The sequence below is a fragment of the Pseudomonas sp. NPDC077408 genome (genome assembly GCF_050269105.1).
In the GTDB taxonomy this organism is placed as follows: domain Bacteria; phylum Pseudomonadota; class Gammaproteobacteria; order Pseudomonadales; family Pseudomonadaceae; genus Stutzerimonas.
In genome coordinates this window covers 566,001-622,321 of sequence record NZ_JBNNHS010000002.1, presented here as the reverse complement: position 1 = coordinate 622,321, position 56,321 = coordinate 566,001, and the positions used below count along the sequence as shown (strand labels likewise).

At 60.9% G+C, this 56,321-nt stretch carries 51 protein-coding genes and 1 pseudogene (2 of these 52 cut by a window edge); 29 read left to right on the top strand and 23 right to left on the bottom strand.

What is annotated here, in order from left to right:
• From ACQKEK_RS07860 to ACQKEK_RS07850, 3 genes are all read right to left on the bottom strand, one after another.
• A protein-coding gene (locus tag ACQKEK_RS07860) for an ArsR/SmtB family transcription factor (protein ID WP_499141904.1) crosses the window boundary here: on the bottom strand, window positions 1-747 show its 5' portion. Its footprint begins 255 nt before the window's first position; the window shows 747 of its 1,002 coding nt (coding positions 1-747); it begins with the start codon at window positions 745-747; its stop codon lies beyond the left edge, outside the window.
• 78 nt (window positions 748-825) lie between these two features.
• On the bottom strand, window positions 826-1,431 hold the full coding sequence (locus ACQKEK_RS07855) for a LysE family translocator (protein WP_499135645.1): 606 nt from the start codon (window positions 1,429-1,431) through the stop codon (window positions 826-828).
• Window positions 1,428-2,324: a TauD/TfdA family dioxygenase gene (locus ACQKEK_RS07850; RefSeq protein WP_499141903.1), complete on the bottom strand. Its 897-nt coding sequence runs from the start codon at window positions 2,322-2,324 to the stop codon at window positions 1,428-1,430. Before ACQKEK_RS07850 ends, ACQKEK_RS07855 begins: the two co-directional genes overlap by 4 nt.
• 162 nt (window positions 2,325-2,486) lie before the next feature.
• On the opposite strand from ACQKEK_RS07850, the gene ACQKEK_RS07845 reads away from it, so the two are divergent.
• From ACQKEK_RS07845 to fba, 7 genes are all read left to right on the top strand, one after another.
• Entirely contained in the window at window positions 2,487-3,407 is a 921-nt protein-coding gene (locus ACQKEK_RS07845) for a LysR substrate-binding domain-containing protein (protein ID WP_127840735.1), read from the top strand.
• A gap of 123 nt (window positions 3,408-3,530) precedes the next feature.
• Window positions 3,531-5,528: a transketolase gene (gene tkt, locus ACQKEK_RS07840; RefSeq protein WP_499141902.1), complete on the top strand. Its 1,998-nt coding sequence runs from the start codon at window positions 3,531-3,533 to the stop codon at window positions 5,526-5,528.
• A 159-nt stretch (window positions 5,529-5,687) separates the two neighbouring features.
• Window positions 5,688-6,734: an erythrose-4-phosphate dehydrogenase gene (gene epd / locus ACQKEK_RS07835; RefSeq protein ID WP_128120361.1), complete on the top strand. Its 1,047-nt coding sequence runs from the start codon at window positions 5,688-5,690 to the stop codon at window positions 6,732-6,734.
• A 77-nt stretch (window positions 6,735-6,811) separates the two neighbouring features.
• Window positions 6,812-7,972: a phosphoglycerate kinase gene (locus ACQKEK_RS07830; RefSeq protein ID WP_499141901.1), complete on the top strand. Its 1,161-nt coding sequence runs from the start codon at window positions 6,812-6,814 to the stop codon at window positions 7,970-7,972.
• A 101-nt stretch (window positions 7,973-8,073) separates the two neighbouring features.
• On the top strand, window positions 8,074-8,268 hold the full coding sequence (locus ACQKEK_RS07825) for a hypothetical protein (RefSeq protein WP_045431533.1): 195 nt from the start codon (window positions 8,074-8,076) through the stop codon (window positions 8,266-8,268).
• A 17-nt stretch (window positions 8,269-8,285) separates the two neighbouring features.
• The gene (locus ACQKEK_RS07820) at window positions 8,286-8,618 is read left to right on the top strand and encodes an MliC family protein (protein WP_128120359.1); all 333 of its coding nucleotides are present in this window, start codon (window positions 8,286-8,288) and stop codon (window positions 8,616-8,618) included.
• 168 nt (window positions 8,619-8,786) lie between these two features.
• Window positions 8,787-9,851, top strand: a complete 1,065-nt coding sequence (gene fba / locus ACQKEK_RS07815) for a class II fructose-bisphosphate aldolase (RefSeq protein WP_045423785.1) — start codon at window positions 8,787-8,789, stop codon at window positions 9,849-9,851.
• 60 nt (window positions 9,852-9,911) lie between these two features.
• Here fba and ACQKEK_RS07810 read toward each other — a convergent pair whose 3' ends face one another.
• Window positions 9,912-10,304: a response regulator gene (locus tag ACQKEK_RS07810; protein WP_499141900.1), complete on the bottom strand. Its 393-nt coding sequence runs from the start codon at window positions 10,302-10,304 to the stop codon at window positions 9,912-9,914.
• A 214-nt stretch (window positions 10,305-10,518) separates the two neighbouring features.
• Here ACQKEK_RS07810 and ACQKEK_RS07805 point away from each other — a divergent pair, with 214 nt between their 5' ends.
• The 6 genes from ACQKEK_RS07805 to ACQKEK_RS07780 all read left to right on the top strand — a co-directional run bounded on the left by ACQKEK_RS07805 (window position 10,519) and on the right by ACQKEK_RS07780 (window position 15,345).
• Window positions 10,519-11,139 (top strand): class I SAM-dependent methyltransferase, encoded by a 621-nt coding sequence (locus ACQKEK_RS07805; RefSeq protein WP_499141899.1) that lies wholly within the window; start codon window positions 10,519-10,521, stop codon window positions 11,137-11,139.
• Between the two features lie 201 nt (window positions 11,140-11,340).
• Window positions 11,341-11,619 carry a DUF3509 domain-containing protein gene (locus ACQKEK_RS07800; protein ID WP_045423791.1) on the top strand — a complete coding sequence of 93 codons (279 nt, stop codon included), beginning with the start codon at window positions 11,341-11,343 and terminating at the stop codon, window positions 11,617-11,619.
• 113 nt (window positions 11,620-11,732) lie between these two features.
• Window positions 11,733-12,206, top strand: a complete 474-nt coding sequence (locus ACQKEK_RS07795; RefSeq protein ID WP_128120356.1) for a PA2171 family ribosome-binding persister protein — start codon at window positions 11,733-11,735, stop codon at window positions 12,204-12,206.
• Window positions 12,207-12,413: 207 nt separating this feature from the next.
• Window positions 12,414-14,624 (top strand): putative bifunctional diguanylate cyclase/phosphodiesterase, encoded by a 2,211-nt coding sequence (locus ACQKEK_RS07790; protein WP_499141897.1) that lies wholly within the window; start codon window positions 12,414-12,416, stop codon window positions 14,622-14,624.
• A 155-nt stretch (window positions 14,625-14,779) separates the two neighbouring features.
• On the top strand, window positions 14,780-15,085 hold the full coding sequence (locus ACQKEK_RS07785) for a hypothetical protein (RefSeq protein ID WP_128120354.1): 306 nt from the start codon (window positions 14,780-14,782) through the stop codon (window positions 15,083-15,085).
• A 71-nt stretch (window positions 15,086-15,156) separates the two neighbouring features.
• Window positions 15,157-15,345 (top strand): hypothetical protein, encoded by a 189-nt coding sequence (locus tag ACQKEK_RS07780; protein ID WP_128120353.1) that lies wholly within the window; start codon window positions 15,157-15,159, stop codon window positions 15,343-15,345.
• Here the strand turns inward: ACQKEK_RS07780 and ACQKEK_RS07775 are convergent, their stop codons facing one another.
• Window positions 15,346-16,527, bottom strand: coding sequence for a BaiN/RdsA family NAD(P)/FAD-dependent oxidoreductase (locus tag ACQKEK_RS07775; RefSeq protein ID WP_499141896.1), 1,182 nt, complete (start codon window positions 16,525-16,527; stop codon window positions 15,346-15,348).
• A 116-nt stretch (window positions 16,528-16,643) separates the two neighbouring features.
• On the opposite strand from ACQKEK_RS07775, the gene ACQKEK_RS07770 reads away from it, so the two are divergent.
• Window positions 16,644-17,444, top strand: coding sequence for a substrate-binding periplasmic protein (locus ACQKEK_RS07770; protein WP_499167573.1), 801 nt, complete (start codon window positions 16,644-16,646; stop codon window positions 17,442-17,444).
• On the opposite strand, the gene yccS is transcribed toward ACQKEK_RS07770, so the two are convergent.
• Window positions 17,435-19,618, bottom strand: coding sequence for a YccS family putative transporter (gene yccS / locus ACQKEK_RS07765; protein WP_499141893.1), 2,184 nt, complete (start codon window positions 19,616-19,618; stop codon window positions 17,435-17,437). The two genes, ACQKEK_RS07770 and yccS, sit on opposite strands and share 10 nt — an antisense overlap.
• A 192-nt stretch (window positions 19,619-19,810) precedes the next feature.
• On the opposite strand from yccS, the gene ACQKEK_RS07760 reads away from it, so the two are divergent.
• Window positions 19,811-21,292, top strand: coding sequence for a PhoX family protein (locus ACQKEK_RS07760; RefSeq protein ID WP_499141891.1), 1,482 nt, complete (start codon window positions 19,811-19,813; stop codon window positions 21,290-21,292).
• 132 nt (window positions 21,293-21,424) lie between these two features.
• Here ACQKEK_RS07760 and dbpA read toward each other — a convergent pair whose 3' ends face one another.
• Window positions 21,425-22,804, bottom strand: coding sequence for an ATP-dependent RNA helicase DbpA (dbpA, locus tag ACQKEK_RS07755; protein ID WP_499141890.1), 1,380 nt, complete (start codon window positions 22,802-22,804; stop codon window positions 21,425-21,427).
• Window positions 22,805-22,948: 144 nt separating this feature from the next.
• On the opposite strand from dbpA, the gene rloA2 reads away from it, so the two are divergent.
• The 4 genes from rloA2 (at window position 22,949) to ACQKEK_RS07735 (ending at window position 26,781) form a co-directional block, all read left to right on the top strand.
• Window positions 22,949-23,470 carry a retropepsin-like aspartic peptidase RloA2 gene (gene rloA2 / locus ACQKEK_RS07750; protein WP_045423808.1) on the top strand — a complete coding sequence of 174 codons (522 nt, stop codon included), beginning with the start codon at window positions 22,949-22,951 and terminating at the stop codon, window positions 23,468-23,470.
• A 649-nt stretch (window positions 23,471-24,119) separates the two neighbouring features.
• A complete protein-coding gene (locus ACQKEK_RS07745) occupies window positions 24,120-24,386 on the top strand; it encodes a DUF4212 domain-containing protein (RefSeq protein WP_045423810.1) in 267 nt (88 codons plus the stop codon).
• 5 nt (window positions 24,387-24,391) lie between these two features.
• Complete coding sequence (locus tag ACQKEK_RS07740; protein ID WP_499141888.1) at window positions 24,392-26,161, top strand: sodium:solute symporter family protein; 1,770 nt, start codon at window positions 24,392-24,394, stop codon at window positions 26,159-26,161.
• Window positions 26,162-26,259: 98 nt separating this feature from the next.
• Window positions 26,260-26,781: a hypothetical protein gene (locus ACQKEK_RS07735; protein WP_499141887.1), complete on the top strand. Its 522-nt coding sequence runs from the start codon at window positions 26,260-26,262 to the stop codon at window positions 26,779-26,781.
• 122 nt (window positions 26,782-26,903) lie between these two features.
• Here the strand turns inward: ACQKEK_RS07735 and ACQKEK_RS07730 are convergent, their stop codons facing one another.
• From ACQKEK_RS07730 to ACQKEK_RS07680, 11 genes and pseudogenes are all read right to left on the bottom strand, one after another.
• Complete coding sequence (locus tag ACQKEK_RS07730) at window positions 26,904-27,089, bottom strand: hypothetical protein (protein WP_499142234.1); 186 nt, start codon at window positions 27,087-27,089, stop codon at window positions 26,904-26,906.
• A gap of 20 nt (window positions 27,090-27,109) precedes the next feature.
• Complete coding sequence (locus ACQKEK_RS07725) at window positions 27,110-28,234, bottom strand: PepSY-associated TM helix domain-containing protein (RefSeq protein WP_499141886.1); 1,125 nt, start codon at window positions 28,232-28,234, stop codon at window positions 27,110-27,112.
• On the bottom strand, window positions 28,234-30,660 hold the full coding sequence (locus ACQKEK_RS07720; protein WP_499141884.1) for a TonB-dependent siderophore receptor: 2,427 nt from the start codon (window positions 30,658-30,660) through the stop codon (window positions 28,234-28,236). Before ACQKEK_RS07720 ends, ACQKEK_RS07725 begins: the two co-directional genes overlap by 1 nt.
• 126 nt (window positions 30,661-30,786) lie before the next feature.
• On the bottom strand, window positions 30,787-31,764 hold the full coding sequence (locus tag ACQKEK_RS07715) for a FecR domain-containing protein (protein ID WP_499142232.1): 978 nt from the start codon (window positions 31,762-31,764) through the stop codon (window positions 30,787-30,789).
• 2 nt (window positions 31,765-31,766) lie between these two features.
• Window positions 31,767-32,282: an RNA polymerase sigma factor gene (locus ACQKEK_RS07710; protein ID WP_499141883.1), complete on the bottom strand. Its 516-nt coding sequence runs from the start codon at window positions 32,280-32,282 to the stop codon at window positions 31,767-31,769.
• A 121-nt stretch (window positions 32,283-32,403) separates the two neighbouring features.
• Window positions 32,404-33,108, bottom strand: a complete 705-nt coding sequence (locus ACQKEK_RS07705) for a 3'-5' exonuclease (RefSeq protein ID WP_499141881.1) — start codon at window positions 33,106-33,108, stop codon at window positions 32,404-32,406.
• Entirely contained in the window at window positions 33,105-35,039 is a 1,935-nt protein-coding gene (locus ACQKEK_RS07700; RefSeq protein WP_499141880.1) for a putative nucleotidyltransferase substrate binding domain-containing protein, read from the bottom strand. Before ACQKEK_RS07700 ends, ACQKEK_RS07705 begins: the two co-directional genes overlap by 4 nt.
• A gap of 184 nt (window positions 35,040-35,223) precedes the next feature.
• Window positions 35,224-35,628, bottom strand: coding sequence for a type 2 periplasmic-binding domain-containing protein (locus tag ACQKEK_RS07695; protein ID WP_499141879.1), 405 nt, complete (start codon window positions 35,626-35,628; stop codon window positions 35,224-35,226).
• 11 nt (window positions 35,629-35,639) lie between these two features.
• Entirely contained in the window at window positions 35,640-36,788 is a 1,149-nt protein-coding gene (locus tag ACQKEK_RS07690) for a hypothetical protein (RefSeq protein ID WP_499141878.1), read from the bottom strand.
• Between the two features lie 21 nt (window positions 36,789-36,809).
• Window positions 36,810-38,078 (bottom strand): annotated as a pseudogene (locus ACQKEK_RS07685) (methyl-accepting chemotaxis protein); the annotation flags it as partial.
• 554 nt (window positions 38,079-38,632) lie between these two features.
• Window positions 38,633-40,813 carry a malate synthase G gene (locus tag ACQKEK_RS07680; protein ID WP_499141875.1) on the bottom strand — a complete coding sequence of 727 codons (2,181 nt, stop codon included), beginning with the start codon at window positions 40,811-40,813 and terminating at the stop codon, window positions 38,633-38,635.
• Between the two features lie 294 nt (window positions 40,814-41,107).
• Here ACQKEK_RS07680 and ACQKEK_RS07675 point away from each other — a divergent pair, with 294 nt between their 5' ends.
• Window positions 41,108-41,626, top strand: a complete 519-nt coding sequence (locus ACQKEK_RS07675) for a glycine cleavage system transcriptional repressor (protein ID WP_127840299.1) — start codon at window positions 41,108-41,110, stop codon at window positions 41,624-41,626.
• A 7-nt stretch (window positions 41,627-41,633) separates the two neighbouring features.
• Here the strand turns inward: ACQKEK_RS07675 and rarD are convergent, their stop codons facing one another.
• Window positions 41,634-42,527, bottom strand: coding sequence for an EamA family transporter RarD (gene rarD / locus ACQKEK_RS07670; protein ID WP_045423842.1), 894 nt, complete (start codon window positions 42,525-42,527; stop codon window positions 41,634-41,636).
• 198 nt (window positions 42,528-42,725) lie between these two features.
• Between rarD and ACQKEK_RS07665 the strand changes: the two genes are divergently transcribed.
• Together ACQKEK_RS07665 and treF are read left to right on the top strand one after the other, a co-directional pair.
• Window positions 42,726-43,493, top strand: coding sequence for an SDR family NAD(P)-dependent oxidoreductase (locus ACQKEK_RS07665; RefSeq protein ID WP_128121623.1), 768 nt, complete (start codon window positions 42,726-42,728; stop codon window positions 43,491-43,493).
• The gene (treF, locus tag ACQKEK_RS07660; RefSeq protein WP_128121664.1) at window positions 43,490-45,088 is read left to right on the top strand and encodes an alpha,alpha-trehalase TreF; all 1,599 of its coding nucleotides are present in this window, start codon (window positions 43,490-43,492) and stop codon (window positions 45,086-45,088) included. The genes ACQKEK_RS07665 and treF overlap by 4 nt, the downstream gene beginning before the upstream one ends.
• Before the next feature lie 186 nt (window positions 45,089-45,274).
• On the opposite strand, the gene ACQKEK_RS07655 is transcribed toward treF, so the two are convergent.
• From ACQKEK_RS07655 to ACQKEK_RS07645, 3 genes are read right to left on the bottom strand one after another with little or no spacing between them, the layout of a single operon-like run.
• Entirely contained in the window at window positions 45,275-45,775 is a 501-nt protein-coding gene (locus tag ACQKEK_RS07655; RefSeq protein ID WP_499141874.1) for an LEA/WHy family protein, read from the bottom strand.
• A gap of 9 nt (window positions 45,776-45,784) precedes the next feature.
• Window positions 45,785-46,546 (bottom strand): slipin family protein, encoded by a 762-nt coding sequence (locus ACQKEK_RS07650; protein ID WP_128121625.1) that lies wholly within the window; start codon window positions 46,544-46,546, stop codon window positions 45,785-45,787.
• Between the two features lie 3 nt (window positions 46,547-46,549).
• On the bottom strand, window positions 46,550-47,914 hold the full coding sequence (locus tag ACQKEK_RS07645; protein ID WP_499141873.1) for an NfeD family protein: 1,365 nt from the start codon (window positions 47,912-47,914) through the stop codon (window positions 46,550-46,552).
• Between the two features lie 240 nt (window positions 47,915-48,154).
• Between ACQKEK_RS07645 and ACQKEK_RS07640 the strand changes: the two genes are divergently transcribed.
• From ACQKEK_RS07640 to ACQKEK_RS07610, 7 genes are all read left to right on the top strand, one after another.
• A complete protein-coding gene (locus ACQKEK_RS07640) occupies window positions 48,155-48,988 on the top strand; it encodes an MBL fold metallo-hydrolase (protein WP_499141872.1) in 834 nt (277 codons plus the stop codon).
• A complete protein-coding gene (locus ACQKEK_RS07635; RefSeq protein ID WP_045423854.1) occupies window positions 48,988-49,203 on the top strand; it encodes a hypothetical protein in 216 nt (71 codons plus the stop codon). Before ACQKEK_RS07640 ends, ACQKEK_RS07635 begins: the two co-directional genes overlap by 1 nt.
• A gap of 389 nt (window positions 49,204-49,592) precedes the next feature.
• Complete coding sequence (locus tag ACQKEK_RS07630; RefSeq protein WP_045423855.1) at window positions 49,593-49,751, top strand: YqaE/Pmp3 family membrane protein; 159 nt, start codon at window positions 49,593-49,595, stop codon at window positions 49,749-49,751.
• Window positions 49,752-49,967: 216 nt separating this feature from the next.
• Window positions 49,968-53,471 carry a response regulator gene (locus tag ACQKEK_RS07625; protein WP_499141870.1) on the top strand — a complete coding sequence of 1,168 codons (3,504 nt, stop codon included), beginning with the start codon at window positions 49,968-49,970 and terminating at the stop codon, window positions 53,469-53,471.
• Window position 53,472: 1 nt separating this feature from the next.
• Complete coding sequence (locus ACQKEK_RS07620) at window positions 53,473-54,291, top strand: CheR family methyltransferase (RefSeq protein WP_064480765.1); 819 nt, start codon at window positions 53,473-53,475, stop codon at window positions 54,289-54,291.
• Window positions 54,288-54,890 (top strand): chemotaxis protein CheB, encoded by a 603-nt coding sequence (locus tag ACQKEK_RS07615; protein WP_499141869.1) that lies wholly within the window; start codon window positions 54,288-54,290, stop codon window positions 54,888-54,890. Before ACQKEK_RS07620 ends, ACQKEK_RS07615 begins: the two co-directional genes overlap by 4 nt.
• Window positions 54,891-54,893: 3 nt before the next feature.
• Window positions 54,894-56,090 carry a hybrid sensor histidine kinase/response regulator gene (locus tag ACQKEK_RS07610; RefSeq protein ID WP_499141868.1) on the top strand — a complete coding sequence of 399 codons (1,197 nt, stop codon included), beginning with the start codon at window positions 54,894-54,896 and terminating at the stop codon, window positions 56,088-56,090.
• Window positions 56,091-56,108: 18 nt separating this feature from the next.
• Here the strand turns inward: ACQKEK_RS07610 and ACQKEK_RS07605 are convergent, their stop codons facing one another.
• Window positions 56,109-56,321: the end of an HAD family hydrolase gene (locus tag ACQKEK_RS07605; protein ID WP_463285424.1), read on the bottom strand. It continues 441 nt past the right edge of the window; the window shows 213 of its 654 coding nt (coding positions 442-654); its start codon lies beyond the right edge, outside the window; it ends in the stop codon at window positions 56,109-56,111.

Here is a 56,321-nt window from a genome sequence, read left to right as displayed (position 1 = left end):
GAGTGCTTCACCCGGCGCCGCCAGATGATGCAAAACCATGTTCAGCACGACGCAATCTGCCGATGGGCATTCGTCCTGCAAGGCGTCGGCAAGTTTCAATTCGACGTTTTCCAGCGCATCCCGCTCGCAACGTGAGCGAGCCAGCTCGAGCATCGCCGCACTGTTGTCCACCGCGATCACTCGAGCGAACCGATGTGCCAGTTCGGGCAGAAAGCTACCGTCGCCGGGGCCTACTTCAAGCGCTGTTGCCTGGGCTGGAAGATTCAGCGCATCGAGCAGCGCGACCACGCTGTCGCGGTACTGCGGGAAGCCGGCAATCATGTCCTGCCGCGCCTGAAAGCTACCGGCCATCCTTGCGAAGAAGTCTTCGCTGGCGGCACTGCGCTGAGCATGCACTGCGGCAATGCGCGCCTGCACATCGAGCGGCAGGCTCAGCTGATCCACCTCGTCGAGCAGGGCTGCATGCAGCCTGCCGCCAAGGTTGTCGTTCTGGGGCAGGGCGCGGCGATAGAAGATCGCATTGCCTTCTCGGCGCGTCGCCAGCAGGCCAGCCTGGGTCAGTACCTTGAGGTGATGGCTGATGCCGGATTGTCCGGTGGCAAAAATCTGCGCCAGCTCGAGCACGCCGAACGAGTCGCTGGCCAGCGCGCGCAGTACGTTCAGCCGCAGCGAATCGCCGCCGGCCTTGCACAGGGCGGCGAGTTGGTCGCTGTCGGCGAAAGACATCTGGGAAATGCGCAGGCTCATAGGCGACGCAGTCTAGTCGGTCGATTTTCGTCCAGCAATGCCAATATCAAAAAGTTTTGATATTGGGCAAGCGACGCCTTAGCTGATCAGGCTGTTGACGCCCATGCCGCAGGACACCAGACCCAGCGCCAATAGAAAGAAATTGGGCAGCAGATCGAGTAGCCCCTGCAGGCGGTCATTGCTCGACAACTGGCGTGACACCAGGCTGTAGGTGATCAAAATCGAAACATCGACTAGTGCCCAGATGGCGATCAGCGCCAGCGCCTGCGGCGCGAAGGGTTGCGCCGGCAGAATGAAGCCTGGCAGAAAGGCGAGAAAGAACAGGATGTCCTTGGGGTTGGACAGTCCGACCGCCATGGCCCGCCAGAAGTAATGCGATTGCGGGCGCGGCAGCTCCTTAGCTTCTCCGCCACCGCCCCCGCAGAGGCCGTCGGCACCGAGCCAGATCAGGTAGAGCCCGCCGAGCACCTGGCCCCATTCGAGAATTACCGGTTTCAGGTCCAGGGCCAGGTAGATCACCATCAGCGCAGCGATCAACAGCATTTGCGCCGAAAGCACACCGCCGAGAATGGTCCAGGCCGGCCAGCTGCGTCGGGCGTCGGCGACAACCAGCGCGACGACCGGGCCAGGGGAGGCGATCAGCAAAGCGACCGCGGCGGCAAAGGCGAGATAGGTGGCGTTCATAGCTCGGTTACCAGTTCGAAGATGCGCGATTGCTTGCCCAGCTTTTCGGTATAGAAGCGCAGGTTGCAGCTGGCGAAGGTGCGCTGCATCCAGCGATCGCTGCCATCGAAACGGGCGGTGAAGGGGCTGCGTGCGTGTGCCGTGCGGCGGTTGTCGATGACCAGCAAATCGCCGCGCGTGAGGCGCACCGGCTCGACCACTTCCCAGGCAACGGCGCGAAGTCGGTCCAGCGCGCGCTGAGCCCGATCGCTGTAGGCGACCATGAATTGCGGATCGAAGCGCAGAAAGGGGGCGTCAGGGTCGCCGTACAGCACGGTCTGATGCTTGTTGATATCGATGCGCTGGTTCTTTTCGCTGTGGCCGTAGTCGGACAGAAAGTTGTAGGGCTCGTTGAGAAAGAACACCTGGTCTTCGTAGGAAAGTCGCTCAAGGATGCGCTCGGCCGACGCGATGTAGGTGACGGCCTCGGCGGCCGGATCCTGACGCAGGCAGAGCAGCAGCAGGTAGTCCGGCTGGATGGCGTGGAAGGCGTTTTCGGTGTGCAGGTCGAGTTCAGTGTCGAAGCTGTCCGAGGTCGCGGCACGTGACTGCGTCTGCTGCGGGAAGAAATTGTTGACGATGCAACCGCCCGATTCCTGCACGTAGCCGATCGGCTCGCCCAGCAGCGCGGTGGCTTGCAAGAGCAGGCGCTCGCTGCGGTCGTCGACCTTGTTCAGGTTGGTGCGTGAGGCGGGCGTCGGCGGTATCTCACCGATTTCCGTGTCTTCCAACAGGACAAAACCCTTGGCATTGCCGAACAGCTTGAAATCAAGGATGTCCGCTATCTGCGCCTGACTGAGCCCCCCGTGACGAATACTGGCAGACAAAAGTTGATCGAACTCGCGAGTGGGCATGTCATCCTTCCCTAGCGTTATACAAGGCAGAGGCCTCTTATTGGGTCGGTGCCAACGCATGGCTGGCCCGATTGCCGGCGAGTATTGGTGGGCCCTGGAGGGTTGCAAAATGGAAAAAACGGCCATCTCCGATGAGTTTTACTCATGCCGGAGGCTGGGGGTATGACGTTGCGCATGCCGCCGCTTTACGCGCTGCGTGCCTTTGAGGTCGCGGCGCGCTTCGGGTCATTTACACAGGCCGCTGAAAGCCTGTGCATCACCCAGAGTGCTGTCAGTCGACACGTGAAGACGCTGGAGGAAAGCCTCGGCTGCTCGCTTTTCGAGCGGCGCGGTTCGAGGTTGGCGCTGACCGACACCGGACGGCTGCTGGCGCAGGAACTCAAGGTCGGCTTCCGTACCATCGAAAACGCCTGCATCGCCATTAACCGGCAGCAGGACGCGCTCCGGCTGAAAGCGCCCTCGACCCTGACCATGCGCTGGCTGCTCGGTGCGCTGGAGAATTTCCAGCTCACCCATCCGCAGGATCGCGTGCAACTGACCAGTGCCTGGATGGACCTCGATTCGGTGGACTTCCACAACGAGCCCTTCGATTGCGCCATCCTGCTGGGGCATGGCGGGTTTCCGGCAGACTGGAACCGGATCAAGTTGTTCGATGAATGGCTGGTGCCGGTGTGTTCACCGGACTATCAGGGGGGATCACCCTGGACGGCTGCACGCCTCGCTGATGCAGAGCTGATTCACCCGTCGCGCGACTGCCGAGACTGGCGCCGCTGGCTGCAACGGGTCGGTTGGGTCGAGGCTGTCGCCTGGCAGCAGGGCAAGCTGTTCGACACGCTGGAGCTGGGGATTTCCGCAGCAGCACAGGGGCATGGCATCTCGATTGGCGATCTAGCCCTGGTTGACGCCGAGTTGCGCAAAGGCTCGCTGATGCTGCCGTTCGACCAGGCGGTGCGCTCCGGCGACAGCTATTACCTGGTCTGGCCGGCGGCGGGAGAGCCGCCCCTGACGCTGACGCGCATGAAGGACTATTTGCTGCAACATCTGCCGGACATCGGCAGTTGTGGCGTCAGGCTGCTCGACTAATTAGGGGGCATTGGCGGCCCCGCGGCGCTTATTCAGTCATTGCCCCGCCACCCGCGGTAGGGGAAAATGGCCGCCTTTTTCCGCCCCCTTCGTTTCAGAAGCTACCCCGCAGGAGATTCAGCGATGCCCAGCCGTCGTGAGCGAGCCAATGCCATCCGCGCCCTCAGCATGGATGCCGTGCAGAAAGCCAACAGCGGCCACCCGGGTGCCCCCATGGGCATGGCGGACATCGCTGAGGTCCTCTGGCGAGACCATTTGAAGCACAGCCCGACCAACCCGCAGTGGGCCGACCGCGACCGCTTCGTGCTGTCCAACGGCCACGGCTCGATGCTGATCTATTCCTTGTTGCACCTGACCGGTTACGACCTGTCCATCGACGACCTGAAGAACTTCCGGCAATTGCACAGCAAAACCCCGGGCCATCCCGAGTTCGGCTACACCGCAGGTGTCGAGACCACCACCGGCCCGCTGGGCCAGGGTCTGGCCAATGCCGTCGGTTTCGCCTTGGCGGAAAAGGTCATGGCCGCGCAGTTCAACCGCGACGGGCACAAGATCGTCGATCACCACACCTATGTATTCATGGGCGACGGCTGCTTGATGGAAGGGATTTCCCATGAAGTCTGCTCACTGGCAGGCACGCTGGGCCTGAACAAGCTCATCGGCTTCTATGACGACAACGGCATTTCCATCGATGGCGAAGTGCATGGCTGGTTTACCGACGATACCCCGCGACGCTTCGAAGCCTACGGCTGGCAGGTCATTCGCAACGTTGACGGCCATGACGCCGAGGAAATCCAGATCGCCCTGGAGACCGCGCGCAAGAGCGACCGCCCGACACTGATCTGCTGCAAGACCGTCATCGGCTTCGGTTCGCCGAACAAGCAGGGCAAGGAAGAATCCCACGGCGCCGCCCTGGGTGATGCGGAAATCGCCCTGACCCGCGAAGCGCTGGGCTGGAATCACGGCCCGTTCGAGATTCCCGCCGAGATTTACGCCGAGTGGGACGCCAAGCAGAAGGGCGCCGACGCGGAAAACGAGTGGAACAAGCGTTTCGCCGTCTATGAAACCGAATTCCCGGCACTGGCGTCCGAGTTCAAGCGGCGCATGGCGGGCGAGTTGCCGGCCGATTTCGCCGAAAAGGCCAGCGAGTTCATTCGCGAAGTCGCCACCAAGGGCGAGACCATTGCCAGCCGCAAGGCCAGCCAGAATTGCCTGAATGCCTTCGGCCCGCTGCTGCCGGAACTGCTTGGCGGTTCGGCGGATCTCGCTGGTTCCAACCTGACCCTGTGGAAGGGCTGCAAGCCGGTGGTCGCCGAGGATGCCTCGGGCAACTACATGTACTACGGCGTGCGCGAGTTCGGCATGAGCGCCATCATGAACGGCGTCGCCCTTCACGGCGGCCTGATTCCCTACGGTGCCACCTTCCTGATGTTCATGGAATACGCCCGCAACGCCGTGCGCATGTCGGCGCTGATGAAGCAGCGTGTGCTCTACGTCTTCACCCATGACTCCATTGGCCTTGGCGAAGACGGCCCGACTCACCAGCCGATCGAGCAGCTCACCAGCCTGCGCACCACGCCGAACCTGGATACTTGGCGTCCGGCCGATACGGTCGAATCTGCGGTCGCCTGGAAGCATGCGGTCGAACGCAAGGACGGCCCGAGCGCGCTGATCTTCTCGCGCCAGAACCTGCCGTATCACATCCGCGACAACGAAACCGAGGCGTCCATTGCCAAGGGTGGTTACATCCTCAAGAACTGCGTCGGCGAGCCGGAGCTGATCCTCATTTCCACCGGTTCGGAAGTTGGGCTAGCCGTTCAGGCCTACGACAAGCTGACTGAGCAGGGTCGCAACGTGCGTGTCGTCTCGATGCCGTGCACCAGCGTCTTCGATGCCCAGGATGCGTCCTGGAAGCAGCACGTGCTGCCGGTAGAAGTCGGCGCGCGCATCGCCATCGAGGCGGCGCATGCGGACTACTGGTACAAGTACGTTGGCCTCGACGGCCGCATCATCGGCATGACCACCTACGGCGAGTCGGCCCCGGCTGGTCAGCTGTTCGAGGAGTTCGGCTTTACGGTCGACAACATCCTTGCGGTGGCTGAAGAGCTGCTGGAAGACTGATAGCTAAGCTGGGAGCTGGAGGCTTGAGTAAGGGCTTCCAGCTCAGGTTTGCGAGATCACAGCAGCTGAGAAGTGGCGGCTCAACATCGGGGTGGCGGCGGCATGAGCCATTTCGAGTGTCTGGCTTCCAGCTTCCAGCTCGCATAAGGCGAGCCGCGAATGCCCCGAACTGTCCCCTACCGCATTGCCCTCAACGGCTACGGTCGCATTGGTCGCTGCGTGTTGCGTGCCTTCTACGAGCGCAACGCGGCCTTCGATTTCGAGATCGTCGCCCTCAACGACCTCGCCGACATGGCCAGTCTTGAGTACCTCACCCGTTTCGACTCTACCCATGGCCGCTTTCCCGGTGACGTGGCGGTGGAAGGCGATTGTCTGCATCTTAACGGCCACTGCGTAAAGGTCTTGCGCGAGTCGACGCCAGAAGCGGTCGATTGGCGCGATCTGGGTGTGGACCTCGTGCTCGAGTGTTCCGGTGCCTACAACACGCGTGCCGGCGGGGAGCGCTTTCTCGCGGCAGGTGTTCCTCGAGTATTGTTTTCGCAACCCATGAGCGGGGCAGCTGATGTCGATGCCACGGTGGTCATGGGCATCAACCATGAGCAGCTGACGGGAGCCGAACGACTGGTCTCCAATGCGTCCTGCACTACCAACTGCGGCGTACCGCTGCTCAAGCTGCTCAACGATGCCATCGGGCTCGATTACGTCTCGATCACCACGATTCACTCGGCGATGAACGATCAGCCGGTCATCGACGCCTATCACCACGATGATCTGCGCCGCACGCGGTCGGCCTTCCAGTCGGTGATCCCTGTGTCGACCGGTCTGGCAAAAGGCATCGAACGCCTGCTGCCGGAACTCTCGGGGCGGATTCAGGCCAAAGCCGTGCGGGTGCCGACGGTGAACGTGTCCTGTCTGGATATCACCGTGCAGACCTCCCGCGATACGGATGCGCCAACGATCAATCGGATTCTGCGGGAAGCCGCGTTATCCGGCCCGTTGAAAGGCCTGCTCGCTTATACCGAGCTGCCCCACGCCAGCTGTGATTTCAACCACGACCCGCATTCTGCGATCGTCGATGGCAGCCTGACGCGCGCCTCCGGGCCGCGGCTGGTGAACTTGCTGGCCTGGTTCGACAACGAGTGGGGTTTTGCCAACCGCATGCTGGACGTGGCCGATCATTATTTGCGCGTCGCCCACCGCGCTTAACCGTCACTGTCTGGCGGGCTTTACCTGGCCGACCGCAGCTTACAAATATCGCCGTTCTTGAACTTAAGGAAGATCACATGACCGTTTTGAAGATGACCGACCTCGACCTCCAGGGTAAGCGCGTGCTGATCCGTGAGGATCTCAACGTGCCGGTGAAGAATGGCGCGGTTAAAAGCGATGCGCGCATCCTTGCTTCGCTGCCAACCATCAAGCTGGCGCTGGAAAAGGGCGCAGCGGTGATGGTCTGCTCACACCTGGGCCGTCCGGAAGAGGGCGTCTACAGCGAGGAAGACAGCCTCAAGCCGGTCGCTGATTACCTGAGCAAGGCGCTCGACCGCGAAGTCCCGCTGGTCAAGGATTACCTGAACGGCGTCCAGGTGCAGGCGGGTGAGCTGGTGCTGCTGGAGAACGTGCGTTTCAACAAGGGTGAAAAGAAGAACACCGACGAGCTGGCGCAGCAATACGCGGCGCTGTGCGATGTGTTCGTCATGGACGCCTTCGGCACTGCGCATCGCGCCCAGGGTTCGACCCACGGCGTGGCCAAATTCGCCAAGGTGGCCTGTGCCGGGCCGCTGCTCGCAGCTGAGCTGGATGCCCTGGGCAAAGCACTGAAGAGCCCCGCTCAGCCGATGGCAGCCATCGTCGCTGGCTCCAAAGTCTCCACCAAGCTGGACGTGCTCAACAGCCTGAGCCAGGTCTGCAACCAGCTGATCGTCGGCGGTGGTATCGCTAACACCTTCCTCGCTGCGGCCGGTTTCCCGGTGGGCAAGTCGTTGTACGAAGCCGATCTGGTCGAAACCGCCAAGGCCATCGCCGCCAAGGTCAGCGTGCCGCTGCCGGTCGACGTGGTCGTGGCCAAGGCTTTCGCTGAAGATGCCGAAGCCACCGTCAAGGCAGTCGCGGACGTCGCCGAAGACGACATGATCCTCGACATCGGCCCGCAGACCGCAGCCAATTTCGCCGAACTGCTGAAGTCGTCGAAGACCATCCTGTGGAACGGCCCGGTCGGTGTGTTCGAGTTCGATCAGTTTGGCAACGGCACCAAGGTGCTGGCTCAGGCCATCGCGCAAAGCCCGGCATTCTCTATCGCTGGCGGCGGCGACACGCTGGCGGCTATCGATAAGTATGGCGTGAGCGAACAGATTTCCTACATTTCTACCGGCGGCGGTGCTTTCCTCGAGTTCGTCGAAGGTAAGGTTCTGCCTGCTGTGGAAGTGCTGGAGCAGCGCGCAAAGTAAAACGGCTGATGGCCTTTTGCCGTTACAAGCGTAACGGCTAAGGCAACCCCTGCGACTGGTTGCTGTCTCTGTTCTGTCCAGACGAGGAATGGAGACTCACCATGCGTTACGCCGCAATAGCTGTTTGCTGTCTTGGCCTGGCCGGTTGTGCCGGAGGTTCACCAGACTCGCTCTGTGAAGTGATCGACCCGCCACCAGTACAAAGCCCGACCGCGCAGAACGATCAGCGCATTGAGATGCAGAGCACTGGCGACCCGACTGCAGGCACCGCTGCCGATGTCCAGGACTGTTCCTGAGCCCGCTAGGAGAACCGATGAAAGGCCTGCTCATTTCGATTGCTGCATTACTCCTTGCCGGGTGCGGCCACTGGCAATCCGGCCCGGACGCCCCCTTCGTAGGCTGGAAGTGCCAGAGTAAGCAGAACATTGCCTGGCGCTATGCTGATGAAAGTCGCCAGATGGTGGAGCTGAAAATCGGAGACAGTCAGCAAGTCCATAGGTTGCGCAAGGAACCCGTGACCCGTGGTGCTTTCTATAGCGATGGCGTTGTGGCCTTCCACGACAAGGGGACAGGCGCGCTGGTCTATCGCCTGGCGGATGACAAGCTGCTCGCCCATGGTTGCAGCGCGTCGTTGATCAACATCTGATCGAAAAGGCGGGCGATTACCCTGTTTTGCGGCGTTTTCGCCGGGCCTGATGGCTTTTGAGCCGTCCACCACTACAATGCCGCGCCATACCGCGCGGTGCTTGAACAGCGCCGGCCCCTGCGGCAGGCTTTACATGATTAAACGACCCTAACCGGGAGAAAGGAAAACATGGCACTCATCAGCATGCGCCAGATGCTCGACCACGCCGCCGAATTCGGCTACGGCGTGCCGGCCTTCAACGTAAACAACCTCGAGCAGATGCGAGCCATCATGGAAGCGGCCGACAAGACCGACTCCCCGGTGATCGTCCAGGCTTCGGCCGGTGCTCGTAAATACGCAGGCGCACCGTTTCTGCGTCACCTGATCCTCGCGGCGGTAGAAGAATTCCCGCATATCCCGGTGGTCATGCACCAGGACCACGGCACCAGCCCTGACATTTGCCAGCGCTCCATCCAGCTGGGCTTCAGCTCAGTCATGATGGACGGCTCGCTGCGTGAAGACGGCAAGACGCCGTCCGATTACGAATACAATGTCCGCGTCACTCAGCAGACCGTCGCCTTCGCCCACGCCTGTGGCGTGTCGGTAGAAGGTGAGCTGGGATGCCTGGGCTCGCTGGAAACCGGCATGGCCGGTGAGGAAGACGGCGTCGGTGCCGAGGGCACCCTGGATCACAGCCAGCTGCTGACCGATCCGGAAGAAGCCGCTGACTTTGTCGCCAAGACCAAGGTCGATGCGCTGGCCATCGCCATCGGCACCAGCCACGGCGCCTACAAGTTCACCAAGCCGCCAACCGGTGACACCCTGTCGATCCAGCGCATCAAGGAGATCCATCAGCGCATCCCGGATACCCATCTGGTCATGCATGGCTCCTCCTCGGTCCCGCAGGAATGGCTGAAAATCATCAATGAGTACGGTGGTGACATCAAGGAAACCTACGGCGTGCCGGTTGAGGAAATCGTCGAAGGCATCAAGTACGGCGTGCGCAAGGTCAACATCGACACCGATCTGCGTCTCGCCTCCACCGGTGCGATCCGCGAATTCATGGCGAAGAACCCCAGCGAATTCGACCCCCGCAAGTACCTGGCGAAGACCGTAACTGCGATGCGCGACATCTGCATTGCCCGTTACGAAGCTTTCGGTACCGCCGGCAACGCGTCGAAGATCAAGCCGATCTCCCTGGACGCCATGTTCGAGCGTTATGCGCGCGGCGAACTCGACCCCAAGGTCAACTGAGTCGAAGCGTTGATGACGAGCCCGCCTAGTGCGGGCTCGTTGCGTTATGAGGGGGCTAAATCAGAGGGCGCGTGGTTCGGCCAATAACTGCTGGATCTGGCTGCGCAAGGTGTCTAGCGAGAAAGGCTTGGCCAGAATCGGTGCGGAACGCGCGATGTCGCTGCCCGATTCGTAGATTTCGATTGGGTAGCCGCTGATGAAGATGACCTTGAGATCAGGGCGCAGCTTCAGTGCGGGTTCAGCGATCATCACCCCGGACACGCCGCCAGGAAGACGGAAGTCAGTTACCAGCAAATCAAGCTGCGGCTTTGTCGCCAAGATCTCGAAGGCCTGTGGCGCGCCTGCCGCCTCCAATACCTTATAGCCTTCGCCTGCGAGGTAATCAGACAGCAGGGCAAGAATGTGAGGTTCGTCCTCGACGAGTAAAACGACTTTATTGGGTGGTTGGCTCATCGGAGCGATTCTCGATGTGTTTCATGAACATAGTGCGGCGTGGGTATTAATTCACGCGAATCAGCGTTGGAGCTAGCGCCGTACAGCAAGTTCAGCGATGTGCAGCCATCCGTCAACTGCTTGCTGTGCTTTTACGCGGTTTCCGCGGTTTCACATGCGTTGGCAATCGACAATCGTGCCGTTAGGCTCGCCTCTTCATCACCGGAGCTCGCTCATGCCTGACGAAAATCATCGTGCCATTTCAGAACTGACGTTGGACGATTACCGTACCAACGCCGAAGCGTTTCGCGAGGGCACCCGAGACCACGACGTCAGCCAGAACATCGACGCCTTGCTGCGGCATATCCAGGGTGAGCCGCCGCTGCGCATTCTCGATCTTGGCTGCGGGCCCGGGCGGGACCTCAAGGCATTCACCGAGCGAGGGCATATTGCCGTTGGCGTCGATGGAGCCGAGCCCTTTGTCCGGATGGCGCGTGCCGATACCGGCTGCGAGGTGCTGCACCAGAACTTTCTGGAGCTGGATCTGCCGAGCGGAACCTTTGACGGCATCTTTGCTAATGCCGTGCTGTTTCATCTGCCCAGCAGCGAAATCACTCATGTCTTGTCTTCGCTGCGCGAAGCGCTGCGTCCGTCCGGCGTGCTGTTTTGCTCAAATCCACGTGGCGACAATCAGGAAGGCTGGAGTGGCGCTCGCTACGGCACCTGGTACGACTGGCCGACTTGGCAGCGCTTACTGCAGTCCGTCGGGTTCATTGAATTGGAGCATTACTATCGCCCGCCCGGGTTGCCGCGCGAGCAACAGCCGTGGCTTGCAAGCGTCTGGCGCAAGGCTTGAGCGCAGGACAGCGAACTTCTATTTTTGTTCTTCGGCAACGCAGAATGCATGCCGTAAGCGTAACCGTCATGCGTTTTGCATGTGTACAAAACGCTATTATGTGACGTAAGTCACTGAAATGATGCGGGATTTTGTGGACATCCGGTTGGCATGATCGATGCTCTAGCTAGGTACGCTGGAACATAACCGGAGTACACAATAATGATTGCCGCTGAAAAAGTTCTCTCTGCCGCGTTTCCCGAGTTCGAAGTCATCACCGCACCTCGTCCGGATGGTGGGCTTCTGCTAACGCTTCGTAACGATGATAGAGACGTCATCAAGCGGGCCCTGTCCAAAGGACAGACCCAGACCGACATTCAGCTGGAATGGGTCATCAGCTCGGTCCGCCGCGACCTCGCATTGGAAGCAGGAATGTCGCCAGCCATTGCCCGCTTGCAGAGCCAGAGCCGCACCGGGCTGCCCACCTACGAGTACGCCTGAGTCGCACCACAGGCCTGCACTGCCGCAGGCCTGTCGTTCCCAGACACACTCCCTCGTGCTGACGATCAGGCCGAAGAGCCCGAATGCAGCACAAACCTGATAGAGGAAATATCATGAACGCTATCGACTTATTGATTGATGACCACGAGAAAGTCAAAGACATCCTGACGCGCCTCAGCGATACCACCGAACGTGCGGTCAAGACCCGTACCGAGTTGCTGCAAAAGCTGGAGATGGAGGTGTCGATCCATACCCAGCTTGAAGAGCAGATTCTCTATCCAGCCTTCAAGGAGGCCGGCGGAAAAGAGGAAAAGACTATGTATCACGAGGCCAAGGAAGAGCACCGTGCGGTCGATTCGCTGGTGTTGCCTGATCTCAAGGCAACTGACCCGTCGACGCTTGAATTCTCCGGGCGCGTGAAAGTGTGCAAGGAGCTGCTCGAACATCACATCGAGGAAGAAGAGTCCGAGATGTTTCCTTCTGCGCGTGAACTGTTCAGCGAAGACAAGCTGAACGAGATGGGGCAGCAGATGGAAGCGCTCAAGACCCGCCTGAAGAAAGAATTTACTGCCAAACAGGCAGCTTGATTCAACGATACCGGGGCGCAATGCCCCGGTCTATCTGGGCCTACGAAAGCACTAGGCCTCGCTCGGCGCCTCGCTGATCTGCATCAACATCCCTGCTCAACGCTACTGTCAGGCTTGATGGCCTAGCGCTACCTGGTGGCGGTATTGCCTGCTCGTAGCGGGTCAAACGAAAGGAGCCACGCTTGGCGGCTTCAGAGTAGGTGGCGGATGGAAGACGAGCTAAAGGAATTGCTGAAGCGGATTGGTCTCGGACCTGAGGCGATCCGTACGCGCATGCGCTTTCTGGAGTGGCAACCAAGCGATGGCGCACGGTTGAACAGTGCAGCCGCCGATCTAGACGATGTGCATGCCAAGTTCATTGAGCGCCTCTACACCCACATGGCCGCCTTCGAGGTGCCGACGGCGCTGCTTGCCGATCCCCAGCGGCTCGTGCGACTCAAGCATAGCCAGCGAAGTTATTACGAGCGGTTGTGGAGTGGCCCATACGACCGTAGTTATGTAACGGACCGTCTGCTTGTCGGGCTGGTGCATCAGCGCGTGGGCGTCGACCTGGAGTGGTATCTGGGCGCCTATCGCCTGTATCTCAGCGACATGCTGGCGGAGTTAGTGGGTGATGCGCCGGGGTATGCCGTGTTCGACAGCCTGCTCAAGGCGGTGTTCTTCGACATGATTCTCGCGATTGACACCTACACGGTGGCGCAGCGTCAGGCCCTGGAAGACAGTGAAGCGCGCTTGGCCCGTGCCATGAGGGGCACCGAGGATGGCATCTGGGACTGGCACATCGATGCCGATCAGCTCTATCTCTCCGAACGCTGGATGGCCATGCTGGGCCTTTCCGCCGAGCCCGGATACACCAGCGACAGCTGGTTCAATCGGGTCCATCCGGATGATCTGGCGGGATTGCGCGAAGCCATTTCCGCGCACCTCGGTGGTCGCACGGCATCGTTGAACCATGAGTACCGCATTCAAACCCACTATGGCGAATATCTCTGGGTGCAGGTGCGCGGCGTGGTCGAGCATTGCGAACGCAGCGGGCGGCGCATGGCCGGCTCGCAAACCAATATCAGCGCACGCAAGATCGCCGAAAGTTGTCTGCACTACGCGGCCCGTCACGATTCGCTCACCGGGCTGGCGAATCGTCTGCATATGGATGAGCTCCTCAAGGCCGCGCAGCAGCGGGGCGGGGTTCGGGACTCAGCGCTGCTATTCGTCGATATTGATCGTTTCAAGCTGATCAATGACAGCCTGGGTCACCGTGTTGGCGACCAGGTCCTGGTGGAGGTTGCTCGACGCCTCTCCGGTTGCCTGCGCCCCGGTGATCATCTTGCCCGCTTCGGTGGCGATGAGTTCGTGGCGTTGCTGGGCGACCTTGCGTACGCCAGCGACGCCGAGCGCGTGGCGCAGCGCATGCTCAACGCGCTACGGGAACCTTTGCAACTGGATGAGCGAACACTTTCGCTCAGTGCCAGCATCGGTATCGCTCCGTTACAGCGTGACGGCAAACCGCTAGATGCATTGCAAGCCGCAGATTTGGCGCTTTACTGCGCCAAGAACGCAGGCAAGAACCAGTTCGCTCTGTACTGCGAAGGGCTGCAGAGTACGGCGCAGCGTCAACTGGAGCTGCAAAGCAACTTGGCGCAGGCCCTCGAACGCAACGAATTCACGCTCTGCTATCAACCGATCTGCCGCCTGGTTGATGGGCAGGCCCATCTGGCCGGGGTTGAGGCACTGCTGCGCTGGCAACATGACGGGCACTCGGTCGGCCCCCAGGAATTTATCCCGATACTCGAGGAGTCACGGGAGATCGTCCGGGTCGGCGAGTGGGTGTTGCGAGAGGCCTGTGCGCAGGTGCGTCGCTGGCAGCAGGCCGGTCAGTCGCGGCTCTACTGCTCGGTGAACCTGTCGATTCGGCAGCTGCAGCAGGCCGATTTTATCCACCGTCTGGTCGCTGTACTTGGCGAGACGCAGCTGCCCGCTTCGAGCCTGGTGCTGGAGATTACCGAAACCCTGCTGATGCAGCACAGCGATGCGGTGCTGGCGACCTTGCAGGAAATCGCCGACCTTGGCGTGCGGCTGGCGCTGGATGACTTCGGTACCGGCTACTGCTCGCTAGGTTATTTGAAGCAGTTTCCCCTGCACATTCTCAAGGTCGACCGCAGTTTCATCGCGGGTGTGGCGGACGATGCCGACTCCGCGGTAATCAGTCGGGCCATCATCGGGTTGGGTCAGAGCCTCGGTCTGACGGTAGTCGCCGAGGGCGTTGAAGAGGCGAGCCATCTAGCCTTCCTCGAGGCCGAATGCTGCGAGTACGCCCAAGGTTATCTATTCAGCCGACCCCTGTCGGCTGAAGACCTACGGCAGCACTTCCGCCGTGACCATTGCGTCGACGGGCTTTGGCAGTTGGCCGTGTCGGCCTAGGTCGCCAGCCTATCGGCAGCTGCAGGCAGCCACTCGGAACCGTCGGGCGGCCTGGACACTGGGGCGGGGCACTCCGGGCTGTCTACAGGGTCAATTTTGATAAGGATTGACTCATGCCCGCAGGCTACTCGCGGGATAGATGCTTGGAGGTATTGATGCGATTGGCCTATCTGTGTGCCCCTGTTCTTGGCCTGGTCCTGGTGGGTTGTGGACAGGATGACGTTGATCGGGAGGTGGCGACGCCCGAACCTGCGATCGAAAAACCTGAGCCGCCCTTCACGGGTGCGCCACCCTCCAATGATGGAGAGGGTGCCGGTCCTGAAGCTGGTGCGCCACTGGCAACCGGTGCAGAGGGCAATATGGACACAGCGCCAGCGGATAACGGCAGCGGTCTGGGCACAGCGTCCGGCGCGGGTACGGCACCCAACACCACACGCGGCGCGTCAGGTGCCGCTCAGTAAATCCACGTTCAGCTTAAGCATGTGCAGTGTCCGCCACTTCGCGTAGTACACCGCACGGCAGGAGAATCGATATGAAATCCCGACTGATTGCCATGACCGCCGCACTTCCACTCGCCCTGACACTGGTCGGCTGCTCGCCGGACGAAGAGCCGTCAGCGCTGCGCAACAATGAACGAAATCAGCAGGAATTTCAGAACACTGCGACCGACCCGGCCGGGCCTCGTGAACTATCGCCGCCGTCCAACTTGGCCAACGAGTAGCTAGGCGTATTGCGCGGCGGCGTACCCTGAAGCCCAGGCCCACTGGAAGTTGAAGCCGCCAAGGTGGCCGGTCACGTCCAGAACTTCACCAACGAAATACAGGCCTGGTGATTTCTGCGACTCCATCGTCTTGGATGACACTTCCTTCGTATCCACGCCGCCGAGGGTCACCTCGGCCGTCCGATAGCCCTCGGTGCCTGCTGGCACCAGGCGCCAGCAACCCAATTGCTCGGCGATTTCGATCAGCTCGTTGGCCGAATACTGCTTCAACGGCTTAGAGACGAACCAGTGTTCTGCCAGAAGTCCGGCCATCTTGCGGGTGAACAGTTCGCCGAGCAGGGTTTTCAGTTCGGTATTGGGGCGCTCGCGGCATTGCTCGTCCAGCCACTCGCTCAGGTTCAGATGCGGCAACAGGTTGATCTCGATGGCATCGCCCGGCTCCCAGTAGGAGGAGACCTGCAGAATCGCCGGACCGGACAGCCCGCGATGGGTGAACAGAATGTTTTCGCGGAAGGTTTGGCCGTTGCAGCTGACCAGGCAATCCTCGACTGAAGTCCCCGACAGCGCCTCGCACATCGACTTCAATTGTGGCTCGGTGATGGTGAAGGGCACCAAGCCTGCACGGGTCGGCAGCACGGTGTGACCGAACTGCCGCGCCACTTGATAACCGAATCCGCTCGCACCGAGGGTCGGGATCGACAAGCCGCCTGTGGCGATCACCAGCGACTGGCAGGTTACCGGTCCTGCATCGGTCAGCAGCTGGTAGCCACCATCCGCTTTGTCTATGGTTTGTATGGCCGTCTCGAGCCGCAAGTCGACGCCGGCCTGCTCGCACTCGTCCAGCAGCATAGCCAGTATGTCGCTCGCCTTGTTATCGCAGAACAGCTGGCCCAGCTTCTTCTCGTGGTAGGGCACGCCGTGACGGCTGACCATCTCGATGAAGTCCCACTGGGTATAACGGGCGAGCGCGGATTTGCAGAAATGCGGATTGCCGGAAAGGAAGTTGGCCGGCTCGGTGTAGAGGTTGGTGAAGTTGCAGCGGCCACCGCCTGACATGAGGATCTTTTTGCCGGCCTTGTTCGCGTGGTCGATGAGCAGGACCCGTCTGCCCCGGGCGGCTGCTGTGAAGGCGCACATCAGCCCGGCAGCCCCTGCGCCGATTACTACCACGTCCGTCTGCACTGCCAGCTACCTCGCCCGGAAAATGCGCGATGGTACTCCTGCCGCTCGCTGGCTGCAGCTCGGTCTCCCGGCAACCGACGAGCCGGGCATCCCAAACGGCGCTGGTTGTGATTAGCTTGCGCTGGTGGCGCTTCGCCATGAGTGTGCGGGAGAGCGCGTTGACAAGAATAAAAAAATTTATGGTTGGAATGCTGCTGTCGACCACTGCGTCGGTTTCTGCCGAAGTGCTGAGACTGGCAGGTGATGCCTGGCCGCCCTACACAGACCAAACCTTGCCCGGCGACGGGTTGTCGGTCGAGCTTATCCGCACGGCGCTTGGTCGCGCGGGCTATGACGTCACCTACACCGAGGTGCCTTGGGAGCGGGTGGTACTGGGGTTACAGCAAGGCAAGTACGACATCATCAACGACTGGTTCACGACCCGGCATGCAGACTACGCAACGTACAGTCGTCCCTTTCTGAGCAACCGGGTGCGTTGGGTACAGCGGCAGGGTGCGGGCATCCGCTATGAGGGACGTGAAAGTCTGCGCACTTATGACATCGTGCTGACCAATGGTTATGCCTATAGCGATGAGCTGGCAGACGATTCAACACTCAACAAAGGCTACGCCAATAACTTCGTGCAGGCGGCTCGAATGCTGCTGGCCGATCGCGCTGATCTGGCCCTTGAGGACGAGCGTACTGTGCTGTTTCACTTCAGCGGCTCGCTCAAGGATGTGAGTGATGGGCTGAGTTTCGTGCCGGGTGAATTCAGCATTCGCGATCTGTCGCTGGTGGTGCGTAATGATCATCCGCAGCAGGCTGCAATCATTGCGGCCTTCAACCGCGAGATCGAGGCGATGGTCGAGGATGGCACCTACGCGGCCATCTTCGCGCGTCATGGTCTCCCTTCGCCGGATTCGCTGCCTCAGCCTTGAGGCTGCGGCTGTTTGATCAGGTGCGCGGCCATGCTGCGTAGTGGTGCCAGCTGCCGGCAGATCAGCCCCAACTGGGTCTGCAGCAGGCGATGGCTATCGTCGATGTCTTCCGAGGTCTGCTCCAGCTGTTGCGCCAGCGCTTCCTCTGCTTCGCTGTAAACGGCAACCGGTTGGTTGTGTTGCAGCCCGTTGGCCAGCTCGTCGAGGCTGCTCGCTAATTGCTGTGCCGCGCTTTCCAGCATTTCGTCACGCGCATCGTCGGGCAGACTCTCGCGGTGGGCGCCCAAGCCCGACAGGTAGTTGAGCAGCGTGTGCGAGAGGATCAAGAAGCGGAAGCCGGTTTCCGCGTCCTTACGGAAATGCCCAGGTTCCAGGAGCATGTTCGACAAGGTGGTGGAGAGCGCCGCGTCGGCGTTGTGTGCGTTGCGCCGCGCCAGTCGATACGCCAGGTCATCACGCTTGCCGCTTTCGTACTGGGTCATGATTTGCCGTAGATAGTCGGCGCTACGCGCGAGGGTATTGGCGACGACCTGATTGAGGCGCCGGCCCTGCCAGTCCGGCAGTACGAAGAACACGGCGGCCGCCGCGATCAGGCTGCCCAGGATGGTGTCGACCAGCCGAGGCCAGAACAGCCCGTAACCGTCACCCACCTGATTGAAACAGAACAGTACCAGCAGCGTGATCGCCGCAGTCGCTAGGGTGTAGCGGCTGCTGCGAGTGGCGAAGAACACGACGCCTGCGATCACGGCGAACAGCGCCTGTATCTGCTGGCTGGGAAACAGATCGAACAGCGCCCAGCCAACAGCCAGGCCGAGCGCCGTGCCCGTCACGCGCTGGACCAGCTTGATCCGCGTGGCGCCGTAGTTGGGCTGGCAGACGAACACCGTCGTCAGCAATACCCAATAACCCTGTTCGGGGTGGATCGTGTGGAGCACGGCATAGCCACAAAGCAGCGCCAAACTCATGCGCAGGGCATGGCGGAACAGCAGGGAGGTGGGCGTCAGCTGCAAGCGGATACGGTTGAACGCATCCCGCAACGATTGTGGCTGCCGATCCAGCAGGCTGCTGTCCTGTTCCCCTTCCAGGGCATCGGGGTTGGTCGCCGTGGACAGCTGGCGCTGCATGGTCGCGAGATTGCCGGACAATGCCCGCAGTGAGCGCAACAGCCCGCGCCACGCCGGGTTGCTCTGCAGCCGCAGGTGTTCGAGCGACGACTCCAGGTCCGCCAGTGCCTGTGCATTGGCTTCGCTGTAGCGAAACGGCTGACGCAGCTGGACGGCATTCGCCAGGTCCACGCAAGCCAAGCCCTGCAAACGCAGCAGCCTGCCGCAACGAAACAGCACGTCGCTGTGAAAGAACGCCTCGGCCAGCTCCTGGTAAGGATAGTGCGAGGAGCTGACGCGCTCGTGCAGGTCCTGTGCAAGGAAGTAGAGCTTGAGGTAGTGGCTGATCTTCGCTCCGGGCCGACCATTGCCCAGGCGATGCAACAAGGTTTCCTTGGTGGCATTCAGCGCGCTTACCACCCGGCCGTTCTGCTGCGCCAGTTGCAGGCGACGTTCTTCCACATCCAACTGGCGCACCGGCTCGAACAGGGCGGCCTTGAGTTTGTAGTACTGCCCCAGCTCCCGGTACAGGCGGGCCAGACTTTGCTGTACGGGCTGGTGGGCAAAGAGCGCATTCCAAACGACGGAAAGCAGGCCGTACCAGGTCGCGCCCGCCAGTAACAGCAGCGGGTCGCGCCAGGGATGCAGCGCCTCGCCGCCACGCTGGTCGGCTGCGATCATGCTGTAGATCGACAGAATCAACGTCGCCTGGGCGATGGTTGCGTAGCGTTCGCCTAGTGCACCGAGCATCACCAGGCCGAACGCTGATGCCGCCATGCCGAGCGCAAACAGCAGAGGGAATGGGAACAGCAGCTGCACCGAAGCCGCGGCAATGCTGAAGCACAGCAGTGTGACCAGCAGGGCCGATAACCGCCCTAGCCAGCTGTCGTCGGTTTCCGCCAATGCGCTGGCAATGACGCCGAGGAACAAGGGAATCGCCATGGATGGTTGGGAGAGGTACCAGCTCAATCCCATGCTGCCGGCCAGTGCGATCAGTACGCGAAGGCTGTAGCCGAACTTGTCCAGTGCCCAGAGCTGGCGCAGGGAATGGCTGAGCGAGGGTGAGCGCATAAAACGAGTCGGACCTGGCTGGGAGAAGAAGGTAGGACGTCGGCCGTGGGCTGACGTCACGGCAATCGAAGCAAAGCTTATACCGTCCATCCGTCTCGCATCATCGGAACGAAACCGCACGGTCATCGTTTAGCCGTATTCGTCTGGCTTCATTCATGCGCCCCCTCCCATTCCTATAAAAGAGGACACCGCATGAACCGTGAACACGATGCCAGCCGCCGCAGCCTGCTCAAAGGTGGCGCTATCACCGCCGCCGTCGTCGCCAGCACGCCGTTTCTCGGCACGCTCGAAGCCTTCGCTGCACGTAACGCACAAGGTCGCGGCGCCGGCCTGGTTCGCAGCAGCTACGGCCCGTTGCGTCCGACCAAGGACCTGAGCACCGGTCTGGAATTGCTCCAGCTGCCCGATGGATTCCAGTACAAGAGCTTTTCATGGACTGGCGACCTGATGGAAAACGGTCAGCCTGTCCCTACGTCGCATGACGGCATGGGCGTTATCGAGGTGCGTCGCGGCCAGCATGGCCCGGAAATCGTGCTGGTGCGTAACCATGAAGCCAGCACCGGCCCGCTGATCGACGCCACCGGCATCTACGATAACGTGACCCTGTCCAACGGCCAGCGTCCGGCCGGCGGCACCACCAACCTTTATGTCTCCCGCGACATCATGCAGCCGGTACGCACCCTGCCGAGCCTCGGCGGAACCCGTACCAACTGCGCCGGCGGTGTCACGCCTTGGGGCACCTGGTTAACCTGTGAAGAGAACACCTCTGACTACCGCAGCGTGGGTGGTCACGCCCACGGCTATGTGTTTGAGGTGACGGCCGACCCGGCGCTGACCACTGGCCAGCCGATCGTGCAGATGGGTCGCTTCCGCCACGAAGCGGTTGCAGTGGACCCGCGTAACAGCTATGTCTATTTGACGGAAGACGCCCGCAACCAATCCGGCTATTACCGCTATATCCCCACTGACGCGAGCCAGCAGCCAGGTTCACTTGCCTCGGGCGGAATACTGCAAGCCGCTCGGGTGCGTAATCGTGCGTTGATCGACCTGCATGCGCCGAAGCAGGGCGACAGCTATCAACTGGAGTGGGTGGAAGTATCGAATCCGGACCTCGAGCCTCAGCCCGAAGGCAGCGGCCCTTATGTTCAGGGGCGTCAGGCCGGCGGCCTGAGCATGAGCCGCGGCGAAGGCATCTGGTACAGCGAGGGCAAGCTCTACATTGTCGACACCAGTGCCGGTACCGACAGTCAGGGCCGCCCCGGTTACGGCCGTGGGGCGGTGTGGGTGCACGATCTGGCGAATGACCGCTTGACCTGCATCTTCGCTTCCACCGACGCCGAAATCGCCAACAACCCGGACAACATTACGGTCAGCCCGCGCGGCGGTGTGCTTCTGTGCGAAGACGGTGGTGGTGTGCAGGACGCTTTCGGCTTTGGCGAACGCCTGCTGGGCCTGACCACCGCGGGGGAGGCCTACATCTTCGCCAAGAACAACGTGGTGTTCGATGACGTCCAGGCCGCTGCGGCCGGGAAGAACGCTTCGGGCGGCGACTACCGCAACCGTGAGTTCTGCGGCGCCTGCTTCGACCCGACCGGACACTTCCTGTTCGTCAACATCCAGACCCCCGGCATCACGTTTGCCATCTGGGGTCCATGGGCTCGCGGTTCGCTGTAAGTCCAGTTCTGATGAGCCCGATCAGAAGGAGCTGATCGGACTTGTTTAGTTTGTAGGGTGGACGTCGCTTCTTACGTCCACCGTCGCTGGTGGATCGGAGAAGCGTGATCCACCCTACATTCAGCATTCAGCTTAGAGCTGCCTGACCTTCAATGAACGCCCCTTGATCTTGCCGGAGTTCAGGCGATTCATTGCCTGCTTGGCCAGGTCGCGCTCGACCGCGACAAACGCCTGAAAGTCGAAGATCGCGATCTTGCCCACCTGCTTGCCCGGAATTCCCGCATCGCCTGTCAGTGCGCCGAGGATGTCGCCGGGTCGCAGCTTGTCCTTGCGGCCTGCGCCGATGCACAGCGTCACCATCGGCGGTTGCAGCGGTTCGCCTGGCTGCACTTTCAGATCACTCAGGGGCTGCCAATTGAGCGGCGCTTTCTGCCGGTCCTCGATGGCCTGGGCGCGGTGGCCTTCGGCCGGGGCGACGAGGCTGATGGCGATGCCTTTCTTGCCGGCGCGACCGGTACGTCCGACCCGGTGAATGTGAATTTCGGAATCGCGTGCCAGCTCGACGTTAATCACCATGTCCAGCGCGTCGATATCCAATCCGCGGGCCGCCACATCGGTCGCGACCAGCACCGACAGGCTGCGGTTGCTGAACATCGCCAGCACCTGATCGCGGTCGCGCTGCTCCAGATCGCCGTTCAGCGCCATGGCAGAGATCCCTTTTTCGGTGAGGGCGTCGACCAATTCCTGGCACTGCTGCTTGGTAAAGCAGAAGGCCACGCAGGTCTCGGGTCGGAAGCTGGCGAGGATGCGAATAACCGCCTGCATGCGTGCCTCGGGATCGATCTCGTAAAAGCGCTGCTCGATTTGGGTGTCGTCATGCAGGGCTTCGACCTTGACCTGCTGCGGATCACGCATGAAGGTCGACGCGAGTTGCTTGATGCCGCTGGGGTAGGTTGCCGAGAACAGCAGGGTTTGCCGCTTGCTCGGGGTCTGCCCGATGATCTCGGCAATCGCATCGTAGAAACCCATATCGAGCATGCGGTCGGCTTCGTCGAGGATCAGCTTGTTGAGGCCGTCGAGTTTCAGCGTGCCCTTTTTCAGGTGTTCCTGAACGCGCCCAGGCGTGCCGACGATGACATGGGCGCCATGTTCCAACGAACCGATTTGCGGGCCGATGGACACGCCGCCGCAAAGCGTCAGGATCTTGATGTTGTCTGCCGAGCGCGCCAGCCGGCGCAGTTCCTTGGCGACCTGATCGGCCAGCTCGCGGGTCGGGCAGAGCACCAGCGCCTGACAGCCAAAATAGCGCGGGTTGATTGGCTCCAGCAGGGCAATACCGAAGGCGGCGGTTTTGCCGCTGCCGGTCTTCGCCTGCGCGATAAGGTCCATACCTTTAAGCATGACCGGCAGGCTTTGCGCCTGAATCGGCGTCATTTCGGCATAGCCGAGGGCGTCGAGGTTGGCCAGCGTTGCAGGGCTGAGGGGCAAGGTGGCGAAGGCTGAACTGGGCACGGTATTGATCTGCTAGAAAAAGTGAGGCGCAGTCTAACAGGCGGCCCGCGTCCACGCGTGCTGCCGATGGCCCGGCACAACGGGCGGAACGGATCGCGACGACAGCCGGTCCCACTGAAGTCAATACAGAGTCAGGAGGCCGTTTTGTCCCGTTTGTTGTTGCTATTGAGCGCTTTAACCCTTCCCGCCGTTGCCGCTGAGCCAACCCTGTTTGGCCGCTATGAGCAGATCAAGATCGAAGACCTCGGCAAGACCCTCAAGGCGAAGATGGACACCGGCGCTATGACAGCCTCGCTGTCGGCGCGCGATATCGAACGCTTCGAACGAGATGGTGAAGACTGGGTGAGATTCCGCCTGGCAGTCGAGGGCGCTGACGACACGCTATATGAGCATCGGCTGGCGCGAATCGCCGAAATCAAGACCCGCAAAGAAGAGGCGGTCGACCCGGACGACGACACCGATGTGGAGCGTGGGCCGGATGTAGCCGAGCGGCCGGTTGTCGAGATGCAGTTATGCATCGGTGACCAGCTACGCGAAACCGAGGTCAACCTGACCGACCGTAGCCACTTCCGCTATCCGCTGTTGATAGGTGCGACGGCGATTCGCGACCTGGAGGCGGCAATCGACCCTGCCCAGAAATATACGGCTGGGCGTCCCACCTGCTAGTTCGGCTCGCTTCCTGCGAGCCAAGCGGGCGCGGATGGTAATAGCCTCCCGCGCCCGACGCACCCATTTAACCCCTATGGTTTGTCGCAATCAGAATCGCACTTAGCGATGCGTATTAACGACTATTACCGTCGACGAACCTGACTCGGCTTGTAATCTAATCATAATCTTCAGGTGTTATTTAATTCGCGCATCTTATTACTGCTCTGATCTTCGTGCCCTCCTATGCGAAAGATAAATATAGGTCGTCTTGCGCCTTTATTATTTCGGGTATTTGTTTAGTAGCTAGTATTCGAGGATTTGAAAACCTTAGTTCAACGCTTGTTTTGTTTCGTGACCGCTGAGTCAGGTAGTAATGATCCTCTGCGCGCGGCAAGCGGCTCGAAAGATTGGGTTCCATTCCGCTGAGGTGCTGGCAGAAGCGCTCAGTGTATGGCTTGAGGGTCGCGTGTCTTCAGGCACTACTAGTGCGCTGGCATATGGCCTGCGGGGAGCATATGGGCCGGTCACGCGACGGTTGGGGGTGTCGTTTTAGCGCTCGTTCTAGAGCCCGTCAGACTAAAGTCGGGGCTATCTTTCCACGACACATCCTTGCTAAATTCACGATGTGGTTCCCTTCACCCGTAATAAAAATAAGACGGAGAACGTCATGGCCGACGACGACGACAAAAAAAATGCTGATGCGTACTGGAAGGCGAATGTTCGCCTCATAACATGGAGCTTGGTAGTTTGGGCTCTTGTCTCATATGGTTTCGCCATTCTTCTGCGCCCTTTGCTGGCGGGTATCCCGGTCGGGGGAACTGACCTGGGGTTCTGGTTCGCTCAACAGGGTTCCATCATTACGTTCATTTTGATCATCTTCCACTACGCGTGGCGGCTGAACAAACTGGACAAGGAATTCGGGGTTGAGGAGTAACTAGAATGAGCCAATATTGGATCAACATGTCGTTCGTGGGCGCGTCCTTCCTGCTTTATATCGGGATCGCGATCTGGGCCCGCGCCGGTTCGACCAAAGAATTCTATGTCGCTGGTGGTGGCGTTCACCCGGTAACCAACGGCATGGCAACGGCAGCAGACTGGATGTCTGCTGCTTCCTTCATTTCCATGGCAGGTCTGATCGCCTCCGGCGGTTATGCCACTTCGGCGTACCTGATGGGCTGGACCGGTGGCTATGTGCTGCTGGCGATGCTGTTGGCGCCCTACCTGCGCAAGTTCGGCAAGTTCACGGTTCCGGACTTCATCGGTGACCGTTTTTACAGCCGTGGTGCGCGCCTGACTGCAGTCGTCTGCCTTATCCTGATCTCCGTAACTTACGTAATCGGCCAGATGGCTGGTGCGGGTGTGGCGTTCTCTCGCTTCCTCGAAGTGAGCAACTCCACCGGTATCTGGATTGCTGCTGTAATCGTGTTCGCCTATGCGGTATTCGGCGGCATGAAGGGCATCACCTATACCCAGGTGGCGCAATACGTGGTTCTGATCATCGCCTACACCATTCCGGCCGTGTTCATCGCCATGCAGCTGACGGGCAACCCGATCCCGATGTTCGGCATGTTCAGCACCCATACCGAATCCGGTATGCCGCTGCTCGAGAAACTGAACCAGGTGGTCACTGACCTCGGCTTCGCCGCTTACACTGCAGACGTCGACAACAAGCTGAACATGTTCCTGTTCACCCTGTCGCTGATGATCGGTACCGCTGGTCTGCCACACGTGATCATCCGCTTCTTCACCGTACCGAAGGTGGCTGACGCCCGTTGGTCCGCTGGCTGGACGCTGATCTTCATCGCTCTGTTGTATCTCACCGCGCCGGCTGTTGCCTCCATGGCACGCCTGAACCTGGTACAGACCATCTATCCGGAAGGTCCACAGGCCGAAGCGATCCGCTACGAAGATCGTCCAGAGTGGATCCAGACTTGGGAAAAGACTGGTCTGATCGCTTGGGAAGACAAGAACGCTGACGGTCGTGTGCAGATGTACAACGACACCAACGCCGCCTTTACCCCGACCGCTACTGAGCGTGGCTGGAATGGCAACGAGCTGACCGTGAACAACGACATCATTGTTCTGGCCAACCCGGAAATCGCCAACCTGCCGGGCTGGGTCATTGGTCTGATCGCTGCCGGTGCTATCGCTGCTGCGCTCTCAACTGCTGCGGGTCTGCTGCTGGCGATCTCCTCTGCCATCAGTCATGACCTGATCAAGACGCTGATCAATCCAAAGATCAGTGAGAAGAACGAAATGCTGGCCGCCCGTCTAGCCATGACCGCAGCGATTCTGCTTGCGACTTGGCTGGGCCTGAATCCTCCGGGCTTTGCGGCTCAGGTCGTCGCCCTGGCGTTCGGTCTTGCGGCAGCGAGTCTGTTCCCGGCGCTGATGATGGGTATCTTCTCCAAGCGTGTGAACAGCAAGGGCGCTGTCGCAGGAATGCTGGTTGGTGTAATTTCCACCGCCGTGTACATCTTCCTGTACCTGGGCTGGTTCTTCATTCCTGGCACTGCAAGCATCCCCAACACGCCTGATCAGTGGTGGATGGGCATCTCGCCGCAAGCCTTCGGTGCGGTAGGTGCGATGCTGAACTTCGCTGTTGCCTACGCTGTGTCGATGGCTACCGAGGCTCCGCCGCAGGAGATTCAGGATCTGGTCGAGAGCGTTCGTACTCCTAAGGGTGCTGGCGTTGCGCTTGATCACTAACTGATAATGCAGCCGGACGTCAGACCTGTTCTGACACAAGGTTGAGGTAGAAGTCGGGCTTCCATATGGAAGCCCGATTTTTTTAGGGGAGTTTTTATATGTTCTGGCATCTAATCGCGGCAATCGTCGCTGGTGTAGCGGGTGCAGGCATCGGGCTGCTGCTGCGCTCACTGACGCGCAAGCGAGTGCCGAAATGGATCATTCCTGTCTGTGCTGGTCTGGGAATGCTGAGTTACACCATCCATTACGAATACACCTGGTTCGAAACCAAACAGGCCCGCCTGCCGGAAGGGACCGTGGTTGTTTCGAGCGAAGAGGGAGAAATGTTGTGGCGCCCATGGACCATGATGTACCCCATGCCCTTGAGCTACACGGTGCTCGATCAGGCAAACGCGCAGATCCAGGATACGAATCAGGGCCGCATCGCCCGCTTTGTCCTGTATCGCTTCGATAAGCAGCATCTAACTTCCACCGTCGTCAGTGGACGTTATCAGCTGATTTGCGCGGAAAAGGCCATGTTCAGGCTGAACGAGGCGGGTCAGGCCAAAGCCGAAACCTTGACCGAGTTGGACGCCGATTCGCCACTATTCCGGCGCATCTGCGGCGCCGAGTCGCGCTGAGCCCCGGGCGGCGGATGAACTTGTTTAGCACACCGCTGCGCCCGCTGATGGGAACGCAGCACTGCGTTTGAAGCGACGCCTGGCCAGGGAGGCCGGGCGGCAGGCCGAAAAGCCTTGATATGTCAGTTTTTGATCTTGGGCTGCCCAGTCTGGACCGGCGTTGTCGTTCGCCGGCGTAGCATCGGCCATATACCGAGAACTGCCGGTAGGCCAAGGCCGAGCCAGGCAATTCCATCCCACCAGCCATCCCCAAGAAGCGCAGCGAAAAGACCAGCGAGGCTGAGCACAGCAATCAGGCCCGGCAGCATGAAGGTCGATTCACGCCAGCTCACGCTGTCACCTCGCGACTTGCCGCCTGCATGCCGCGGCGGCGAACCCACCATAGATAAAGCCCGCTACCCAGTACGATGATGGTCAGCACATCGAGCACGGCCCACAGAATCTGCATCGGTCGACCGCCGTAATCACCGAAGTGCAGTGGTTGTGACAGACCCAGCGCATCCATGTACCAAGGCCGCTCGCCTACAGCCGTGACCTCCAGTGTCTGCGCATCGATCAGCACAGGCGTGAACAGGTGCGAGGTTAAATGGCTGCTGCCATTCATGAATACGGTGTAGTGGTGCTCGCTGGAAAAGCGCGTGCCCGGAAAGGCAATGAAGTCCGGCTGCATACCGGGTGCTGCTTGGGTGGCGATGTTCAGAAGGTTGCTTGCCGGGGCGCGCGACGTCAGCGCTGGCGCATCACGGTAGGGCGCGAGCATTGACGCGAGCGAGTCGGCGCGCCAAGCCTCGATCACCAGATCGGCGCAGGCGCTGACCACGCCGGTAATACCCACTACCAGCGCCCAGCTGAGCGTTACCACACCGATCAGGTTGTGCAGATCCAGCCAGCGAGTCCGGTTGGAGCGGCTGTGACGTACCTGAGCGAACTGGAGCCGGCGCATGAAGGGCGCATAAAGCACGACGCCTGAAATGATTGCCACGATAAACAGCAAGCCCATCGAGGCCAGGAACAGCTTGCCGGGTAGCCCTGCAAACATGTCGACATGCATGCGCAGGAAAAACATCATCAGGCCGCCGTTAGCCGCCGGCATTTCGACCGCTTCGCCGGTGCGGGCATCAAGCATGAAGGTGTAGGAAGAGTTGGGCTCGGTGCCGGCTGTTGCAGCGGTGATCGCCACGACCCCGTTAGGCTCGTCCGCTTCCCAGCCAAAATACTGCACCACCTCACCCTCGCGGTGCCGCTCGGCGGCTGTCACCAACTGCTGCAGATCGAGATGCGGCGTATCGGGTGCCATCTCACGCAACTCCGGAGCCTCACCAAGCAGATGTTCCAGTTCGTGATGGAAGATCAGCGGCAATCCAGTGACCGCCAGTAAGAGGAGAAACAGCGTGCAGATCAGGCTGGTCCATGTATGGACGAAGGACCAGCGGCGGATGGTGGTGGCCCGCATCAGAACTCCAGCTGCGCCGACAGCTTGAGCGTGCGTGGTGCTCCAAGGTAATGGCTGCTCAGCCAGTATTCCTCGTCGGTCAGATTGCTCAGGTTGGCGCGCAGGGTCAGGGCACGTTCATCCGCCAAGGCCATGCGATAGCGGCCGCCCAAGTCGAAAGTGGTGAACGAGGGGATGGTGTGGTCGTTGGCCTCGTCGGTGTATTGCTTGCCCGTATAGAAGGCGCCACCGGTGAGCGTCAGGCCGGGTACGCCGAATATCGCGTATTCGCCGTAGAGCTTGGCCAGGTGCCGAGCCACGTCGACCGGGCGGTTGCCGTCGTTGGCAGCATTCGCCGCGCCTTCTACGACCGGATCGAGCAGGGTGACGCCGCCCACCAGTGTCAGTGCTGGGGTAACGTTGCCCGTTACGCTGAACTCCAGGCCCTTGTTGTTCTGCATGCCATCCTGAACGAAGAAGTTGGCTGCATTGGTGTAGGTGTTGGGCTTCTCGATGTCGAACAGCGCAACGGTGTACAGGGCACCGCCGAGCTCGGCTTTCGCACCGATTTCGTACTGCTCGCTGACGATCGGCGCCAGTGCCTGGCCCGCGTTGTTCGTGCCGCTCGGCGCTACGCCACCCGTCTGCAGACCTTCGATGTAGGTCACGTAGGTCGTAAGCCACTCGACCGGCTTGTAGACGAGCGAGACGTTGGGCGAGGTTTTAGTTTCGCTGTAGTCCTCGATCGCCGGCGGGCTGCCGAACGCTTCGACCCAGACGAAGTTGTCGCTGAAGGTCTTGATACGTGAGTGCGTCACGCCAAGAATTGTCGACCATTGCTCGTTGAAGGTGATGACGTCGCCGATCAGCACGCTGTCGGACTGGCTGCGGCTGGCCAGATGGTAGTCACCATCGCCGAGATCGTAGGCGGGCTTGGCCACCTGCGGCCGCTCGCTGAAGGGCACTTCGGGGGTGACCGATACATATTGTGGGCCCGGGAACGGGATGTAGTCGGTGTTGTAGCGAACCCGTGCAATGTTTCCTTGGTAACCGAAGGTCATCTCATGGCCGATGCCCACGGTGTCGAAAACCGCATCAAGGAAGAGGTTACCGGAGGTCTCTTCGGTTTCCACCGGGGCGAAGGCGTAGAGCGGCTGGACGTACACGCCGGCCGAGTTCACGGTCGGCCCCGTATAGGCGTATTCGGTCGTGTACTGGCTGTAGCCGAGCGCACCGCGCAGGCTGAACACGTCGCTCAAGCGCCACTGGAAGCGGCTGCCGACACGGTCGTGGCGGCTGTCGTTGTAGGCCCATCGTTGGCTATAGAGCTCGTCGTTCTCCAAGTCGTCGGCATCAGGCCGGAATGCTTGATCGGCGAAGTACCAGTAGCTGGTTAGGCCCCGCGTCTCGCTCTGCTTGTGCGAGGCGTCGAACTGGATGAGCAAGTCGTCGCTGACGTTCCAGTCCAGTGCGACGCTGGCCATGTGACGGCGTTCGACCTGTCCGTCAATGGCGGTTTCGCCGTCCTGGGCGAGCAGGTTGACGCGGTAGGCGAAGAGGCCTTCGCTGTCGATCGGCCCGCCGAAGTCCCCGTGCAGGTACTGGTTCTCGCCGCCAGGGGTGCCGTAGGTCACGCTGTTGTAGCGCTCGGCAGTGGGGCGCTTGAGCACATAATTGACCAGTCCGCCGGGGCTGGCCGGACCATAGAGAAAACCGGACAGGCCGCTGAGGATCTCCAGCCGCTCCATTTCCTCGATGAAATTTCCGCCATCGTAGCTATTACTGAATCGCAGGCCATCATTGGCGATGCTCAGGTTGCCGACGCCGCTGAAGCCGCGAATGGCTACCGCGCTGGCGTAACCCGCGCTGGTCGGGGAGGTGAACTGCGTGGTCGGGCTGAGCTTGAATATGTCGTCGCTGGAGGTGGCCTGGATGTTATCCATCAGCTCCGAGGAAATCACTGTCACCGAATAGGGAGCATCCTGGAGTGCCATTCCGCCCAGCGCGCCGACGTTTCGCACGGCGCTGGTGCGATAGCCGCTTTCTTCGCCGCCCTCAGCCAACGCCTCGGTTGCCGTCACGGTGACATCCGGCAGTGCCATCGCCTCGGTTGCTGCCTGCTGCAAACTGAAGCTGCCCGAAGGGTCCTGACGAAGTTCGAGTCCGGTGTCGCGCAAGGCTCGCTGCAGCGCCCCCTGGCCATCGAAGCGGCCTTGTACCGGCTCGGCCTTGCGGTCGCGGACCAGCGCCGGATCAATACTGAGCACCAGCTCTGCTTCGGCGGCGATGCGATTCAGCGTCGAGGCCAGTGGCGCGGCGGGCAGAGAGTACTCGCGAAGCTCGCCAGCAGCCGACTCTCCGTTGGGCATCTGTGCCAGTAGTGGCAGTGGCGCGACGGCAATAGCAACGGCCAGAAGGCTGGGGCGGAACAGTGAAAACGATGGCATTTGTGAATAACTCCCGAATAGGAATATGTCTCAGTTATTCATCAGGCCGGATGAGAAAAGAAAAGTGATAGGGCAGCTGAGAATATTTTTTAGGGCCTTGAGCCAGCGCTGTGATGGGCGCTGCAGCTACTTGCCCGGATCGCTGACAGGTTGCGCCGGAACGACCTTGACCCACCAATCAGTGTGCCGCTCGATCTGCACCGGTAGGCTGGGTGGCAGGGCTGCCAGCGCGCGGTCGGTGTCGTGCAGCGGAAAACTGCCGCTGATGCGCAGGGATTCGAGGCTCGGGTCGAGGCCGAGGTAACCACGGCGATACTCACCGAGTATGGCTAGCAGCTCGCTCAACGGTAGATCTTCTACCACGAGCATGCCCCGGCTCCAGGCGTCTGCAGCAACCGGTGCTGCCTGATTGTCATCGAGCTGATCGCGGCGCATCAGTACCTGCTCGCCAGCCTGCACGGTGCGACCCGCCTGTAGGCCGCCGGGAAGCGCGGCCACAGCGGATCGGAGTACGACCAGGCGGGTCGCATCACCTTCTCGCCGAACGATAAATCGCGTGCCGAGCGCGCGCAGATCGCCTTGTTCGGTTTCGACGATAAAGGGCCTTGGGTCATTGCCCGGTGCGGTTTCAACAAGCACCTCACCGCTGTGCAGAAACAGCCGGCGCTCTTGCTGATCGAAGTGAATATCCAGTGCGCTGCGGCTGTTTAGCTGTATGTGGCTATTGTCAGTAAGCGTAACGCTCAGCTGTTCTCCGGCGCCGGTGCGTTCGTCAGCTAACCACACCGGCAGCGGCTGCGATTGCAGTGCGATTCCCATGCCCAGCGTGCACAGTAATGCCAGGCCCAGAAGCGCACCACCTACTGTCCGCCGTCCGGAGTGAGCACTGATCTGCAACGCCCTTCGCGCGGTTGGGGAATTAATGGTGCCGAGTTGCTGATCGATGCCGCCCAGTTGTGCCCAGGCTTTAGCGTGCTCGGCACTTTCACTCAACCAGCGTTGTAGCGCCTTGCGGACCTGAGGGCTCGCGTCACCGTCGCCAAGACGCAGCTGCCAGGCGATGGCCTCATCGAGCACACGGGCCGATACCGGTTGCCGGTCCATACTCATCTAGGCTCACCGTAAACGGCGATATAACACTGGCGCAGAGCCTGGGCGAGGTACTGTCTTACGCGTGGAACTGAGACGCCGAGGCGCGACGCAATTTCGGCGTGGGTCAGGCCGTCCAGGCGGTTATAGAAGAAGGCTGCACGTGCATTAGCCGAGAGCGCTCCGAGCATGAGGTTCACTTCGCGCAATGCCTGGAGCACTTGCAGCTGATCCTCGGCGCTGGGTTGCGTGTCTTCCGGCTGCAGTGCCAGCTCATCGAGATAGGTGCGCTCCAGCGCGCTGCGACGAAAATGATCGATCAACAGCCCGCGAGCGATCGTCGCAAGCAAAGGGCGTGGCTCACGTAGATCGCCTATATCATCACGCTTGAGCAGCCGCAGAAAGGTGTCCTGGCTCAGATCCTCGGCGCGATGAGGGCACGCCTGGTGGCGGCGCAGCCAGTTCAACAGCCAATCGCGATGATCGCGATACAGCGAGCCCACGAACTGTTGATGGGTCGACCCAGCCGACAAGCGAATGCTCCAAGGCCGACACCTCGGCCAATAACGAGAACTATTCGCACATGATCGCAAGTTGCCGGCAGCGGTGCAACGAGGATGTTGCGCCGTTCGATCAGGAACCCGGCAAGCCCCATTACATGAATTGAGCCTGCTGCCGTTTGCGCCAGTTGGCCAATCGTTGGCTCATCGCCTCAAGGCTGTCCACGCCCTGTCGACGCGCCTTGCTGAACAGGATCAACGCCAGCTCGGCAGTGGCCAGTGCATCTGCGCTGGCGTGATGGCGTTGCAGAACTTGAAGTCCGAAATGGCTACACCAGTCATCCAGACCGTTTTGTCTCGGTCGGTTGTCGGGGCAGAGCATGGGTGCAACTTCGGCGATGTCGATGAATGGATGGCGCAGCTTGTAGCCTAGCGTCTGTTTTAACGCGCGGGTGAGCATGCGCTGATCGAAACCGGCGTGGAATGCCAGAATCGGGCTGTCGCCAATGAACTCCATCAAATCTAGAAGTGCTTCGGCCGGGTCTTCGCCCGCTTCGAGTTCGCTTGGCGCAATCCCGTGGATCAGCACGCTTTCGCTGACCTTTTGCGCCCGGCGCAACAGTGTCGACTCGTACTGGTCCCCCAGTTGGATGCCGCCTCGCTCGATGACCACCGCGCCAATGGAAAGGACGATATCGCGGCGCATGTCGAGACCGCTGGTTTCAAGATCAAGCACCACCATGCGCTGCACGTCGAGCGGACAAAGGTCCAGGGCAGCAGGCGGCACAAGCTGATCACGCCGTTGCAGTTGTTCGAGTTCGAGGGTAGGGCCGCGACGTTTGAACCAGGGCATATTCATAACTGGTAGCGGACCGCCAGACTGCTCTGTAGGCGCTGGGCCTGGCGAAAGGATTCGCGCAGGATACGCCGATCCAGGTGATTAAGTGTGTCGGGGTCGAGCCGGTTCGAGTAGGGCCTTCCCTCGCGTGCCTGCTGCTGGTGCTGCTGCATGCGGGTCTGCTGGATGAAATGGTAGGCCTCTTCATAGGCAGCACCATCCTTTCCGTCGATGACATCTTTTTCGACCAGCTGACGCAATCGATCCAACGTATTGCACGCTGTGATGCCGTGGCCCAGCGCCAGCAGCCGCGCTCCGTCTACGAAGGGTGTCAGGCCCTGCACTTTGAGATCCAGGGTCGCTTTGCCGTCGCCTTTGCGGGTCACCACGAAATCGCGAAAACGTCCTACGGGCGGACGATGACGTAGCGCGTTTTCCGCCATCATGCGTTGGAATAACCGACTGTCGCCGACCTCTTCAAGCATGTTGCTGCGCAGCTGCTCGCACCCCTCGCTGGGACCCCAGATCGCGCGCAGGTCGAAATAAATGGTGCTGCTGAGCAAATTTTCCGGTGTCGATTCCCGAATGAAGGCGCTGAAGCGCCGCTGCCATTCGAGTCGTGAAAGGCACAGCTGCGGGTTGCTGGCCATGATGTTGCCCTTGCACAGGGTGAAGCCACAGGTGTCCAGATCGTGGTTGATGCGCTCTGCAAGCGGCAGCAGGCGGCCCCGGATAGAGGCGGCGTCGGCTGCGTCAGCGGCTTCGAAGAGCATGCCGTTGTCCTGATCGGTATGCAGGGTCTGCTCGCGGCGCCCTTCGCTGCCGAAGCACAGCCAGGTGAAAGGGATGCCGGGGTCGCCGAGCAATTCGATGGCCAGTTCGATCACGCGACAAACCGTATGGTCGTTGAGCAGCGTGATGATGTGTGTGATCTGCGTAGAGGAGGCGCCGTGCGCCAGCATATTGTCGACCAGCTGCAAGATCCGGCTGCGGATGATTACCAGCGTCTCGACGCTGTCGGCGTGCGAAATCGCCTGCGCCAGATGAACCAGGTCGACGCGCTGCAGCGAGAACAGATCGCGCTCGGAAATCACTCCGCTCAGCAGGCCTTTATCGACAACGCAGACGTGAGCGATGTGACGCTCGGTCATGGCAATGGCGGCATCGAAGGCCGTTGCATCCGGCGGGAGATGGAATGGATCCTGCGTCATGAATTCCGCTATCGGAGCAGACAGGTCGGTCGTACCGGTGCCGATCACGCGGCGCAGATCGCGCAAGGTGAAGATGCCTCGCGGGTAAAATTCGAGGTCGGTAATCACCACGCTGCCGGTGTTGTTTTCGTGCATCAGGGCCACCGCATCGGCGAGTGGCATCGATGGCAGGCAAGAGACCGGATGATGCAAAGCGAGCTCGCCGATGCGCGTCTCCAGTGAGTATTGCTCGCCCAAGCTCTCCACCGCGCGCATCTGCGCCTGCTGATTGACCAAGTCGAGCAGGCTGCTGACGCCGCGCATGGCGAAATCACGAAATGCTGCGGATTTGGAGACTAGCTTGACGAAGGCGGGCTTGTTCAACAGGAAGCAGAAGGTGTCTTCGGCGGCGAAGTGCCCGGTGCGGGTGGCACGCTCGCCCATCAGCGCGGCCATCGGAAAGCATTCGCCGACGATCACCTCGAAGGTGGTGTCGGTGCCGCGCTTGCTGGTATGTGGGCGCTGACCATGAACCCGGCCCTGCTTGATGATGTAGAAGTGTTCGACGACGCCATCATCAGGCGAAATGATGCAATCGCCTTCGCTGTAAAAGCGCAGCTGGCAGTTCTCCACCAGATAGGCGAGGTGTCCCGGCTCCATCTGATTAAACGGCGGGTACTTATGCAGAAACTCCATGGTTCCGTGGATATTCTGCAGTACGGCGGTCTTGCCTGCCTCGGCGAAAGCATCGGCTTTGCTCATGGTTCGGTTCCATTTTTTGCGCCCAATGGTGGGCTGTGGGTCCGGTGGGGCACATTGGACGTAAGTCTAGTCGCCGGCAGGCTGCATCGGGCTGACACGGGTCAGCTGAGCGGGCAGGGTTGTAGCAGGATTTTGCGCGCATAAAAAAAACCGCCCCGTAGGGCGGTTCTGGTGGTGCGTTCGATTACGGCAGGGTGAACAGCACCTTGACCGAATCGTTGACCGCGGCGCTGTCGACATAACCGATGGCGTCGGCTTCGGCGGCAACCTTGGCGACCATCGCTGCGTCGTCGGCGACGCTTGGCAGTGGCTGGCCCTTGCCGGTGAAGATCAGCCCGGACCAATATGACTTGAGCTGCGACTCGTTCTTATTCGTGACGCCTGAATAGAAAGCCTCTTTGGCAGGAGTCCAGCCGGCTTGGTCGACACCTTTCATGGACTTGTCTTTGCCCAGGAAGATGTTGGCCACGTCGGACTGCGACGGCGCCTTGGCGGCACCGGGATTAACGATGACCGCGACTTCAGCTTGAGCCATGGAAACCATGCCGAGCAGCACTGCGCTGCTGAGGATGCGAAGGGATGTTTTCATCTGGACGCTCCTCAGAATACGAAATCAACGCCGACGGAAACAATGTCGCCGTCGTAGTTACGGGTAGGAGCAATGCCAACGGCATTTTCAAACACTTCCTGTGCGTTGCGGGTAAACACACCGTCATAGCCATTTTTGGTGTCGACGCGCTTGTACTCGCCCTTGACCACAACGGTCGGGGCGGCTTGGTAGTTCAGGCCCAGCGTCCAGGAGTTCTGGCGGCCACCGTTGTCATCCAGCTGTGCGTAAGTCACGTGCGGCAGGAAATCACCGAGGCGGCGGCCGCCCATCAGGTAAAAGGAATCGATCGACTCCATACCGTCGTTTTCGATCATGCGCGAGGTCCATTCGTTGCTGCTGACCCAGGTGCCGTTGTCGTACTGGTAGCCGATCGAAGTGAACTTACCTTTCTCTTTATCGAGGCTCAGGAGTGAAAGCGAACGGCTCGTGCCAAGGCCGAGGGCACTGGCGTCCACCGTACCGCTGATGTCGGTCTTGATATCCGCTTCGACATAGCCGACGCGCAGCGTACCGAAATCATTGGTGGCCAGGCTGACGCTGGCGCCGAACAGGTTGCCGTAGTCAATATCGAACTGCTCGTCATAGGCGTAGTAGTCACGATTCTTGGACTGACCACCCGCGACCTGGACGGTCACTGAGCCATAGGAAAGCGGCACGGTGTAGACCGCATCGACGCCTTCGTAGTTGGTCACCTGGACCTGGCTGTACACCTCGTCGGGCAGGCGCAGCCAAGGGTAGCTATAGCCGACGTCGAGGCTTTCGGAATACATGTAAACCGGGCTGCGCAGGCGACCGGCGCGGAGCATCAGCTGATCGGTGGTCTGCCACGAGAGGTAAGCCCACTCCAGGTTGGCTTTCCACTCATCCTGCTGTGCCTTGGCAGTGGCCTGAACGGTCACGCCGACGGTATCGGTCACGCCGTAGCTCAGCTGGGCGCCGAATTTGGACAGTTGGTCGCCGCGCCAGGAGTCGTTGGTTTGGCCTTGAACACCATAGCTGCGGCCATCGTCTTCACCACCCAGATGGGTGAAACCGACGGTGCCGAAACCGTTGAAGCGGTGCTCGCCTTGCTCGAGGGCGAAGGCTTGAGTGGTCGCCAGGCAGACGGCTGCCAGGCCGATAACACGTACTGCGGTCATCAGGGTGCTCCTAAAATCAATTTAAACGCGGAATTGGGCCGTGGCCGCACGCAGGTGATCGCCCGTGCTGACCAGTTGCTCGCCCAGTCGGGCGGTGGCTTCGGCGCCGTTTGCGGTTGCTTTTGCGTCCTGCTGCAACACTTGGGTTTCTTGTTGGATGGAACTCGACAGGCCGATCTGCTCCTGAGTGAATTGGGCTATCCCGGCGTTGAGTTCGTCGATCTGGTTGACGGTGCGGGCGATTGTCTCGAGCAGCTGGGTCGCTTCCACCGAGCGCTCGATGCTGGCGCGTGATTTCTCGCCATTGCTGTTCATCACGTTGAGCACCGTGTTGGCGCTGCTTTGCAGACGCTGAATGATCTGCTGAATCTCTGCCGTCGAAGCTGCGGTTTTCTGCGCCAAGTTACGCACCTCGTCAGCTACCACGGCGAAGCCGCGACCCTGTTCGCCGGCGCGGGCGGCTTCGATGGCGGCGTTCAGCGCGAGCAGGTTGGTCTGCTCGGCGATGCTGCGGATCACCGTGAGTACGGAGCCGACTTCCTGGGTTTCTTCCTCCAGCTGTTCCATGGCCTTGACCGCGCCCATCACGCTGTCACCCAAGTCGCTGATTCCGGTGGACAGGCTGCTGACATGCTCACGTGCCGTGGCGGCCTGGCGTGCGGCGGAGTTGGCTTCATTGGAAGCCTGCTGCGAACGCTGCGCGACCTCCTGAATGCTGCCGGTCATGGTGAGGATGTCGCGGGTGATGGAGTCGGTGTGGTGCTGCTGCGACTTGGCGTTTTCTTCCGAGCCCTGGGTCAGGTTGTAGAGTTCTTTCGATACCTGGCCGAGCGGGCTGGCCGCCTCGATGATCTGGCGAATCGTGTGCTGCAGCTTGTCGAGAAAGCCATTGAACAGTTCGATCATGGCGCCGATTTCGTCGTTCGATTCGACGTTCACGCGTTGCGTCAGGTCGCCATCGCCGCGTGCAATGGATTGCAGCGAGGCAATCACGCCGCGCACGTTGGCCATCACGCTGCGTATCACCAGCCAGGCGCCGAGACTGACCACCACGATCAGCACTACGCTGAGGATGATGCCCAGGCGTGTGGTGGCTTCGTTGGCTTCACGGGTTTCGGCCAGGGTTTGCTGGAAATCCTGATAGGCACCGGTGCGGAAGTCAGATGCGAGTTTCTGAGCCTGAGCGAGATCGCTGGCCATACGGTCCAGGCTCGGCCGTAGGTCATCGAACGACGCACTGCCATCGATCAGCTTCGCTGAAGCATCGAGCGCATTGTCGGCGTAAGTCTTGACTGCATTGCGCCACTCGTTGAGCGCCTGTAGCCGTTGCGGTTGAGCGTTCAGGAGCGTGGCGAGCGCCTGTTGCTGCGCATCGATTTCGCTGAGTACTTGGCGTGCTTCGTCGAGAATGCCCGACTCGCCCGCTGCCACGGCATTGTTTAGCAGGCCGGGTATACGGGAAAACTGGAAGATCACCGCGTCGGTTTTTTCCAGTGTGGGATAGCTCTGAGTTTCGATGCTGACCAGACGCGAATCCGTTGCAGAAAGCTGCAGCGAGGTATAGCCGACATAAAGGATTAGCCCGAGCAGGGCGACGGCAGGAACCAGCGACAGCTTCGCGGTTAGCGAGAAATTTTTGAACATGCAACGACTCCACGGCGGGGTGGCGGATACTACGAGAAGGCGACTAATGGCGGAGTGCCATCTATCTGAAATATTGTGACTGGAAGTGATCTTCGAGTCACGTTATCGGATGTCGCAGGCATAACTTGAGCGCCGCTCAGCTGAAACAAGGCATAAAAAAACCGCCCCGTGGGGCGGTTCAGTCTCAGCAGCAGTGCGGGTTACAGGCCGTTCTTGGCCTTGAACTCGCGGCGGCGGCGATGCAGCACCGGCTCGGTGTAGCCGTTGGGCTGCTTGGTGCCTTCGAGGACCAGCTCCAGGGCGGCCTGGAAGGCCACGCTGTTGTCGAAGTCCGGCGCCATCGGACGGTACAGCGGGTCGCCCTGGTTCTGGCGGTCGACTACCGGCGCCATGCGCTTGAGGCTTTCGACCAGCTGATCCTTGGTCACCACGCCGTGGCGCATCCAGTTGGCCACGTGCTGGCTGGAAATACGCAGGGTGGCGCGGTCTTCCATCAGCGCGATGTCGTTTATGTCCGGCACCTTGGAGCAGCCGACGCCCTGTTCGACCCAGCGAACCATGTAGCCGAGGATGCCCTGCGAGTTGTTGTCCAGCTCGTTGCGCTTCTCTTCCTCGCTCCAGTTGGTGTCTTGCGCCAGCGGGATGGTGAGGATGTCGTCGATGGAGGCCTTCTCGCGCTTGGCCAGTTCGACCTGACGCGCCTGCACGTCGACCTTGTGGTAGTGCATGGCATGAAGGGTGGCAGCGGTCGGCGACGGAACCCAGGCGGTGTTGGCGCCAGCCATGGGGTGACCGATTTTCTGCTCGAGCATCGCGGCCATCAGGTCAGGCATGGCCCACATGCCCTTTCCGATCTGCGCCTTGCCCTGCAGGCCGCAGGCCAGGCCCACGTCGACGTTGTTGTTCTCGTAGGCGCTGATCCACTTCTCCGACTTCATGGCGGCCTTGCGTACTACCGGGCCGGCTTCCATGGAGGTGTGGATTTCGTCGCCGGTGCGGTCGAGGAAGCCGGTGTTGATGAACACCACACGCTCACGCGCTTCCTTGATGCAGGCCTTGAGGTTGATCGTGGTGCGACGCTCCTCGTCCATGATGCCGACCTTCAAGGTGTTGCGCGGCAGACCGAGGACGTCCTCGACGCGGCCGAACAGTTCGGTGGCGAAGGCCACTTCTTCCGGGCCGTGCATCTTCGGCTTGACGATGTACATCGAGCCGGTGCGGGTGTTCTTGCGGCTGGTGTTGCCCTTGAGGTTATGAATCGCGGCCAGGCTGGTGAACAGGCCGTCCATGATGCCTTCGGGGACTTCGTTGCCGTCCTTGTCGAGGATGGCGTCGTTGGTCATCAGGTGACCGACGTTGCGGATGAACAGCAGCGAGCGACCGTGCAGGGTCAGCTCACCGTTGCCGTCGGCCTGGGTGTAGACGCGGTCCGGGTTCATGGCGCGGGTGATGCGCTTGCCGCCCTTGTCCAGTTCCTCGGCCAGATCGCCCTTCATCAGGCCGAGCCAGTTGCGGTAGACGATGGTCTTGTCATCGGCATCGACCGCAGCAATCGAGTCTTCGCAGTCCATGATGGTCGTCAGTGCCGACTCCATCAGAACGTCCTTCACGCCGGCTGCATCGGTCTGGCCGATGGGGCTGGACGGATCGATCTGGATTTCGAAGTGGATGCCGTTGTGCTTGAGCAGCACGGCGATCGGTGCGTTGGCGTCGCCCTGGAAGCCGCGCAGCTGGGCCGGGTTCTTCAGGCCGGTGGTGCTGCCGTCCTTGAGCGAAACGACCAGCTTGCCGCCTTCGATGCGGTAGCCGGTGGAGTCGACGTGGGAGCCGGTTTCCAGCGGTGCGGCTTCATTGAGGAAGTTGCGTGCGTAGGCGATGACCTTGTTGCCGCGGACTTCGTTGTAGCCGGGGCCTTTGCTGGCGCCGTCTTCTTCGGAGATCACATCGGTGCCGTAGAGCGCGTCATACAGCGAGCCCCAGCGCGCATTGGCGGCGTTGAGGGCGAAGCGCGCGTTCATGATCGGCACCACCAACTGCGGGCCGGCCATGCTGGCGATTTCTTCGTCAACGTTCTGGGTAGTGGCCTGGAAGTCTTCGGCTTCCGGCAGCAGGTAGCCGATTTCCTGCAGGAAGGCTTTATAGGCCGCGGCATCGTGGGCCTGACCGGCACGCGCCTGGTGCCAGGCGTCGATCTGGGCCTGCAGGTCGTCACGCTTGGCCAGCAGCGCGCGATTCTTTGGCGCCAGGTCATGGATGACGCTGGAAGCGCCGGCCCAGAAGGCATCGGCATCAACGCCGGTACCAGGAATCGCTTCGTTGTTCACGAAGTCGTACAGGACTTTGGCGACCTGCAGGCCACCGACTTGAACGCGCTCAGTCATTACTCGCCTCACTTGGTTCTTCTTCAAATCCGTCGGACAGTTTCTTCTTGTAGTCCGGGTCGACGGATACTACATGAAGCCGTTCGGAAAATCAGTCCGCCACACGGCGCAAGCTCAAGGCCCTGGATTGTTGCTCATCCGGCAGTCGGCACGCGGCGTACCGGCCTCTTTGATACGGCGTTGGCGACGTTTGTTCTATACCTATGGAGTCGCACGCCACGAGAGCGGTCCATTACTCTCAGCAGTCGCACGGCCAACGCCGCTTGCCGTATTTCTCTATTAAAGGAGCCACAGATGGATCATCTCGTTCTTACCGTGATTGCCGAGGACCAGCCGGGGCTGGTCGAATGCCTGGCCAAGTGCATCGCCGAGCATGGGGGCAACTGGCTGGAGAGCCGCATGTCGCGTATGGCGGGCCAGTTCGCCGGAATTCTGCGGGTCGCGGTGCCGGCTCAGGCTCACGCTGATCTCAGCGAGGCCCTGCAGCAGCTTGAGCAACAGGGTATCCGGGTACTCGTTGCGCAAAGCGGCGCGGAGCCAGAGCGGCGTTGGCAGATGATTCAGCTGCAGCTGGTGGGCAACGACCGCGCGGGCATCGTCCGTGATATCACCCAGTTGCTTGCCCGCCACGGCGTCAATCTGGAAAGCCTGGACACCGACGTTCTGCCCGCGCCGATGACCAACGAGTTGCTGTTCCGGGCTGATGCGCGGTTGGCCGTGCCGAGTGAACTGTCCTTGGACGAGCTGCAGGAACACCTAGAAACGCTTGCCGACGACCTGATGGTGGAGTTGAAACTGCAGCCTGCCGATTGACTTGCCGTTAACGCATGGCGCCTTTGCGCATCACGCGCCAGGCGTCGTAGCTGTACACGGCGAGTCCCGCCCATATGCAGACAAAGGCCAGCTGGCGATCGGCCGGGAAGGGCTCGTCGAACACCCATACCGCGAGCAGCAGCAGCAACGTGGGCGTGATGTACTGCAGGAAGCCCAGGGTCGAATAGGGCAGATGCCTGGCCGCTGCGTTGAAGCACAGCAGTGGCAGCAGCGTGACCGGCCCGGCAGCCACCAGCCACAGCGCCTGCGGCTCGGTCCAGAACGACCATTCAGTACTTGGGCCAGTGCCGAAGAAAAACAGCCAGCCCAGCGCGATCGGCAACAGCAGCCAGGTTTCCACCACCAAACCCGGCAGGGCGGCGACCGGCGCTTGCTTGCGCAACAGGCCGTAGCTGCCAAAGCTCAGCGCCAGCGCGATCGACACCCAGGGAAAGTCGCCGAGGGTGATCAGCTGCAGCAGCACGCCGACAGCCGCCATCGCCACGGCCAACCATTGCAGCGGGCGCAGGCGCTCGCGCAACACGATCAGCCCCAGCAGCACATTGACCAGCGGATTGATGTAGTAGCCCAGGCTCGCCTCGAGCATGTGGTCGTGGTTCACCGCCCAGACGTAGATCAGCCAGTTGCTGGCGATCAGCACGCTGGAAATCATCAGCACACCGATCCGCCGCGGATGGGCAAGCAACTCCTGCCACCAGCCTGCGTGGCGCCAGAGGCTCAGCACCAGCGTGCCGAACAGCGCTGACCAGATGGCCCGCTGAGTGACGATTTCCAGCGCCGCGTACTGCTCGATGGACTTGAAGTAGAGCGGGAACAGGCCCCAGATGGAAAAGGTCATCAGACCCAGTAGGTAACCCTTGCGCAGATCGGCGGTGGCCATGGCTGTCCTGAAAGCGGGGCGGCGGAGAGCCGGCCATTTTGCGCTCTGATGCAGGCATTTGTCTGCTGCGCAGACCGCCCCGGGCGCGTTCCGGAAGCATTCGCAAACACCCGAGGTTGAACGCGCCCGCCTGCAGCCCGTCTCAAGGTGGACGACTCGGGGTCGCCGCTGCGACTCGACAGCCACACGAGGTGTTCGATGAAACTGCAGAACAAGGTCGCCCTGGTTACCGGCAGCACCCAGGGCATAGGCCGCGGCATCGCCATACGCCTGGCGAAGGAAGGCGCCGATTTGGTTATCAATGGGCGACATGACGACGACCAGGCGCGCGAAACACTCGAGCAGGTGCGCGCCCAAGGGCATCGGGTCTGCTTTATCGCCGCGGATGTTGCAGAACCTGCCAATTGCTATCGGCTGGTTGAGCAGGCCGTCGAGCAGATGGGCCGCCTGGACATTCTGGTCAATAACGCCGGGGTGCAGAAACACGACGCCTTTCTCGAGGTGAGCGAGGCGGACTACAACCAGGTGCTAAACGTCAATCTGCGCGGCCCGTTCTTTCTGTCTCAGGCGTTTGCCCGGCACTTGCGTGACACCGAGCGGGGCGGGCGGATCATCAACAACAGCTCGGTTCACGAGGAGCTGCCATTTCCCAATTTCAGTGCCTACTGCTCCAGCAAGGGCGGTCTGAAAATGCTGACGCGCAACCTGGCGATCGAACTGGCACCGCTGGGGATCACCGTCAACAACGTCGCACCCGGCGCGATCGAGACGCCAATCAATCAGGCGCTGATGAACGAACCGGAAAAACTCGCCGGGCTGCTGGAGAACATTCCGGCCAAGCGTTTGGGGCAGCCGCACGATGTGGCCGGTGCAGTGGCCTTTCTCGCCTCGGACGACGCCGACTACGTCACCGGCACTACACTGGTGATAGATGGTGGACTGCTATGGAATTACAGCGAGCAATGACCGATACCCCTTCGAGCGACTTCGATTACGACACTCGTGCGGTTTCGGCCGCCGATACCCTGACCCCCGCGGACCGTTACCAGGAACTGTTCGTGGCGGTGCAGATGCAGCGGGTGTTTGCTGACAGCAAGACCTTCGTCGACTGCGCCCCGCGGCAGCATCCGGAGCGTATTCTCGAAGCCTACCGGGCGCAGAATAGCGAGCCCGGCTTCGATCTACGCGGATTTGTGCTGGAGCACTTCGAGGTCTACCAGCGACAGCCAACCGAGTTCGTCGCCAACCCCGACGATACCCTGGCTGAGCACATCGACCGGCTCTGGCCAGTGCTGACCCGGCACCCGCGTCAGCACCCGGAATTCTCCTCCCTGCTGCCGCTGCCCCACGACTACGTGGTGCCGGGTGGTCGTTTTACCGAGCTGTATTACTGGGATTCCTACTTCACCATGCTCGGGCTGGATGAGAGTGGGCATTGCGAGCTGCTGCGATCAATGGCGGATAATTTCGCCTACCTGATCGATACCTACGGCCATGTGCCCAATGGCAACCGCTCCTATTACCTGAGCCGCTCGCAGCCGCCGGTTTTCGCGTTGATGACCGACCTGTTCGAGGAGTCCGGCGTGCATCGCGCCAACGATTACCTGCCGCAGTTGCGCAAGGAGCATGCGTTCTGGACCGATGGGGACGATCAGTTGCGGCCTGGAGAATCCCATCGTCGCTGCGTTTGTCTGGCCGATGGCAGCGTACTCAATCGCTATTGGGATGAGCGGGACACGCCGCGCGAGGAGTCCTATCTCGAAGACGTCGAAACGGCGCGTTCATCCAGCCGGCCCGCGCATGAGGTCTATCGTGACCTGCGCGCCGGCGCCGAGTCCGGTTGGGATTTCAGTTCGCGCTGGCTGGGTGACCCCCAGCGGCTGTCAAGCATTCGCACCACGCAGATCATTCCGGTGGACCTGAACAGCTTTCTCTACAACCTTGAGCGACAGATCGCCCGTCTCAGTCACGCCAAGGGCTGGCATGACTGCGCCGAGGCGTTCCGTCAGCGTGCTGAAGCACGTCTGGCAGCGATTGACCGTTACCTGTGGAGCGAGCAGCACGGCGCCTATTTCGACTACGACTGGTGCCTCGCAAAACCGCGAGACAACCTTACCGCTGCCACCGTGACGCCGCTGTTCGTCAAGCTTGCCAGTGCCGAGCAGGCGGCGCGGGTGGCTGAGGTGGTTCGTGAACGGCTGCTCGCCCCCGGCGGGCTATCCACCACCGAGGTCGGCGGCAGTGGTGAGCAGTGGGACCGCCCGAACGGCTGGGCGCCGCTGCAATGGATGGGCATCCGTGGGCTGCAACACTATGGTCACGATGCACTGGCACTGCAGATCGAAGAGCGCTGGCTGAAGATCGTCTCGCTGCTGTTTGAAAGCGAGAGCAAGCTGGTGGAGAAATACGTGCTGCGGCCCTGCACCGAACACGCCGGCGGTGGTGAGTATCCATTGCAGGATGGCTTCGGTTGGACCAATGGCGTGACCCGCAAACTGATGCAGGCCGACCCGTCCCATGAAGCCCACCGTTGCCGAGCCGGTCGCTGCCGGGTGGAATGAACCGGGCGGACAGCCACCGCAACTGGAGCGGGCCGGCATGCCCGCCATTTGCGAGCAAGCGCGCTCTACGCGGCGAGGCGGTCGATGCCTTTAGTAGGCGCGAGCTTGCTTGTGAGGCGTTGGAGATGCCGCTGGCTTAGTTATCCGCTTGCCAGCGCGCGTCTGCCAGCTGCGAAACTCAGCGATTCACCGCCGATACGGGCTCGGCAACGCGCCTTCCAGATTCAGGGTGCCTTTCTCGATGAACCGCTGAGTGCCGAACGTACTCCCGCCCGCCAGTTTCCCGCGCAGCACATAGGGCACTTCATCCATGCCGATGTGCTCAGCCAGGCCCAGCGCTTGCCGCGCGGCAGAGAATGCCGAGATGGTCATCGGCACGCTCAATACGGTTTCGCCGAAGCGTGGGATGGTGCCGCTTGCGTCGCTGACGCCGCTGGCCAGGTTGCGTCCGTTGATTTCCAGCTCCAGGGCTACGCCGTCGTAATCCAGCGGGCGGTCGTTGGGATTCTGCACCCGCAGTTTCACCGCCATGCGCAGCTCCAGCCCTTCGCCGGGCAGCGGCTGGATGCCGGCCACCTGTACTTTCAGTGGGTCGCGCTGGAAGAAGGCAGCGCAGGCAGTGAGCGTCAGTGCCAGCAGGCAGACCGACAGCAGGCGAACAACGGGTACGGCTGAGCGCAGGGGCATAAAGGGTCTCTATTCATTTTTCTTGGTGAGGTTGCTCAGGCCTTGGAGCAGCTCCATAGGCAGCGGGAAAACGATGGTCGAGTTCTTGTCGCCAGCGATGTTGCTCAAGGTCTGCATGTAGCGCAGCTGCATCGCTCCTTGCTGGCGACCCAGCATTTCGGCGGCCTGCATCAGTTTCTCAGACGCCTGCAATTCGCCCTCAGCATGAATGACCTTGGCCCGCCGCTCGCGTTCCGCCTCGGCCTGCCGGGCGATGGCGCGGATCATCGATTCGTCGAGGTCCACATGCTTGATTTCGACGTTGGCGACCTTGATGCCCCAGGCGTCGGTCTGCGCGTCGAGCACTTGCTGAATGTCGTTATTGAGCTGCTCGCGTTCGGCCAGCATGTCGTCCAGATCGTGCTTGCCGAGCACCGCACGCAGCGTCGTCTGCGCCAACTGGCTGGTGGCCGAGTGGTAGTCCTCGACCTGGATGATCGCCTTTTCAGCATCCAGCACGCGGTAGTAGACCACCGCATTGACCTTCACCGAGACGTTGTCGCGCGAGATTACGTCCTGGGTCGGAACGTCGAGGACCAATGTGCGCAGGTCGACCCGGACCATCTGCTGGATGCCGGGAATGATCAGGATCAGCCCCGGCCCCTTGACCTTCCAGAAGCGGCCCAGCTGAAACACCACGCCGCGCTCGTATTCACGCAAGATGCGGAACGTCGAAGCCAGCAGTGCAATCACCAGCACCGCGACGACGATAAAACTCATTTCAAGACCCATGCTTCACCTCTTCTCGGTTGACGGCCTGTCGGCCGCAGTCACATCCAGTTGCAAGCCATGCCTTGCCACCACGCGGACCTGCTGGCCCACCTGCAGTGGCCCGGTCCCATGCACCTGCCAGTGTTCACCGTGTAGCTGCACCCAACCGGTGCCCGGCTCATCTGGCTTGATGCCGGTAATCTGGGTCAGTGTGCCGATCAGTTCGGCATCGCCGCTGACTATCGGTCGCCGCCGGGCTTTCAGCGCCATGCTGACGATGCCAAAGACCAGCAACGCGCTGATGACAGCAAGCGTGCCGATCAGCGCCAGCGGGATGCCGAAGCCCGGCACTTCGGTGTCGATCAGAATCACCGCGCCGGTGACGAAGGCGGCCACGCCGCCGAGGCCGAGCACGCCGAAGCTGGGAACGAAGGCCTCGGCGACCATGAACGCCAGGCCCAGCAGAATCAGCGCGACGCCCGCATAGTTGACCGGCAGCATCTGCAGCGAAAACATCGCCAGCAGCAGGCAGATTCCGCCGATGACGCCGCCACCACCGGTGCCCGGGTTGGAAAATTCGAAAACCAGTCCATAGATGCCGATCATCATCAGGATCAGCGCCACGCTGGGGTTGGTGATCACGGCCAGCAGGCGCACCCGCCAGTCCGGGTCATGGCGCTCGAGCGCGGCGTCGGCAGTCTGCAGCGTGCGCGTGCCTGCGCGGGTCTCGACCGTCTTGCCATTTAGCTGGGTCAGCAGGTCATCGAGATCGCTAGCCAGGTAGTCGACCACGTTCTGCTCCAGCGCCTCGGCTGCCGAGAGGCTGACGGCCTCTCGCACCGCCCGCTCGGCCCATTCGGCATTGCGCTCGCGCAGTTGCGCCAGACCGCGAATGTACGCTGCTGCGTCGTTGACCTGTTTGCGGCTCATGGCGTCGCCGCTGTTTTCATTTTCCTTCTCGGCATCCGGTGAAGGCACCGGTGTGCCCCCACCGCCACCGATCTGCACCGGAGTTGCGGCGCCCAGGTTGGTGCCGGGAGTCATCGCGGCGATGTGGCTGGCATAGAGCAGGTAGGTGCCGGCGCTGGCCGCCCGCGAGCCGCTGGGCGTGACATAGGTGGCTATAGGCACCGGGCTGGCGAGGATTGTCTTGATCATGGCGCGCATCGAACTATCCAGCCCGCCGGGCGTGTCCAGCTCCAACACCAGCAGCTGCGCATCAGCCTCCTGCGCCTTTTGGATGCCGCGGATGACGTAGTCGGCGCTAGCCGGGCCGATAATCCCGTCTACTCGCAGCACCATGACCGGGTCGGCCGCATGTGCAGCACTGGCGAAGGCCAGCAGCACGCCAAGCAGCCAGGCGAATCGATGAGTGAAGCGACGGTGCATCAGCGGTGACTCCCAGGTCGACGGCAAGCCGGTGATTGATCGAGGCAGTCCTCAGAGGATAGTCCAGCCAGCCGCAGGTTCCTCTCCATCGTGCCGGGCCTTGCCTCAGGTCATCGATCAATGGCGCCGACACCTGAACTATGCGCGGTAGGTGAGCCTCACAACTCATACGAGGCTGAACAAAGGGGCTCGACCGCGCAGCGCTCCGTTGCGTGATGCTCCGCTCCTGAGGAGATTTCCATGCGCGTTCATCATCTCAATTGCGGCTGTATGTGCCCGGTCGGCGGCAAGCTGTTCGACGGCTTCAGCAGCGGGCTGACCGCCAGCCTGGTGTGCCACTGTCTGTTGATCGAGACCGATGGACATGGGCTGGTGCTGGTCGATACCGGCTTTGGCAGCTGCGATGTGCTGGAGCCACGCAAGCGACTCAGTTCGTTCTTCATTGCCTTCAACAACATCAAGTTCGAGCGTCGCTTCACGGCGCTGGAGCAGGTTCGGCAGTTGGGTTTCAGCGCGGATGACGTGCAGCACATCGTGCTCACCCATCTGGATTTCGACCACGCCGGTGGGCTCGCGGACTTTCCCAATGCCCAGGTGCACGTGCTTCAGCGCGAGATGGACGCGGCGCGCTCGACCCACAGTTTCCTCGGCCACCGCCGCTATCGCCACCAGCAATGGGACGAGGTGCGCCACTGGCAGTTCTACGAGCCGGGCGGGGACACCTGGTTCGGTTTTCAGGCGGTACGCGAGTTGCGCGGCCTTCCGCCGGAGATCTTGCTGATTCCGCTCACTGGGCACACCCATGGCCACGCCGGCGTCGCGCTGGATACCGGCCACGGTTGGCTGCTGCACGCCGGTGACGCTTATTTCTACCGCGATGAAGTCGGCCAGATCGAACGTCATTGCACGCCGGGGCTGCGCTTCTATCAGCGCATGATGGAGACCGATCGCACGGCGCGCCTGGCCAACCAGCATCGGCTCTGGACCCTGTCGCTGGAACACAAGGACGAGGTGACGCTGTTCTGCAGCCATGATGCCAAGGAGCTTGAACGCATGCGGGTGAGGTCGGTTTGATGGGGCAGCCAGAGGATGATCGCGTCGGCGGCGCGGTGCGCACCATGATGGGCTACGTGCGGTGGGTCGGTTTCGTAGCCTGTTCGCTGGCGGCGTTGGGCTACGCAGTGATCGGCAACTTCAACATGACCGGGCTGATGCTGGCGCTGGCCGTGCTGTCGTGGATCAACATCCGGCGCAAGCGCAACAGGCCTGAACCGCCAAGGCACCGGTAGCGGCACTGGCTCGGGAATCCGGTTGTCATGTTCGACCTTTCGCGTATGGCGACGGGCTTGATGTATCTGCGATAGTCCGCTGGCTGAAGCGATACTGCTTGGCGTTGCGCGCGGCTCACAAGGCAGGCGGCATCTGCGCATTCAGCTGACCCAATTCCATGGCCAGCCGCGTTCTCTCTCTCGTGCACCCGTTGGGTGCCCCTGGCGACTCAAACGGTCGCTACCGGTTGCTTGAAATCACTGCCGTCTCGGTTGTGGTTGTTCCATCGAACTCCCAGGTCCTGTGGCCCTGCCAGCCCCTGATTCCCGCCGGAAAGGAACCCCTCTCCGGCGATCCGGTCGATTCACAGTAAGCCAATTGGCCAAAACCAGACTGAGGGGGAACCACAATGGACCTGATTCGCATCATCATCGCTATATTGCTGCCGCCGCTAGGGGTGTTCCTGCAAGTCGGCCTGGGCGGCGCCTTCTGGCTGAATATTCTGCTGACGCTGTTGGGCTACATCCCCGGCATCATTCACGCAGTCTGGATCATCGCCCGTCGCTGAGGGTTGATCAGCTAGCAACAGGGCCCGGCCATTCGGCCGGGCTTTTTTGTGCTCGCAAGCGGGGCGGTGTACAGTCCGCGGTCGACTGCGCGCGTTGTGGCATCTCGCGCGAATCACCAAGAACTTGTCGGGATCGGAGGCGTTCGCTGGTGGCGACGCAGCCGCCCGCGTGGCCGTGGGTCACTGTTGCTCGTACAGTACCCAGGAAGGAACCAGATGGGCGACTCTTTCATAGATCAGAATCACTTCAAGCGAATCCTCAACCGCAACGTGGCAGTGCCCCTCGGTTTCGGTTTCCTAAGCGCGTTTTTCTTCAGCGCCATTGTTTACTTCCTGCTCAACGTCAGTCACTGGGTCGAGCGCTCCGTGGTGGGCGTTGCTTACGCTCACGACATGCTGAAAGTGATGGGTGACCTGGAAGCCTCGATGCGAGGCTATCTGATTGCCGGGGACGATGCTTTTCTCGAACCCTACCGAAACGAACTGCCAGTACTCGAGAACCAGTTGGACCTGATTACCGACTACGCCGCCGACGATCCGGTACAGCTGAATCGTGTCGAGCGCATTAGTCGGCTGCATGAGCGATGGGTGGCGTTTTCCGAGGAGGCGATCGCCCGCAGGGCTCGCAACGAATCCGTTGTTGAATATGTGCGCAGTCAGGAAGGGTTGAAGCTGAAAGAGGAACAGCGTCGGCTGCTCAACGACTTCATTGCCTACGAACGACAAATCCGAGCCGAACGTACCGATACGTCCGAAACGATCACCACCGCGCTGATCGGCGGGTTTCTGCTGTTCAGTCTGATTTTCAGCGGCCTGCTGGTCTATTTCGGGCGGCGCGACCTGATCAGTTTGTCGGACAGCTATTCGGAGTCGCTCCAACAGCAACAGGCGCATGCCGCCGCACTGGAAAAGCAGGCCTGGTATCGAAACGGTCAGACCCAGCTCAGCGAGTCTATGATCGGCGAGCAGGCCTTGCCAACGCTGGGCCAGAATGTGCTTGGTTTCTTGGCGCGCTACCTCGGCGTTGCGGTCGGGGCGCTGTATGTCACCCAGGAAGGCAAACTGCAGCGGGTTGCGGAATTCGGCTGGGATCGGGACCGGTTGCATGCCGGCCGCAATCTTGAGCTGGGCGAGGGATTGGTGGGCCAGGTGGCGTTGGAACGTCGCGTAGTGCAGCTCGACAATGTGCCGCAGGGTTATCTGAACGTGAGTTCGGCGCTGGGCAGCGCCGCCGCCTCGTCCGTACTGATCTTCCCGGTGGAAGACAGCGGCATGCTCAACGCCGTGCTGGAAGTCGGCTTCTTGCGACCCCTGCGTGACGAGGACAATGAGTTGCTGCGGCGGGTCAGCGAAAATATCGGCTCGGCTATCGAGGCTGCACGCTATCGCCAGCGACTGCAGCGCATGCTTGCTGAAACCCAGCAGCTCAACGAGGAATTACAGGTCCAGCAAGAAGAGCTGCGCGCGGCCAATGAAGAGCTCGAGGAGCAATCCAACGCCTTGCGCGAGTCGCAGGCGCACATGGAAGAGCAGCAGGCCGAGCTGGAACAGACCAACGAGCAACTTGCGGAGCACTCCGAAGAGCTCGCCCGCCAGCGCGACCAGATGGATCTCAAGAACAACCGGCTGCACGAAGTGCAGTTGATGCTCGAAGAGCGCGCCGATGAGTTGCAGCGCGCCAGTCGTTACAAATCGGAATTCCTCGCCAACATGTCCCACGAGCTGCGCACGCCGCTGAACAGCTCGCTGATTCTGTCTAAATTGCTGGCCGACAATCCGCACGGCAATCTGCAGGAAGACCAGGTGCAGTTTGCGCGCTCGATCTATTCGGCGGGTAATGACCTGCTTAATCTGATCAACGACATTCTGGATATCTCGAAGGTCGAGGCCGGCAAGCTGGATGTCCATCCCGAGCTGTTGATTCTCACGCGACTGGTCGATGGCCTGAAGAGCCTGTTTCTCGCCCAAGCGCTGGAAAAGTCGCTGCAGTTCAATGTCGAGCTGGCCGAGGACTTGCCGCCGAGCCTCTATACCGACCGCCAGCGGCTGGAGCAGATTCTCAAGAACCTTCTGTCCAACGCTTTCAAGTTCACCGAGAAGGGCTCGGTAGAACTTCGGGTGACGCGTCGTGACGACCAACAGATAGCCTTTGCCGTGCGTGATTCCGGAATCGGTATCCCTGCCGACCAGCAGGAAGTCATCTTCGAGGCCTTCCGTCAGGCCGATGGCACCACCAACCGGCGTTATGGCGGCACCGGGCTGGGCTTATCCATTTCCCGTGAGCTGGCCCAACTGCTCGGCGGCACCATTGAAGTCAGTAGCGAACCGGGCGCCGGCAGTGTGTTCACATTGATCGTTCCGGAGAACTACAGCGCCCCGGTGGCCGAGCAGGAACCCGAGCCGTTGCCTGAGCCGAAGTCGTTCAATATCCCGGACGCGCCGGCACCGGTTGCGACGCCGATCACCGCGACACCGAGACCGGTGCCGGAGCAGGGCGTGGCGACCCTTACGGATGACCGCGAGCGCTTCCCGTTCGAGCGTTCGGTGCTGGTGATCGAAGATGAGCCGCAATTTGCCGGCATCCTTCGAGACCTGGCCCATGAACTGAAGTACAGCTGTCTGATCGCACAGAACGCCGATCACGGTTTCGACACGGCTGTGCAGTACCGTCCCGATGCGATCCTGTTGGACATGCGGCTGCCGGACCATTCCGGTCTTACGGTGCTCGAACGGCTCAAGGAAAACCCCATCACACGGCACATTCCGGTGCATATCGTGTCGGTGGAAGACCGCAAGGAAGCTGCGTTACAGATGGGTGCCATCGGCTATGCAACCAAGCCGACCACCCGCGAGGACCTCAAGGCCGTGTTCGGCCTGTTCGAAGCCAAGCTGGAGCAGAAGGTCAAACGTATCCTGCTGGTCGAAGATGACGCGCGTCAGCGTGAAAGCGTGTCGCGGCTGATCGAGGACGTGGACATCGAAATCACCGCCGTGGAGTTCGGCGAGCAGGCCCTGGAGCTGCTGCGTTCCACTGTGTTCGATTGCATGATCATCGACCTCAAGCTGCCGGACATGGACGGCCACGAGCTGCTCGAACGCATGGCGCGTGAAGACATCTGCTCCTTCCCACCGGTCATCGTTTATACCGGACGCAACCTGACTCGCGACGAAGAGGGTGCGCTGCTGAAATATTCGCGCTCGATCATCATCAAAGGCGCACGGTCGCCGGAGCGCCTGCTCGACGAAGTCACGTTGTTCCTGCACAAGGTCGAATCCGATATGCCACCGGAGCGGCAGAAGATGCTCAAAAGCGTGCGCAGCCGAGAAAAGGCTTTCGAGGGCCGCAAGATCCTGGTGGTCGACGACGACGTGCGTAACGTTTTCGCCTTGACCAGCGCACTGGAGCAGAAGGGCGCGCTGATCGAGATCGCCCGCAACGGTCACGAAGCCATCGCTCAGTTGCAGAATGTCGGCGACATCGATCTGGTGCTGATGGACATCATGATGCCGGAGATGGATGGATTCACTGCCATGCAGGAGATCCGCAAGGATCCGCGCTTCGCCAAACTGCCGATCATCGCAGTGACCGCCAAGGCGATGAAAGACGATCAGGATCGCTGCCTGCGGTCGGGTGCCAACGATTACTTGGCCAAGCCCATCGATCTGGACCGTCTGTTCTCGCTGATCCGTGTCTGGCTGCCGAAAGTGGAGCTGCTGTGACATGCCGGACCGCAACCAGGCCATCGAGCTGAAGCTGCTGATCGAAGCGATCTACCTGCGCTACAGCTACGATTTTCGCGACTACTCCAGTGCTTCGCTCAAGCGCCGCGTGTTGCTGGCGCTCAAGCAGATGCAGTGCGAGAACATCTCGGAGCTCCAGCGCCGGATTCTCTACGATCCGCAGGCGTTCATGGAGCTGCTGCAGTTTCTCACCATTCCGGTGAGCGAGATGTTCCGCGACCCCAGCTATTACCTGGCGTTGCGCGAGCAAGTGATACCGGTGTTGTGCACCTATCCGTCATTGAAGATCTGGATTGCCGGCTGCAGCACGGGCGAAGAGGTCTACTCGATGGCCATCTTGCTCAAAGAAGAAGGATTGCTCGATCGCACTATCTTGTACGCGACCGACATCAATCCAAGGTCACTCGAACGTGCGCGCCAGGGCATCTTCAACATCGACAACATGCGCCAGTACACCAGTAACTATCAAGGTGCCGGTGGCAAGCACAGCCTGAGCGATTACTATACGGCGGCCTATGACTCGGCAATCATGGATAAGTCATTGAAAGAAAACATCACGTTCGCCGATCACAGTTTGGCGACCGATAGCGTTTTCGCCGAGACCCAGTTGATTTCCTGCCGCAACGTGCTGATCTACTTCAACAAGCCGCTGCAGAACCGCGCCTTCGGCCTGTTCTACGACTCGCTCTGCCACCGCGGGTTTCTCGGTCTTGGCAGCAAGGAAACCGTTGAGTTTTCCGGGTATGCCGAACAGTTCGAGGCGTTCGACAAGCCGGAAAGGGTGTTCCGCAAACTATGACGCTCACTGCCGCCGAAGCCTTTTCTCAACCGCTCGACCGACCCGTGGATGCCGTGGTAATCGGTGCGTCCGCCGGCGGTTTGGCTGCGCTCAGCGCGTTGGTGAACGGGTTGCCTCGAACCTATCGCTTGCCGCTGCTGATGGTTCAGCACGTGCCGGCAACCGGACCAACGCAGCTGGTCGAAATCTTCCAACGCAAAACCGATCTGGCTGTGAAGGAAGCGGGCGACAAGGAGCCCATTTGCGGCGGCACGCTCTACTTCGCAGCGCCGGGTTATCACCTGTTGGTCGAGGCGGACATGAGCCTGTCGCTTAGCCAGGATGATGCGATGCATTTCTCCAGGCCCTCAATCGACGTGCTCTTCGAGTCGGCGGCTGATGCCTGGGGCGAGCGTGTCGCCGGGATTCTTCTGACAGGCGCCAACGAGGACGGCGCCGCCGGTCTTGAGGCGATCAAGCAGGCCGGCGGCCTCACAATTGTTCAGGACCCTGGCGAAGCCGAGGTCCCGACCATGCCACTTGCAGCACTCCAGCGCTTCGCGCCGGATTACATTTTGCCCTTGCGCGATATCCATCGACTGTTGCGTGAACTGGAGTGACCCATGCTCGAACACACCGATGAAGCGAACCTGCTGATAGTCGATGACCTACCTGAGAACCTGCTGGCGTTGGATGCGCTGCTGAAAGGCCCAGGTATCCACGTGCATCAGGCTGAGTCGGCTGAGCAGGCGCTCGAGCTGCTGCTACGCCATGAGTTCGCGCTGGCCATACTTGACGTACAGATGCCTGGCATGGACGGCTTTCAGTTGGCCGAACTGATGCGCAGCACCGAGCGCACCAAGCAGATTCCGATCGTCTTCGTCAGCGCGGCCGGACGCGAGCTCGACTACGCATTCAAGGGCTACGAGAGCGGCGCCGTCGACTTCATGCAGAAGCCCTTGGATACCCATGCAGTGCGCAGCAAGGTCAGCGTGTTCGTCGACCTGTATCGCAATCGCAAGCGCCTGGCGCGTCAGCTGGAAGAGCTGGAGCGCAGTCGCCGCGAGCAGGAAGTGTTGCTCGACGAGCTGCGCAGCACCAAGGTCGAGCTAGAGAATGCGGTGCGTATGCGCGATGACTTCATGTCCATCGTTTCCCATGAGCTGAAGACGCCGCTCAACACCCTCATCCTCGAAGTGCAGTTGCGCAAGCTGCAGCTTGGCCGCAAGAACCTTGCTGCGTTCAGCGATGACAAGCTGCAACAGATGGTCGACAAGGATGAACGGCAGATCCAGAGCCTGATCCGGCTGATCGACGACATGCTCGATGTCTCGCGGATCCGTACCGGCAAACTGTCGATTCGGCCGACGCAGGTGGATCTGGGAAAGCTAGTAGCCAGCGTGGTGGAGAATTTCGCCCCGCAGATGGAAGCGAGTGGTTGCACATTGCTGTTCCAGCGTCCGGAGCCGGTGATCGGCCTTTGGGACGAGTTTCGTATCGAGCAGGTGTTGGCGAACCTATTGACCAATGCCATGCGTTACGGCGCCGGCAAACCGGTGCAGGTGAACGTCAGTACTACCGCAGCGGGCGCCTGCATCGAGGTGCGCGATCACGGCATCGGTATCAGCCAGAAGAGTTTGGAGCGAATCTTCTGTCAGTTCGAGCGAGCTGAAGGTAGCGAGAGTAGCGCCGGGCTCGGGCTCGGGTTGTTCATCGCCGAGCAGATCATCAAGGCGCACAGCGGACTCATTCAGGTCGAGAGCGAAGAGGGAAAGGGCGCGCTGTTCCGTGTTCTGCTGCCGCTGAACGCCGGAGCCTGAGGCGGCCCCGGGCGAAACTCAGGCCCAGCTCAGTTGCGGCCAGCCCTTGGCCTCCGCTTGCTCGCGCAACAGTGGATCAGGATTCACCACGTGTGGGTGCGCCACTTGCTCGAGCAGCGGCAGATCGTTGATCGAGTCGGAGTAGAAATACGCCCCTTCCAGCGATTCACCCTCAGCCTCAGCCCACTCGCGCAACCGACTGACTTTGCCTTCTCGGTAGGTGAGCACCCC

What these genes read in the sequence shown, in the direction of transcription:
- ACQKEK_RS07855 (WP_499135645.1), bottom strand. Translation starts at nt 1,431, where the DNA reads ATGAACGCCACCTATCTCGCCTTTGCCGCCGCGGTCGCTTTGCTGATC.
- ACQKEK_RS07850 (WP_499141903.1), bottom strand. Translation starts at nt 2,324, where the DNA reads ATGCCCACTCGCGAGTTCGATCAACTTTTGTCTGCCAGTATTCGTCAC.
- ACQKEK_RS07845 (WP_127840735.1), top strand. Translation starts at nt 2,487, where the DNA reads ATGACGTTGCGCATGCCGCCGCTTTACGCGCTGCGTGCCTTTGAGGTC.
- tkt (WP_499141902.1), top strand. Translation starts at nt 3,531, where the DNA reads ATGCCCAGCCGTCGTGAGCGAGCCAATGCCATCCGCGCCCTCAGCATG.
- epd (WP_128120361.1), top strand. Translation starts at nt 5,688, where the DNA reads ATGCCCCGAACTGTCCCCTACCGCATTGCCCTCAACGGCTACGGTCGC.
- ACQKEK_RS07830 (WP_499141901.1), top strand. Translation starts at nt 6,812, where the DNA reads ATGACCGTTTTGAAGATGACCGACCTCGACCTCCAGGGTAAGCGCGTG.
- ACQKEK_RS07825 (WP_045431533.1), top strand. Translation starts at nt 8,074, where the DNA reads ATGCGTTACGCCGCAATAGCTGTTTGCTGTCTTGGCCTGGCCGGTTGT.
- ACQKEK_RS07820 (WP_128120359.1), top strand. Translation starts at nt 8,286, where the DNA reads ATGAAAGGCCTGCTCATTTCGATTGCTGCATTACTCCTTGCCGGGTGC.
- fba (WP_045423785.1), top strand. Translation starts at nt 8,787, where the DNA reads ATGGCACTCATCAGCATGCGCCAGATGCTCGACCACGCCGCCGAATTC.
- ACQKEK_RS07810 (WP_499141900.1), bottom strand. Translation starts at nt 10,304, where the DNA reads ATGAGCCAACCACCCAATAAAGTCGTTTTACTCGTCGAGGACGAACCT.
- ACQKEK_RS07805 (WP_499141899.1), top strand. Translation starts at nt 10,519, where the DNA reads ATGCCTGACGAAAATCATCGTGCCATTTCAGAACTGACGTTGGACGAT.
- ACQKEK_RS07800 (WP_045423791.1), top strand. Translation starts at nt 11,341, where the DNA reads ATGATTGCCGCTGAAAAAGTTCTCTCTGCCGCGTTTCCCGAGTTCGAA.
- ACQKEK_RS07795 (WP_128120356.1), top strand. Translation starts at nt 11,733, where the DNA reads ATGAACGCTATCGACTTATTGATTGATGACCACGAGAAAGTCAAAGAC.
- ACQKEK_RS07790 (WP_499141897.1), top strand. Translation starts at nt 12,414, where the DNA reads ATGGAAGACGAGCTAAAGGAATTGCTGAAGCGGATTGGTCTCGGACCT.
- ACQKEK_RS07785 (WP_128120354.1), top strand. Translation starts at nt 14,780, where the DNA reads ATGCGATTGGCCTATCTGTGTGCCCCTGTTCTTGGCCTGGTCCTGGTG.
- ACQKEK_RS07780 (WP_128120353.1), top strand. Translation starts at nt 15,157, where the DNA reads ATGAAATCCCGACTGATTGCCATGACCGCCGCACTTCCACTCGCCCTG.
- yccS (WP_499141893.1), bottom strand. Translation starts at nt 19,618, where the DNA reads ATGCGCTCACCCTCGCTCAGCCATTCCCTGCGCCAGCTCTGGGCACTG.
- ACQKEK_RS07760 (WP_499141891.1), top strand. Translation starts at nt 19,811, where the DNA reads ATGAACCGTGAACACGATGCCAGCCGCCGCAGCCTGCTCAAAGGTGGC.
- ACQKEK_RS07745 (WP_045423810.1), top strand. Translation starts at nt 24,120, where the DNA reads ATGGCCGACGACGACGACAAAAAAAATGCTGATGCGTACTGGAAGGCG.
- ACQKEK_RS07740 (WP_499141888.1), top strand. Translation starts at nt 24,392, where the DNA reads ATGAGCCAATATTGGATCAACATGTCGTTCGTGGGCGCGTCCTTCCTG.
- ACQKEK_RS07735 (WP_499141887.1), top strand. Translation starts at nt 26,260, where the DNA reads ATGTTCTGGCATCTAATCGCGGCAATCGTCGCTGGTGTAGCGGGTGCA.
- ACQKEK_RS07730 (WP_499142234.1), bottom strand. Translation starts at nt 27,089, where the DNA reads ATGCTGCCGGGCCTGATTGCTGTGCTCAGCCTCGCTGGTCTTTTCGCT.
- ACQKEK_RS07725 (WP_499141886.1), bottom strand. Translation starts at nt 28,234, where the DNA reads ATGCGGGCCACCACCATCCGCCGCTGGTCCTTCGTCCATACATGGACC.
- ACQKEK_RS07720 (WP_499141884.1), bottom strand. Translation starts at nt 30,660, where the DNA reads ATGCCATCGTTTTCACTGTTCCGCCCCAGCCTTCTGGCCGTTGCTATT.
- ACQKEK_RS07715 (WP_499142232.1), bottom strand. Translation starts at nt 31,764, where the DNA reads ATGGACCGGCAACCGGTATCGGCCCGTGTGCTCGATGAGGCCATCGCC.
- ACQKEK_RS07705 (WP_499141881.1), bottom strand. Translation starts at nt 33,108, where the DNA reads ATGAATATGCCCTGGTTCAAACGTCGCGGCCCTACCCTCGAACTCGAA.
- ACQKEK_RS07700 (WP_499141880.1), bottom strand. Translation starts at nt 35,039, where the DNA reads ATGAGCAAAGCCGATGCTTTCGCCGAGGCAGGCAAGACCGCCGTACTG.
- ACQKEK_RS07695 (WP_499141879.1), bottom strand. Translation starts at nt 35,628, where the DNA reads ATGAAAACATCCCTTCGCATCCTCAGCAGCGCAGTGCTGCTCGGCATG.
- ACQKEK_RS07690 (WP_499141878.1), bottom strand. Translation starts at nt 36,788, where the DNA reads ATGACCGCAGTACGTGTTATCGGCCTGGCAGCCGTCTGCCTGGCGACC.
- ACQKEK_RS07680 (WP_499141875.1), bottom strand. Translation starts at nt 40,813, where the DNA reads ATGACTGAGCGCGTTCAAGTCGGTGGCCTGCAGGTCGCCAAAGTCCTG.
- ACQKEK_RS07675 (WP_127840299.1), top strand. Translation starts at nt 41,108, where the DNA reads ATGGATCATCTCGTTCTTACCGTGATTGCCGAGGACCAGCCGGGGCTG.
- rarD (WP_045423842.1), bottom strand. Translation starts at nt 42,527, where the DNA reads ATGGCCACCGCCGATCTGCGCAAGGGTTACCTACTGGGTCTGATGACC.
- ACQKEK_RS07665 (WP_128121623.1), top strand. Translation starts at nt 42,726, where the DNA reads ATGAAACTGCAGAACAAGGTCGCCCTGGTTACCGGCAGCACCCAGGGC.
- treF (WP_128121664.1), top strand. Translation starts at nt 43,490, where the DNA reads ATGACCGATACCCCTTCGAGCGACTTCGATTACGACACTCGTGCGGTT.
- ACQKEK_RS07655 (WP_499141874.1), bottom strand. Translation starts at nt 45,775, where the DNA reads ATGCCCCTGCGCTCAGCCGTACCCGTTGTTCGCCTGCTGTCGGTCTGC.
- ACQKEK_RS07650 (WP_128121625.1), bottom strand. Translation starts at nt 46,546, where the DNA reads ATGGGTCTTGAAATGAGTTTTATCGTCGTCGCGGTGCTGGTGATTGCA.
- ACQKEK_RS07645 (WP_499141873.1), bottom strand. Translation starts at nt 47,914, where the DNA reads ATGCACCGTCGCTTCACTCATCGATTCGCCTGGCTGCTTGGCGTGCTG.
- ACQKEK_RS07640 (WP_499141872.1), top strand. Translation starts at nt 48,155, where the DNA reads ATGCGCGTTCATCATCTCAATTGCGGCTGTATGTGCCCGGTCGGCGGC.
- ACQKEK_RS07635 (WP_045423854.1), top strand. Translation starts at nt 48,988, where the DNA reads ATGGGGCAGCCAGAGGATGATCGCGTCGGCGGCGCGGTGCGCACCATG.
- ACQKEK_RS07630 (WP_045423855.1), top strand. Translation starts at nt 49,593, where the DNA reads ATGGACCTGATTCGCATCATCATCGCTATATTGCTGCCGCCGCTAGGG.
- ACQKEK_RS07625 (WP_499141870.1), top strand. Translation starts at nt 49,968, where the DNA reads ATGGGCGACTCTTTCATAGATCAGAATCACTTCAAGCGAATCCTCAAC.
- ACQKEK_RS07620 (WP_064480765.1), top strand. Translation starts at nt 53,473, where the DNA reads ATGCCGGACCGCAACCAGGCCATCGAGCTGAAGCTGCTGATCGAAGCG.
- ACQKEK_RS07615 (WP_499141869.1), top strand. Translation starts at nt 54,288, where the DNA reads ATGACGCTCACTGCCGCCGAAGCCTTTTCTCAACCGCTCGACCGACCC.
- ACQKEK_RS07610 (WP_499141868.1), top strand. Translation starts at nt 54,894, where the DNA reads ATGCTCGAACACACCGATGAAGCGAACCTGCTGATAGTCGATGACCTA.